45 protein-coding genes and 1 tRNA gene (2 of these 46 cut by a window edge) are annotated in these 57,671 nt (G+C 74.0%); 30 read left to right on the top strand and 16 right to left on the bottom strand.

All coding sequences use genetic code 11. The features are described 5' to 3' along the window. The 5 genes from IEX22_RS06860 to IEX22_RS06840 all read right to left on the bottom strand — a co-directional run. Positions 1–909: the 5' portion of an RNB domain-containing ribonuclease gene (locus tag IEX22_RS06860; protein WP_188667583.1), read on the bottom strand. 579 nt of this gene lie to the left of the window's left edge; only the first 909 of its 1,488 coding nucleotides appear in the window; its start codon is at positions 907–909; the stop codon falls past the left edge of the window. A 44-nt stretch (positions 910–953) separates the two neighbouring features. Then, positions 954–1,181 carry a DUF3107 domain-containing protein gene (locus IEX22_RS06855; protein ID WP_188667582.1) on the bottom strand — a complete coding sequence of 76 codons (228 nt, stop codon included), beginning with the start codon at positions 1,179–1,181 and terminating at the stop codon, positions 954–956. A gap of 93 nt (positions 1,182–1,274) precedes the next feature. Continuing rightward, on the bottom strand, positions 1,275–1,928 hold the full coding sequence (locus tag IEX22_RS06850; protein ID WP_188667581.1) for a TetR/AcrR family transcriptional regulator: 654 nt from the start codon (positions 1,926–1,928) through the stop codon (positions 1,275–1,277). 137 nt (positions 1,929–2,065) lie between these two features. Further along, on the bottom strand, positions 2,066–3,502 hold the full coding sequence (locus IEX22_RS06845; protein WP_188667580.1) for a glutamyl-tRNA reductase: 1,437 nt from the start codon (positions 3,500–3,502) through the stop codon (positions 2,066–2,068). Between the two features lie 226 nt (positions 3,503–3,728). Next, a complete protein-coding gene (locus tag IEX22_RS06840) occupies positions 3,729–5,582 on the bottom strand; it encodes an HNH endonuclease signature motif containing protein (protein WP_188667579.1) in 1,854 nt (617 codons plus the stop codon). 126 nt (positions 5,583–5,708) lie between these two features. On the opposite strand from IEX22_RS06840, the gene hemE reads away from it, so the two are divergent. The 11 genes from hemE (at position 5,709) to IEX22_RS06785 (ending at position 17,680) form a co-directional block, all read left to right on the top strand. After that, positions 5,709–6,788, top strand: coding sequence for a uroporphyrinogen decarboxylase (hemE, locus tag IEX22_RS06835; RefSeq protein ID WP_188667578.1), 1,080 nt, complete (start codon positions 5,709–5,711; stop codon positions 6,786–6,788). After that, positions 6,785–8,260 (top strand): protoporphyrinogen oxidase, encoded by a 1,476-nt coding sequence (gene hemG / locus IEX22_RS06830; protein WP_188667577.1) that lies wholly within the window; start codon positions 6,785–6,787, stop codon positions 8,258–8,260. The genes hemE and hemG overlap by 4 nt, the downstream gene beginning before the upstream one ends. 55 nt (positions 8,261–8,315) lie before the next feature. Further along, entirely contained in the window at positions 8,316–9,014 is a 699-nt protein-coding gene (gene hemQ / locus IEX22_RS06825; protein ID WP_188667576.1) for a hydrogen peroxide-dependent heme synthase, read from the top strand. After that, the gene (locus tag IEX22_RS06820) at positions 9,011–10,237 is read left to right on the top strand and encodes a ferrochelatase (RefSeq protein ID WP_188667575.1); all 1,227 of its coding nucleotides are present in this window, start codon (positions 9,011–9,013) and stop codon (positions 10,235–10,237) included. Before hemQ ends, IEX22_RS06820 begins: the two co-directional genes overlap by 4 nt. Beyond that, positions 10,230–11,312: a hydroxymethylbilane synthase gene (gene hemC, locus IEX22_RS06815; RefSeq protein ID WP_188667574.1), complete on the top strand. Its 1,083-nt coding sequence runs from the start codon at positions 10,230–10,232 to the stop codon at positions 11,310–11,312. Before IEX22_RS06820 ends, hemC begins: the two co-directional genes overlap by 8 nt. Continuing rightward, complete coding sequence (locus IEX22_RS06810) at positions 11,309–12,247, top strand: uroporphyrinogen-III synthase (RefSeq protein ID WP_188667573.1); 939 nt, start codon at positions 11,309–11,311, stop codon at positions 12,245–12,247. Before hemC ends, IEX22_RS06810 begins: the two co-directional genes overlap by 4 nt. Further along, positions 12,244–13,221, top strand: a complete 978-nt coding sequence (hemB, locus tag IEX22_RS06805; protein WP_188667572.1) for a porphobilinogen synthase — start codon at positions 12,244–12,246, stop codon at positions 13,219–13,221. The genes IEX22_RS06810 and hemB overlap by 4 nt, the downstream gene beginning before the upstream one ends. Positions 13,222–13,227: 6 nt before the next feature. After that, positions 13,228–14,553 carry a glutamate-1-semialdehyde 2,1-aminomutase gene (gene hemL, locus IEX22_RS06800; RefSeq protein ID WP_188667571.1) on the top strand — a complete coding sequence of 442 codons (1,326 nt, stop codon included), beginning with the start codon at positions 13,228–13,230 and terminating at the stop codon, positions 14,551–14,553. Positions 14,554–15,121: 568 nt separating this feature from the next. Next, the gene (locus tag IEX22_RS06795; protein WP_188667601.1) at positions 15,122–16,045 is read left to right on the top strand and encodes an ABC transporter substrate-binding protein; all 924 of its coding nucleotides are present in this window, start codon (positions 15,122–15,124) and stop codon (positions 16,043–16,045) included. Between the two features lie 91 nt (positions 16,046–16,136). Next, positions 16,137–16,922 (top strand): amino acid ABC transporter permease, encoded by a 786-nt coding sequence (locus tag IEX22_RS06790; protein ID WP_188667570.1) that lies wholly within the window; start codon positions 16,137–16,139, stop codon positions 16,920–16,922. Then, positions 16,919–17,680, top strand: coding sequence for an amino acid ABC transporter ATP-binding protein (locus IEX22_RS06785; protein ID WP_188667569.1), 762 nt, complete (start codon positions 16,919–16,921; stop codon positions 17,678–17,680). Before IEX22_RS06790 ends, IEX22_RS06785 begins: the two co-directional genes overlap by 4 nt. A 28-nt stretch (positions 17,681–17,708) precedes the next feature. Here the strand turns inward: IEX22_RS06785 and IEX22_RS06780 are convergent, their stop codons facing one another. Then, positions 17,709–18,401 (bottom strand): exonuclease domain-containing protein, encoded by a 693-nt coding sequence (locus IEX22_RS06780; RefSeq protein WP_188667568.1) that lies wholly within the window; start codon positions 18,399–18,401, stop codon positions 17,709–17,711. A 79-nt stretch (positions 18,402–18,480) separates the two neighbouring features. On the opposite strand from IEX22_RS06780, the gene IEX22_RS06775 reads away from it, so the two are divergent. The 5 genes from IEX22_RS06775 to IEX22_RS06755 all read left to right on the top strand — a co-directional run bounded on the left by IEX22_RS06775 (position 18,481) and on the right by IEX22_RS06755 (position 27,732). Next, a complete protein-coding gene (locus IEX22_RS06775) occupies positions 18,481–19,506 on the top strand; it encodes a DMT family transporter (RefSeq protein WP_188667567.1) in 1,026 nt (341 codons plus the stop codon). Beyond that, positions 19,499–19,930, top strand: coding sequence for an MGMT family protein (locus IEX22_RS06770; protein ID WP_188667566.1), 432 nt, complete (start codon positions 19,499–19,501; stop codon positions 19,928–19,930). The genes IEX22_RS06775 and IEX22_RS06770 overlap by 8 nt, the downstream gene beginning before the upstream one ends. Continuing rightward, positions 19,927–23,220, top strand: coding sequence for an ATP-dependent helicase (locus IEX22_RS06765; RefSeq protein ID WP_188667565.1), 3,294 nt, complete (start codon positions 19,927–19,929; stop codon positions 23,218–23,220). The genes IEX22_RS06770 and IEX22_RS06765 overlap by 4 nt, the downstream gene beginning before the upstream one ends. Then, the gene (locus IEX22_RS06760) at positions 23,217–26,654 is read left to right on the top strand and encodes an ATP-dependent helicase (RefSeq protein WP_188667564.1); all 3,438 of its coding nucleotides are present in this window, start codon (positions 23,217–23,219) and stop codon (positions 26,652–26,654) included. The genes IEX22_RS06765 and IEX22_RS06760 overlap by 4 nt, the downstream gene beginning before the upstream one ends. Positions 26,655–26,823: 169 nt before the next feature. Next, positions 26,824–27,732 (top strand): dihydrodipicolinate synthase family protein, encoded by a 909-nt coding sequence (locus tag IEX22_RS06755; RefSeq protein WP_188667563.1) that lies wholly within the window; start codon positions 26,824–26,826, stop codon positions 27,730–27,732. 171 nt (positions 27,733–27,903) lie between these two features. Here IEX22_RS06755 and IEX22_RS06750 read toward each other — a convergent pair whose 3' ends face one another. Next, a complete protein-coding gene (locus tag IEX22_RS06750; protein ID WP_188667562.1) occupies positions 27,904–29,295 on the bottom strand; it encodes a phosphotransferase in 1,392 nt (463 codons plus the stop codon). Between the two features lie 132 nt (positions 29,296–29,427). Between IEX22_RS06750 and nudC the strand changes: the two genes are divergently transcribed. Next, complete coding sequence (gene nudC, locus IEX22_RS06745) at positions 29,428–30,459, top strand: NAD(+) diphosphatase (RefSeq protein ID WP_188667561.1); 1,032 nt, start codon at positions 29,428–29,430, stop codon at positions 30,457–30,459. A gap of 41 nt (positions 30,460–30,500) precedes the next feature. Continuing rightward, positions 30,501–32,636: an ATP-dependent DNA helicase UvrD2 gene (locus tag IEX22_RS06740; protein WP_188667600.1), complete on the top strand. Its 2,136-nt coding sequence runs from the start codon at positions 30,501–30,503 to the stop codon at positions 32,634–32,636. Here the strand turns inward: IEX22_RS06740 and IEX22_RS06735 are convergent. Then, the gene (locus IEX22_RS06735) at positions 32,597–33,745 is read right to left on the bottom strand and encodes a hypothetical protein (protein ID WP_188667560.1); all 1,149 of its coding nucleotides are present in this window, start codon (positions 33,743–33,745) and stop codon (positions 32,597–32,599) included. The two genes, IEX22_RS06740 and IEX22_RS06735, sit on opposite strands and share 40 nt — an antisense overlap. 135 nt (positions 33,746–33,880) lie before the next feature. On the opposite strand from IEX22_RS06735, the gene IEX22_RS06730 reads away from it, so the two are divergent. Then, positions 33,881–34,480 (top strand): M48 metallopeptidase family protein, encoded by a 600-nt coding sequence (locus tag IEX22_RS06730; RefSeq protein ID WP_188667559.1) that lies wholly within the window; start codon positions 33,881–33,883, stop codon positions 34,478–34,480. A gap of 21 nt (positions 34,481–34,501) precedes the next feature. Here the strand turns inward: IEX22_RS06730 and IEX22_RS06725 are convergent, their stop codons facing one another. Genes IEX22_RS06725 through IEX22_RS06710 form a run of 4 tightly spaced genes read right to left on the bottom strand, consistent with a single transcriptional unit; the run spans position 34,502 to position 39,482 of the window. Further along, complete coding sequence (locus IEX22_RS06725; RefSeq protein WP_188667558.1) at positions 34,502–35,341, bottom strand: SDR family oxidoreductase; 840 nt, start codon at positions 35,339–35,341, stop codon at positions 34,502–34,504. Positions 35,342–35,390: 49 nt separating this feature from the next. Then, complete coding sequence (locus tag IEX22_RS06720; RefSeq protein WP_188667557.1) at positions 35,391–36,962, bottom strand: succinic semialdehyde dehydrogenase; 1,572 nt, start codon at positions 36,960–36,962, stop codon at positions 35,391–35,393. Between the two features lie 44 nt (positions 36,963–37,006). Further along, positions 37,007–37,900, bottom strand: a complete 894-nt coding sequence (locus IEX22_RS06715) for a diacylglycerol/lipid kinase family protein (RefSeq protein ID WP_229659829.1) — start codon at positions 37,898–37,900, stop codon at positions 37,007–37,009. 46 nt (positions 37,901–37,946) lie between these two features. Continuing rightward, positions 37,947–39,482, bottom strand: a complete 1,536-nt coding sequence (locus IEX22_RS06710; protein WP_229659828.1) for a zinc-dependent metalloprotease — start codon at positions 39,480–39,482, stop codon at positions 37,947–37,949. 332 nt (positions 39,483–39,814) lie between these two features. Between IEX22_RS06710 and IEX22_RS06705 the strand changes: the two genes are divergently transcribed. The 7 genes from IEX22_RS06705 to IEX22_RS06675 all read left to right on the top strand — a co-directional run bounded on the left by IEX22_RS06705 (position 39,815) and on the right by IEX22_RS06675 (position 47,791). Beyond that, a complete protein-coding gene (locus IEX22_RS06705) occupies positions 39,815–40,987 on the top strand; it encodes a YlbL family protein (protein ID WP_229659827.1) in 1,173 nt (390 codons plus the stop codon). A 109-nt stretch (positions 40,988–41,096) separates the two neighbouring features. Beyond that, the gene (locus tag IEX22_RS06700; RefSeq protein WP_438816605.1) at positions 41,097–44,084 is read left to right on the top strand and encodes a UPF0182 family membrane protein; all 2,988 of its coding nucleotides are present in this window, start codon (positions 41,097–41,099) and stop codon (positions 44,082–44,084) included. Positions 44,085–44,129: 45 nt separating this feature from the next. Next, positions 44,130–44,203, top strand: a tRNA-Met gene (locus IEX22_RS06695). A gap of 98 nt (positions 44,204–44,301) precedes the next feature. After that, entirely contained in the window at positions 44,302–45,345 is a 1,044-nt protein-coding gene (locus IEX22_RS06690; RefSeq protein ID WP_188667554.1) for an LLM class flavin-dependent oxidoreductase, read from the top strand. Between the two features lie 110 nt (positions 45,346–45,455). Further along, positions 45,456–46,436: an acyl-CoA thioesterase gene (locus tag IEX22_RS06685; RefSeq protein ID WP_438816604.1), complete on the top strand. Its 981-nt coding sequence runs from the start codon at positions 45,456–45,458 to the stop codon at positions 46,434–46,436. A 9-nt stretch (positions 46,437–46,445) separates the two neighbouring features. Next, the gene (locus tag IEX22_RS06680; RefSeq protein WP_188667552.1) at positions 46,446–47,117 is read left to right on the top strand and encodes a hypothetical protein; all 672 of its coding nucleotides are present in this window, start codon (positions 46,446–46,448) and stop codon (positions 47,115–47,117) included. Next, positions 47,114–47,791 carry a hypothetical protein gene (locus IEX22_RS06675; protein ID WP_188667551.1) on the top strand — a complete coding sequence of 226 codons (678 nt, stop codon included), beginning with the start codon at positions 47,114–47,116 and terminating at the stop codon, positions 47,789–47,791. The genes IEX22_RS06680 and IEX22_RS06675 overlap by 4 nt, the downstream gene beginning before the upstream one ends. A gap of 109 nt (positions 47,792–47,900) precedes the next feature. Here IEX22_RS06675 and IEX22_RS06670 read toward each other — a convergent pair whose 3' ends face one another. From IEX22_RS06670 to IEX22_RS06660, 3 genes are all read right to left on the bottom strand, one after another. Then, positions 47,901–49,292, bottom strand: a complete 1,392-nt coding sequence (locus tag IEX22_RS06670) for a cryptochrome/photolyase family protein (protein ID WP_188667550.1) — start codon at positions 49,290–49,292, stop codon at positions 47,901–47,903. Positions 49,293–49,438: 146 nt separating this feature from the next. Further along, entirely contained in the window at positions 49,439–50,251 is an 813-nt protein-coding gene (locus IEX22_RS06665) for a PspA/IM30 family protein (protein ID WP_188667549.1), read from the bottom strand. Between the two features lie 126 nt (positions 50,252–50,377). Beyond that, the gene (locus IEX22_RS06660; protein WP_188667548.1) at positions 50,378–52,504 is read right to left on the bottom strand and encodes a TPM domain-containing protein; all 2,127 of its coding nucleotides are present in this window, start codon (positions 52,502–52,504) and stop codon (positions 50,378–50,380) included. Positions 52,505–52,765: 261 nt separating this feature from the next. Here IEX22_RS06660 and IEX22_RS06655 point away from each other — a divergent pair, with 261 nt between their 5' ends. The 3 genes from IEX22_RS06655 (at position 52,766) to IEX22_RS06645 (ending at position 56,328) form a co-directional block, all read left to right on the top strand. Then, positions 52,766–54,373: a S1C family serine protease gene (locus IEX22_RS06655; protein ID WP_188667547.1), complete on the top strand. Its 1,608-nt coding sequence runs from the start codon at positions 52,766–52,768 to the stop codon at positions 54,371–54,373. A 131-nt stretch (positions 54,374–54,504) separates the two neighbouring features. Beyond that, positions 54,505–55,293, top strand: coding sequence for an electron transfer flavoprotein subunit beta/FixA family protein (locus IEX22_RS06650; protein WP_188667598.1), 789 nt, complete (start codon positions 54,505–54,507; stop codon positions 55,291–55,293). 78 nt (positions 55,294–55,371) lie between these two features. Then, positions 55,372–56,328, top strand: a complete 957-nt coding sequence (locus IEX22_RS06645; protein ID WP_188667546.1) for an electron transfer flavoprotein subunit alpha/FixB family protein — start codon at positions 55,372–55,374, stop codon at positions 56,326–56,328. A gap of 108 nt (positions 56,329–56,436) precedes the next feature. Here the strand turns inward: IEX22_RS06645 and IEX22_RS06640 are convergent, their stop codons facing one another. After that, a complete protein-coding gene (locus IEX22_RS06640; protein WP_188667545.1) occupies positions 56,437–56,910 on the bottom strand; it encodes a tRNA (cytidine(34)-2'-O)-methyltransferase in 474 nt (157 codons plus the stop codon). A 77-nt stretch (positions 56,911–56,987) separates the two neighbouring features. Between IEX22_RS06640 and IEX22_RS06635 the strand changes: the two genes are divergently transcribed. Beyond that, positions 56,988–57,671 carry the 5' portion of a DNA polymerase IV gene (locus tag IEX22_RS06635; RefSeq protein WP_188667544.1) on the top strand. Its footprint extends 414 nt past the window's final position, so the window shows 684 of its 1,098 coding nt (coding positions 1–684); it begins with the start codon at positions 56,988–56,990; its stop codon lies off the right edge, out of view.

Raw genomic sequence — 57,671 nt, 5'->3', positions numbered from 1 at the left:
GCGGAGGCTGCGCAGGAACTCCCCGTAGCTGGTCTGGGCCGGCCACGGGTGGCCGAGGGCCCGGGCCTGCTCGCGGTAGCGCTCGATCGATCCCGGGTCCGGTGCGGGCATCGTCCGCAGCACGCCGAGTCCGCCGTCGAGCATGATCCGGGCGGCGCTCATGCCGGTGAGCAGGGAGATCTGGGCGTTGGCGTCCTCGATCGGGCGCACCGGCCGGTTCTGCAGGGCGTAGCCGCCGTCCGACCGGACGATCTGCTGCTCGGGCAGGTTGAGGCTGGCGCCGCCGCGCAGCCGCTCCTGCTCGACCCGCAGCGCCCCGACCTCCCGAAGCAACGCGAGCACGTCGTCGGCGGTGCCGTCGTCCAGGCTCCGCTGGACGGTCTCGTAGTCGAGGCGGGCGCGGCTGCGGACGGTGGCGCGGCTCAGGTCGGTGCGGGTGACCGCGCCCTCGGCGTCGAGCCGGTGGGTGAAGAGGTAGGCGCCGCGGGTGGCGCCGGGCAGCAGGGAGGCCGCGTCCTCGCTGATGGCCGCGGGGTGCAGCGGGATGCGGCCGTCGGGGGCGTAGAAGGTCTGGCCGCGGCGGCGGGTGGCCTCGTCGAGGGCGCCGCCCAGGGGCACGAAGGCCGGCAGGTCGGCGATCGCGTAACGGACGAGGTAACCCGTGCCGGCGCGCTCGATGTGCAGCGCCTGGTCCAGGTCGAGACTGCCGGGCGGGTCGATCGTGACGAAGGGGATGGCGGTCGCGTCGAGGTCGGGCAGCCGGTACTCGCGGATGACCGTGGCGGCCTCCGCGAGTACCTCGGGTGGGAAGTCGGCGGGCACGCCGATGCCGTCACGCAGCGCCGCGAGGGACTCGGCCAGCTCCTGCTGGGCGTCCTCGGGGCGGATCCAGGGGATCGTGTGCGCCACGGCCGGCGCCTACGTCAGGGCCGCGACGACGGCGGCGGGGCGGGTCACAGGAGAGCGCCGAAGCCGACCCGGCGCTGCTCCTCGGTGCCGACCTCGACGTACGCGAGCACCCCGCTCGGGACGATGATCTGCCGGCCCTTGGTGTCCGTGAGGGTCAGGACCGTGTTCTTCGCCAGGCTCTCCGAGACGGCCGCCGCCACCGCCTCCGCGGTCTGGTCGGACTCGAAGACGATCTCCCGGCCCACATTCTGAATGCCGATCTTGATCTCCACGCCGGGTTCTCCTCACGTTCGCCAGTGGTGGTGCCCCTGCGTCCGGCCGCGAACGGGTGCGCGACGGGCTCGGACGGGCACATCGGGATCAGTCTAGGGGTGCGCTCCGTCACCGGCCGGGTCGTCCGCTCTGCGCTGAAACCCGCCGATGCCACGCCAGGCGAGGTGGGAGATGAGATCGACCGCGGTGGCCTGGTCGATGCCGCCGGTCTGGATCCAGTAGCGGGCGCTGACCTGCGCCAGTCCGGTGAGGGTGCGGCCGAGCATGACGGCCTGGGAGAGCGGCAGGTCGGTGTCCTCGACGATCACGCGGCCGACGGCCTCGGCATAGGCGCGATGGAACTCCTCCAGGCGCGCGGCGACGGCGGGATCGTTGAGCAGATCGGACTCGAACACCAGCCGGTGCGCCTGGTCGTCGCGGGCGACGAAGTCGTAGTAGGCGGCGATGCTGTTGCGCACGCGCTCCCCGTTGGTCTCCGCCGTCGTGAGCGCCTTCTTGAGCTGGCCGGTGAGGCGGGCGAGGTGTTCGTCGAGCAGGGCGAGGTAGAGCTCGTGCTTGCCGGGGAAGTGCTGGTAGAGCACCGGCTTGCTGACGTGCGCGGTGACGGCGATCTCGTCCATCGCGGCGGCGTGGTACCCATGGGTGACGAAGACGTGGTGGGCGGCGGTCAGCAACTGCCGCCGGCGCTCCTCACGCGGCAGCCGGGCACTGCGCCCGGAGGATGCGGGGGTGTCCGACGATGCCATGGTGTCCACGCTCCTCACCCGGCCCGACGACCGATCGCCCGGGTGTCGAGGTCCGACGACGCGCGGGTCCGGTCAGCTTACCGCCGGGTAGGGTTCGGGGACACGTCCGGGGATCGCGCGGGTTCCGGATAGCCAGTTCAGGGCCGGAACGGGCAGCTGGCTCCGTCGTCGAATGCGGCAGCGTCGGGAACCGGGTGGCGGTCCCGCCGCGCCGGCAGGGCCCCGTCGGTGCCGGTGGCCTGCTGCGGGAGCACGGCCGGCAGCTCGATCGGCCGTACCGCCGGCACCTCCTGCGTACCCGTGTCCGCCCGCTGGGCGGTGCGGGCGGTCGTGACCGGCTCGATGCCGTAGACGGCCCGCAGGCCCTCGATGTAGGTGTCCTGCTCGCCGCGGGCGGCCATCTCCTTGGCGCGCACCGTCGGCACGTGCAGCAGGGACTTGACCATCCGGCGCATCGCGAACTCGACCTCCTCGGCCGCGGCGGTACAGCCGTGCTGGGCACGCACGCGCTCGAGCTCGGTCTCGAGGACGGCCATGGTGTGCTGCCGCAGGGCGACGATCGCCCCGTCGACGTCGCGCGCGGCCTGCTTGGCGTGGAAGTCCTCGGCGGCGCGGGAGACGATGTCCATCGCCTGCAGCACGGGCAGCGTGGCCTCGCTGGGTGCGGCCATGCGCACCGACTCGAGGGTGATGAGCTCGACGCCCGGCAGGTCGGCGACCTCGGGTTCGAAGTCGCGGGAAAGGGCGAGGTCGACGACGGTCACCTGGTGGCCGTCCGGGAGGGCCGCCCCGAGCTGCTCGGCGGTGACCTGGCGGCGGGACCCGCTGCAGCCGACGATGACATCGGCGTCGGCGATGGCGTCCCGCAGGTGCTTCGGGTCGACGGCGGTGCCGCCGCGCTTGGCGACGAAGGCGGCGGCGCGGCCCGAGCCGGAGTAGACCCGGATGTCCGTGCAGCCGCGCTCGCGCAGCGAGGCCAGGGTGGCGCCGGCGTAGGCGCCCGTGCCGATGACCAGGGCGGTGCCCCCGGCGAGGGGGGCGGCGGCGATGTCGGCGGCCAGGTCCAGGGCCACGGAGACGATGGAGCGGCCCCGGGCGCCGAGCGTCGTGGAGGCCCCGACATCCTTGCCGGTGCGGGCGGCGGTCTCGAAGAGGCGGATCAGGGGACCGGTGGCGTGACGATGGGTCTGCGCGGAGCCGAGGGCCCGGCGAGCCTGACCGGCGATCTCCCGCTCGCCGATGACGGCGGAATCGAGGCCGGCGACGACCGCGAACAGGTGCTCGGCGACGGTGCGACCGGTCAGCATCCGGAAGGCGGCACGCGCCGTGTCCGCGCCCACCGGGGCGTCCGCGGCGACGGTGGCGATGACGGCGTTGCGGACCGCGTCCAGGTCGGCATCCTGGTCGACGTCGAGGTAGAGCTCGAACCGGTTGCAGGTGGCGAGGGAGACGACGCCGTGGATGTCGGTGTCGTCGATGAGGCGTGCGGGCAGCGACGCATGACCATCGCTCAGTCGGGCGATGGTCTCGAGATCCTGATCCGCGTGCGACGCGACCAATGAGAGAAGAGGCACAACCCCTCCATGGTAGCGGCTCGTCCCGGCCGGGCCGGGACGAGGTGATGGACGAGACACCGGTGGGTATGTCCGGGGGGAAGGGGGCGTTCGGCGGTGCTGGGTGGCGGAGTGGGGCGGTGCCGGAGCAGTCAGGGAGGCGGTGCCGTCCGCGGCGCGGTTGGGGCGGCTGTGGGGCCGGGCGCGGGCGGGCTCTCGGCGATGCCGACCCAAGTCCCTGGGCGCCTCAGAACGGGGGCGGTTCCGGTGCGGTGACCAGACGGCGACCGGCCGGGGACGTCCAGACCAGGCGGTCGGTTGCCACCGCCGTGGCCGCCGTGGCCGCCGTGGCGGCCGTGCGTCCAGCCGTCGAAGCCGAGGCGGGATCGCCCTCGTCCGTCGCCGGCGCGGCCTCGGCGGCGACGGACCAGGCGGAGTGGTGCTTGAGAACGTGGTGCTTGCGGCACAGGTGCGCCAGGTTCTCCGGATCGCTCAGGCCGCCGTCCGCCCACGCGAGGATGTGATCAACGTCGGAGGCCATGGCCGATCGACGGCAGCCCGGGAAGCGGCACGTTCCGTCCCGCACCGCCAGAGCCCGACGCAACCGCTCCGGGACCCGGTACACCTGCCCGTCCGTGAGGACGACCGGAATGACTCGCGCCTCCGGCCCCGGTGGTGAGCCTGACAGCCGGGAGGGGACAGGGTCTGTCGGCGTGGCCGGTGCCGCGTCGCCTGCTGCCGCGGAAGCCGCTCGTGTCGGACGACCGGGCGTGGCACGGGAACCGGCGGTGACCGGTGACGTCGAGCGGTGCGCTTCGCCGGGCAGCGCCGAAGAGGACGGCGCCGAACCGTCCAGGTGATCGGGCCGCCCGCGGGGGATCGGCCGGGCCGGTGGACCCGGCGGGGTCTGCGCTTCCGTGGTGACCGCCAGCTGGAAGCTCGTGGCCGCGGCGGCGAGTCGCCGGGCGTCGTCGGCGCCGATCGGTCCGAAGGAGTCGAGGATCCCCGGCTCGTCGCCGCCGAGCAGCGTGGCGGCCGGGATGGTGAGCAGGAGGCGCGGGGCCGGCGTGACGGTGGAGCCGGTCGCGCCGGGGCTCGACTCGACGAGTCCGGCCCCGGCCAACAGATCGGCCAGGACGTCGGCGCGCAGCTGGGCCAGCGTTCGAGGTACCGAGGGGGTCCGCGAGCCACGATCGCCGTCATCAGACGGTGGTTCAGCCGACTGCAGGCTGCGCGCGAGCGCGGTCAGCCGCGCATCGATACCCACGGCGACGGCGGCCGGCAGCAACGCGGTCACCTGCGCCATGCCGTCCCGGTCCGGCGCGATCCGCACGTACCGCTCTGCCAGTGCGGCCTCGTGCCGTTCTCGGAAGGACCTCGGGTGGCACTGCTCGTGCAGCCGCCGGGCCCGTGCTTTCAGCGACTCCGGCCGACTCCCCGCCGCCGCGTGACTCAGCAGGACCGTCTCGGTCGTCTCGATCGCGCCGACGAGCGCGTCCCTCTCCGACGGATCCGTGGTGGCCGCCCGCAGATCGGCGAACTCCTGCACGGCATCGGCGACGATGCCGGCGGCCGTGCCGGTGATGAGGCCGTCGCGGAGCGCGGAGTCCGTGGCCCGCAGGTGGTCCGCGAGCAGGTCGGCCCGATTCACCAACCCGGAGGCGGCCTTCTCCCCGACCTGCAGAGCACCGGCGATCTCCGCCACCGCGCTCCGCTCCCCGACGGCGAGGCGCTCGGCGCGGGAGAGCCCGGGGCTTCCGTCGGCCAGCGGATGGGCGTCGACCCAGCGTTCGTGGTCCGCCGCGGACAGCGCCAGGGTGGCGCGAGCCACCCGGTGCTTCGTCCAGGCCAACCACGACTCGAGCCGTCGCACGTCCTCGAGTGCGGCGACGGCTGCCTCGACGGTGCGGAGGTCGTCGGGCTCCCTCAGACGCCCGACGGCCGCGGCCGCGCAGAGCGGCGGCAGCACCGACGAGTCGGCGGACGACGCGCTCGACCGACGGTTCTGTCGCCGACGGTTCTGTGCCCGACTGCGGCTCCGGACGACACCCATCGGGAAGGGCAGCAGCACGCCCTGCGCAGGTTTCCGTGGTGCTTCCATGACCCCACTACACCAGTCCCCACCGACAGAACCCGTTGACGCGGAAGACCTGTGGATAACCGGCGGCTTGAACGAGAGCACACCCCGGTTCGCTCCCGGTCCGGCCCGGCAGGCAGAATCGGCATCATGAGCACCGAAGCCGTTCCCGCCCTGCCCCCCGAGCATCCGCTGACGGACGGCCGGACCGCCGACAGCCCCCTGCTGCGGGCGCTGCGCGGGGAACGGACCGGGTCCCGCGCCGTCTGGTTCATGCGTCAGGCGGGACGGTCGCTGCCCGAGTACCGGGCCGCCCGGGAGGGTGTCGGGATGCTCGAATCCTGCCTGCGGCCCGACCTGGCCGCCGAGATCACCCTGCAGCCGGTGCGCCGGCATCACGTGGACGCCGCCATCTTCTTCTCCGACATCGTCGTCCCCCTGCGCCTGGCCGGGGTCGACGTCGACATCGTCGCCGGCCGGGGTCCGGTGCTCGACACCCCGGTGCGCACCGCCGCCGACGTCGCCGCCCTGCCGTCCGTCGACGACGTCGACTTCACCGCGATCCGGGACGCCGTCCGTCTCACCGTCGCCGAGCTCGGCACCACCCCGCTCATCGGCTTCGCCGGCGCCCCGTTCACCCTCGCGGCCTACATGGTCGAGGGCGGCCCCTCCCGCGACCACCTCGGCCCCCGCACGCTCATGCACGCCGATCCGGAGACCTGGCGGGCCCTGACCTCCTGGGCCGCCGACCTCTCCGGGGCCTTCCTGCGCGCCCAGCTCGAGGCCGGCGCCTCCGCCTGCCAGCTCTTCGACTCCTGGGCCGGCTCGCTCTCCGCCGCGGACTACGAGGCCCAGGCCGCCCCCGCCTCCGCCCGTGCCTTCGCCCATGTCGCCGACCTCCCGGTGCCGCGCCTCCACTTCGGCACCGGCACCAGCGAGCTGCTGCCGGCCATGCACGCCGCCGGCGCCACCGCGGTCGGCGTCGACTACCGTCTGCCGCTGGACGAGGCCTCCCGCCGGCTCGGCGGTGACGTGCCCCTGCAGGGCAACATCGACCCCGCGCTGCTCGCCGCCCCCTGGGAGGTGTTGGAAGAGCACGTGCGGGACGTGCTGCGTCGCGGCGACGTGGCCCCCGGCCACGTCGTCAACCTCGGCCACGGCGTTCCGCCGCACACCGACCCGGACGTGCTCACCCGGATCGTCGAGCTGGTCCACGAGGTACCCCAGTGACGGCGGCGCAGGGGAACGCGGACACGAGCGGCGAGCGCGCCGACGTCGTCGTCGTCGGGGCCGGCATCGCCGGGCTGATCGCCGCCGACCGGGCCGCCGCCGCGGGACTGGACGTGCTCGTACTCGACGCCGCCGGCGTCCCCGGCGGCTGCGTGGCCCGACACGAGGTCGCCGGTCTCGCCCTCGACGCCGGCGCCGAGTCCTTCGCCACCCGCAGCACCGCCGTCGCCGACCTGGCCCGCGACCTCGGGCTGGGAGACGACATCATCGCCCCGGATCCGGCCGGCGCCTGGATCGCCCACCGCGACGGCACCTGGCCCCTGCCGCGGGCCGGCCTGCTCGGCATCCCGACCGACCTGGACGACCCGTCCCTGCAGGCGGCCCTCGCTCCCGAGGCCCTGGCCCGTGCCCGGCGCGACGCCGCCGACCCGGTGCGCGCCGAACTCCGCCCGGGCGCGCCGACCCCGCCGAGCCTGGGCACCGTGGTCCGCATCCGGATGGGGGAGCAGGTCCTCGACCGGCTCGTCCGTCCCGTCGTCTCCGGCGTCCACGCGGCGGACCCTGACCAGCTCGACGCTCAGACCGTCGCCCCCGGGCTGCTCGCCGCCCTCGAGGAGACCGGCTCCCTGACCGCCGGCGTCGCCCGGCTGCGCGGCGCCGCGAAGGCCGGCTCGTCCGTCGGCTCCCTGCGCGGCGGCATGCACCGGCTCGTCGACGCGCTCGTGGCCCGCGTCGAGTCCCACGGCGGCCGGATTCGCCTCGGCACCCCGGTCACCGACCTGCAGCGTGCCGGCGACGCGTGGCGAGTCAGCACGACGGCGGCGGGTGAGGGGTACGAGGTCCACGCCGACCGCGTCGTCCTGGCCGCCGGTGCCGGCACCGCGGTCCCGCTGCTGGCCCGTCTCTTCCCGTCCCTGGCCGATCTGCCCGCCCCCGTCGGCGCCCCCGTCACCCTGGCCACCCTCGTGGTGAGGAACCGCGAGCTGAACGACCACCCGCGCGGCACCGGCGTCCTCGTCGGCGAGGACGCGCCCGGCATCGCGGCGAAGGCCCTCACCCACGCCACCGCCAAGTGGGACTGGCTCGAGGCCGCCGCCGGCCCGGGCGTGCACGTGCTCCGCCTCTCCTACGGCCGCCCCGGGGAGAACGCCGCCCGCTACGCCGACGACGCACGGGTGCTGGAGACGGCGCGGCGCGACGCCGCGACGCTGCTCGGCGTCGAGCTCGACGGTTCCGACAGCGAGCTGCTCGGTGCCGACGTCGTTCGCTGGCCCGGCGCCCTGCCCGCGGCAGGACCCGGCCACGCCGGCCGCGTCGCCCGCATCCGCACCGCCGCCCGCGCGGCCGGACAGGAGCCCGGGGCCGGGCCCGGAACCTTCGCGGTGATCGGCGGCTGGCTGGCCGGAAACGGCCTCGCGGCGGTCGTGGCCGACAGCCGCACCCAGGCGAGCCAACTCTTCGACAACTTGTAGAAGATCACGTCCGTCCGGTTAGCGTCAGCCGATCGATCGGGGCAGACTGGGGAGCATGACCACTGCCCCCGACCTGCAGACCCCTGCGCCCGGCCTGTCCACGGGCGACCCCTACACGCTCTGGGCCGTCTTCGCCCGCACGTCGTCGCCGTCGCCGGCCGCCCCCGCGGGTGAGCTGGCCGACCTGACCGGCATGCTCGCCGAGCAGGGAGTGACCGTCCGCGGCTTCTACGACGTCTCGGGGATGCGCGCCGACGCCGACGTGATGGTCTGGCTGCACGCCCGGCAGCCCGACGCCCTGCAGGAGGCCCTGCGGACTCTGCGCCGCACCGAGACCCTCGCCGCGACCCGGCTGGTGTTCTCCTCGATGGGCGTGCACCGGGAGGCCGAGTTCGCCAAGGAGCACTCGCCGTCCTACTACCGCGGCGTGCCGGCGGGGGAGTGGATGTGCGTCTACCCCTTCGTGCGTTCCTACGACTGGTACCTGCTCGACGCCGCCGAACGCGGCGCGATGCTCCGCGACCACGGGCTGGCCGGCCGGGAGTACCCGCAGGTCATCGCCAACACCGTGCAGTGCTTCGCGATGAACGACTGGGAGTGGCTGCTCGGGCTCGAGGCGCCGGAGCTGACCGACCTCGTCGACCTGATGCGGCACCTGCGCAACACCGACGCCCGGCTGCACGTGCGCGAGGAAGTCCCCTTCTACACCGGCCGCCGGATCGACCCCGCCGACGTCGCGGGGGTGCTCCGATGACCACGCCCGCGCTCGACGCCGAGCACGCCCCCGTGCAGCCGCCCGCCGCCTACGACGCCGTCGTGCTCGCCTCCTTCGGCGGACCCGAGGGGCAGGACGACGTCATCCCGTTCCTGCGCAACGTCACCCGCGGCCGCGGCATCCCCGACGAGCGGCTCGAGGAGGTCTCCCACCACTACCGGCACTTCGGCGGCGTCAGCCCGATCAACGCCCTGAACCGGGACCTGCACGCCGCGCTGTCGGCCGAGCTCGCCGCGCGCGGCGTGGACGCGCCCCTGCTGTGGGGCAACCGGAACTGGGCGCCGTTCATCGGTGACGTGCTCGAGCAGGCCTACGCCGACGGCCACCGGCGCGTCCTCGCCGTCAGCACCAGCGCCTACTCCAGCTACTCGTCCTGCCGCCAGTACCGCGAGGACTACGGCAAGGCCCTGCTCGAGCGGAACCTGGTCGGCAAGCTGCGCGTCGACAAGGTGCGCCAGTACTTCGACCACCCGGGCTTCATCGGGCCCTTCGTCGAGGGCGTCACCGACGGTCTCGCCCGGGTCCGCGCCCAGCTGGCCGAGACCGGCCGCGAGGGCCGCATCCACGTCCTGTTCTGCACGCACTCGATCCCCGACGCCGACGCCGCCGCCTCGGGGCCGCGGGACCGCGAGTTCGAGCAGGGCTCCGCGTACGTGGCCCAGCACCTCGCCAACGCCCGCGTGATCATGGACCGCGCTCTGTCCGCGGACGAGCAGGACGTCGACTGGTCGCTGGTCTACCAGTCCCGGTCCGGCCCGCCGTCCGTGCCGTGGCTCGAGCCCGACGTCAACGACGCGCTCGCCGAGCTGCCGGACCGGGGCGTCGCCGGCGTCCTGCTGGTGCCGCTCGGCTTCGTCAGTGACCACATGGAGGTCGTCTGGGACCTGGACACCGAGGCGCTCGAGACCTGCGCCGAGCTGGGGCTGGCCGCGGTGCGCACGCCCACCCCGGGCACCCACGCGTCCTTCATCACCGGCCTGGCCGACCTGATCGCCGAGCGTCTCGAGGGCGGCCCCCGACCGGCCGAGACCGAGCTCGGCCCCTGGTACGACGTGTGCCGCCCCGGCTGCTGCGCGAACCAGCGGCGCGCGGTGCCGACCGTCGCCGGCTCCGACGCGTGCGACCTGTCCGTCAACCCGGACGGGCCGCCCGCCGACGCCGCTCCCGCGGCCGCCGCCGGGGGAGCCCCCTCCCGTGGGTGAACCCCTCGTCGCCACGGGTGCCCGGCTCCGGCTGGGCACCCGCGGCAGTGACCTCGCGGTCACCCAGTCCGGCATGATCGCGGACGCGCTGTCCGAGCTCGGCGGGTTCGACGTCGACCTGGTCCGGGTCCGCACCGAGGGCGACGTCAACCGCGCCCCGCTGGCCCAGATCGGCGGCACCGGCGTCTTCGTCACCGCGCTGCGGGACGCGCTGCTGCGGTCCGACTGCGACGTCGCGGTGCACTCCCTCAAGGATCTGCCCTCCGCCCCCGCGGACGGGCTCACCATCGCCGCCGTGCCGACCCGCGCCGAGGTGCGGGACGTGCTCTGCGCCCGGGACGGCCTCACGCTGGACACCCTGCCCACGGGGGCCCGCGTCGGCACCGGTTCTCCGCGCAGGGCCGCCCAGCTGCGCGCCGCCCGGCCGGACCTGACCGTCGTCGACCTGCGCGGCAACGTGCCCACTCGCCTGGGCAAGGTCACCGGCGGCGAGCTGGACGCCGTCGTGCTCGCCGGTGCGGGGCTGTCCCGGCTCGGACTGCTCGACGCGGTCACCGACTACCTCGACCCGTCGGTCATGCTGCCCGCGCCCGGGCAGGGGGCGCTTGCCGTCGAGGTGCGCACCGCGGACCTGGTGCCCGGCGGCGAGCTGGCCGCCGCGATGGCCGCGCTCGACGACGGCGCCGCCCGTGCCGCCGTCACCGCCGAACGCGCCCTGCTCTCCCGGCTCGAGGCGGGGTGCTCGGCCCCGGTCGGCGCGCTCGCCCGACACGCGGACGGCGCCCTGCACCTGGACGCCGTGGTCGGCGCGCCCGACGGCACCCGGCTGCTCCGCCGGTCGGCCAGCACGAGGACGTCCGGCCCGGTCACCGACGAGACCGGTGCGCCGACCGCCGAGGCCGTGACCGCGGCCCGGGACCTGGGGATCCGGCTCGCCGAGACCCTGCTCGACGCCGGCGCGGCCGACCTGATGCCCACCGGACCCGCCGCGAAGGGCGAGACGACGGCCGCCGGGACGACAGGGGTCAGCGCCGCGGCCACCGGCAGCGAGCTGATGGACTCCGACCGGGCGTGAATCCCGCCGCGTCGTCGCCCGCTCCGGACCGGCCGCTCGTCGGCCGGACCGTCGCCCTCACCCGCGCCGCCGACCGCGCCGGCGCCCTCGGCACCGCCCTGCGCGACGCCGGCGCCACGGTGCTGGCCGTCCCCGTCATCGACTTCGCGTGGCCGGTGGACCTCGGCCCGCTCGACGCCGCGCTGGCAGAGCTGCGCACCGGCCGCTACGGCTGGCTCGCGGTCACCAGCGCCACCACGGTCACCGCGCTGACCCGTCGCGCGGACGCGCTCGGCACCGGACTGCCGGCACTGCTGGCCGGTCCTTCCCCGAGCCGGGACTCCCGCACTCGCGTGCGCGTCGCCGCCGTCGCCGCCGCCACCGCGGCCGCCCTGGAACGGGCCGGCGTCGCCGTCGACCTGGTCCCGCACCCCGCCTCCGGCGCCGACCTGCTCGTCGCGGCCTGGCCCGAGACGGGGCCCGGTGCCGGGAACCGCACGGTGCTGCTGCCCCACTCGGACCTGGCCGCGGGCACCCTCGAGACCGGGCTGGCCGCCCGCGGCTGGACGGTGCACCCCGTGACCGCCTACCGCACGGTCGACCACCCGGCCGCGCCGGAGCAGGCGCTGGAGCCCGAGGCCGACGTCGCAGGGCTCACCGTCGTCGCCGCGCAGGCGGCCCGGCCCGACGCCGCCGTCGTCACCTCCCCGTCCACGGTGCGCCGCTGGCTCGCCGTCGGACACCCGTGCCCGCTGGTGGCCATCGGCCCGACCAGCGCCGCCGCCGCGACCGACGCCGGTCACCCGGCCGCCGCCACCGCCGCGAGCCCGGACCCGGCCGATGTCCTCGCCGCCGTCGCCGCCGCGGTCCGGGGACACGCCGCCGGTTCGCCCACCGCGAGATCGGCCCACCCGTCGCCGTCGCCGTCCACCCCCGAGAGAAGATGGGATCCATGAGCTTCCCGCAGCACCGTCCCCGCCGCCTGCGCGCCACCCCCGCTCTGCGCCGCCTCACCGCCGAGGTGCGCGTCCATCCCGCGGACCTGGTGTTGCCGATGTTCGTCCGCGAGGGGCTCACCGAGCCGCAGCCGATCAGCGCGATGCCCGGCGTCATGCACCACAGCATCGACAGCCTCAAGGCCGCCGTCCACGAGGCCGCCGACGCCGGCGTGGGCGGGATCATGCTGTTCGGCGTGCCGACCACCCAGGACGCCGTCGGCAGCGGCGCCGTCAGCCCCGACGGCATCCTCAACGCGGCGCTCGCCGAGCTGACCGCGGAGTTCGGCGACGACGTCGTGCTGATGAGCGACCTGTGCCTGGACGAGTTCACCGACCACGGGCACTGCGGCGTCCTGGACGAGCACGGCGGCGTCGACAACGACGCGACCCTGCAGATCTACGGGCGGATGGGCGTCGCCCAGGCGCGGGCCGGCGCCCGCGTCGTCGCCCCGTCCGGGATGATGGACGGCCAGGTCGGTGTCATCCGGGCCGCCCTGGACGAGGCCGGCTTCACCGACACGGCGATCCTCGCCTACTCCGCCAAGTACGCCAGCGCCTTCTACGGGCCGTTCCGGGAGGCCGTGCAGTCCTCGTTGCAGGGCGATCGGCGGACCTACCAGATGGACGCCGCCAACCGCCGCGAGGCGGTCCTCGAGACCCGGCTGGACCTGGACGAGGGCGCCGACCTGGTGATGGTCAAGCCCGCCATGAGCTACCTCGACATCCTCCGCGACGTGGCGGAGATGAGCACCGTGCCCGTCGCGGCCTACCAGATCTCGGGGGAGTACTCGATGATCGAGGCCGCCGCCGCGAACGGCTGGATCAACCGCGAGGCCGCCATCGACGAATCCGTGCTCGGCATCAAGCGTGCCGGCGCCGACCTGATCCTGACCTACTGGGCGACCGAGGTCGCCCGCCGACTGAAGGGCTGAACTTCGATGACCACCTCCGCCGACCTGTTCGCCACCGCCCAAGGGCTGATGCCCGGCGGCGTCAACTCGCCGGTGCGGGCCTTCGGCTCCGTGGGCGGGGTCCCCCCGTTCATGGTCTCGGGCGAGGGTCCCCGGCTGCGCGACGCCGACGGCAACACGTACGTCGACCTGGTCTGCTCCTGGGGGCCGCTCCTGCTCGGTCACGCCCACCCCGGCGTGCTGGAGGCCGTGCACGCCGCCGTCGACCGCGGCCTCTCCTTCGGGGCGTCCACCCCCGCCGAGGCGCAGCTGGCCGAGCTCGTCCAGCAGCGGGTGCCCGCCGTCGAGCGGATCCGGATGGTCTCCACCGGCACCGAGGCGACGATGACGGCGATCCGGCTGGCCCGCGGCTTCACCGGCCGCGACCTGGTGGTCAAGTTCGCCGGCTGCTACCACGGCCACGAGGACGCCCTGCTCGTCGCCGCCGGCTCCGGGCTCGCCACCCTGAGCCTGCCCGGCTCGGCCGGGGTGCCCGCTGGCACCGTCGCCGACACGGTCGTGCTGCCGTACAACGATCTGTCCGCCGTCGAGGAGCTCTTCGCCGAACGCGGGGAGCGGATCGCCGCGATCATCACCGAGGCCGCGCCGGCGAACATGGGTGTCGTCGAGCCCGGCGAGGGCTTCAACGCGGGCCTGCGCCGCATCACGGCCGAGCACGGCGCGCTGCTGATCCTGGACGAGGTGCTCACCGGCTTCCGCGTCCACCCGGCGGGGTACTGGGGGCTGAGCGCGCTCGACGAGGCCGGCACCGCCGCGTGGACGCCCGACCTCTTCACGTTCGGCAAGGTGATCGGTGGCGGCCTGCCCACCGCGGCGCTCGGCGGGCGCGCCGACGTGATGGAGTTCCTCGCCCCGCTCGGGCCCGTCTACCAGGCCGGCACCCTGTCCGGGAACCCGGTGGCGATGGCCGCCGGCGTCGCCACCCTGCAGTACGCCGACGGGGTCGTGTACGACACGATCGACGGGCTGTCCCGGCAGCTGCAGGCCGAACTGCGCTCGGCCCTGGATGCCGCCGGCGTCGACCACACCATCCAGCACGCCGGCAACCTGTTCAGCGTCGCCTTCGGCACCTCGCGCACCGGCGTGCACGACTACGCGCAGGCCCAAGCGCAGGAGGCGTTCCGGTATCCGCCGTTCTTCCACGCCATGCTCGACGCCGGCGTGTACCTGCCGCCGTCGGTGTACGAGGCGTGGTTCCTCTCGGCCGCGCACGACGACGCGGCGATGGAGACGGTGATCGCGGCGCTGCCCGCGGCCGCCGAGGCCGCCGCGGCGGCCACGCCGGCCGGCTGAGGGGCCGGACGGGGCGACGGCCCTTCGAGGCTCGGCATCGGGATCAGGACGGCTGCGCCGCACGTCTCGGCCCCCCGGAGGAGACCGGCAGCAGGGTGGGCACCACCCGGAGTCCAGGACGGCCGACCGGCACGGCCTGCCGGTCGGCCGACACGTGGCTCGCCCGGCGCCTGGCGTCGGAGGAGTGACCTGGGGCGGGCCCGGCGTCCGCCGCGCATGTCACATCCGACGGCGTGGCCGTGCTCTTCCCCACGCCCCGTCGAACCGCACCCCGGACGCGATGAGCCGCTCCGACCCGCGACGATGTCGCACTTCAGGGTCGAGCGGCGTGACGAATGCCACGGCGCCTCGTGACATCGCGTGACTCTGATCGTCGTCACGGCCCGCCCCCGGCCTCTACGCTGGTGGGATGCCGTCAGCCCGGGTGGACCCCGGGGCGGCAGCACCGGTCGCTCGTCGACCCCGGACCGTCCCGCCGGGACGTGCCGTCCGCACCCGTTGCGCATCCATCACCGTCGGCGAGGTGTGAACCCGCCCCGCCGCCCGCATCGAGGAGACCATCGTGGCCCTGCCCCGTCGTCTGAAGTCCATCTCCACGGCGCTGACCGCCGTCGTCCTGGCGGTCAGCCTGAGCGCGTGCGCCGGTGGCGCCTCCCAGAGCACCACCACCGGTGCCAACGCCCTGGCCGGCAGCGACCAGAAGAACACCGACAAGTACACGACGGCCACCGTCACGCCGATCTCCGAGATCGACAAGTCCAAGCTGAATCTGATCACGGACGGCACGCTGCGGGTCGGGACGCTCTCGGACGCGCCGCCGAACATCTTCATCAAGGACGGCGTCTTCACCGGCTACGACAACGAGCTGCTCAAGGCGATCGCCGCCAAGCTGGGCCTGAAGGTCGAGTTCGCCTCCACCGACTTCTCCGCTCTGCTGTCCCAGGTCGCCACCAAGCAGTTCGACGTCGGGTCCTCCTCGATCTCCACCACGGACAAGCGGCGTGAGAACGTCGGCTTCACCAACGGCTACGACTTCGGCTACATGGCGGTCGTCGTGAAGAAGGACGCGAAGGTCCAGAAGTTCGCCGATCTGAAGTCCGATGTCCGCATCGGCGTCGTCCAGGGCACGGTCCAGGACGACTACGTGACCAACACGCTCGGCATCGAGCCGGTCCGGTTCAGCGACTACAACACCGTGTACGCCAACGTGCGCAACGGCCAGATCGACGCCTGGGTGGCGCCCTCCCAGCAGGCCACCGGCCAGGTGAAGCCGGCCGACGGCACCGTGATCGGCGAGACCGTCGTCAACACCGAGAACTTCACCGCCTATGCGGTGAACAAGGACAACAAGGCGCTGATCGACGCGCTGAACTCGGGGCTCGACGCGGTCGTCGCGGACGGCACCTGGTCCAAGCTGACCAAGCAGTGGTACCCGGACCGGAAGACCCCGAGCACCTGGAAGCCCGGCAGCAAGGCCGTCACCGTCAAGTAAGCAGCCCACGCACTCCCTCACGGCGCGGTCGCACGGACAGTGCGGCCGCGCCGTGTGCGAGTATTCGAGCCACATCGACAGGGGGAGACCCATGGACGCCTGGTCACAGCTCATCGAGACCTTCTTCAACTGGCAGGCGATGGCGCAGGTCATCCCCGACCTGCTCACCGTCGGGCTGCCGAACACGCTGATCCTCGCGTTGACCTCGGGCGTCATCGGCTCGCTGCTCGGCATGGTTCTCGCGGTGATGGGCATCTCCCGGCACGCCGTGCCGCGGTGGATCGCCCGCATCTACACCGACATCTTCCGGGGGCTGCCGGCCGCCGTCATCATCCTGCTGATCGGCATCGGGCTGGGCCCGATCGTGCGGCAGCTGACCGGCAGCACCAATCCCTACCCCCTCGGCATCTTCGCCCTGTCCCTGATGGCCGCGGCCTACATCGGGGAGATCTTCCGCTCCGGCATCCAGAGCGTCGACAAGGGTCAGATGGAGGCCGCCCGGGCGCTCGGCTTCTCCTACGGCTCGACGATGCGGCTCGTGATCATCCCGCAGGGCATCCGGCGCGTGTTACCGGCCCTGGTGAACCAGTTCATCGCGCTGATCAAGGACTCGTCCCTGATCTTCTTCCTCGGCCTGCTCGCCAGCCAGCGGGAGATCTTCCGGGTGGGCAACGACGCCGCGGCCAACTCGGGCAACCTGTCCCCGCTCGTCGCCGCCGGCATCCTCTACCTGATCCTCACCATCCCCCTGACCCACCTCGTCAACCTGATCGACCGTCGGCTTCGGGAGGGGCGGCGTGAGGCCGCCGCCCCGACCGGCACCGCCGACCCCGCCGGAACCAGCCCGTCCGGTGTGACCCCAGGAGGCCAGCCGTGAGCCACACCCCGAACACCGCCGACACCGCCGTCCGCGCGGGACACCTCCGGGCCAGCGGCATCCACCTGTCCTTCGGGTCCAATCACGTGCTGCGGGGCGTCGACCTCGACGCTCCCGCCGGCACCACCACGGCCGTGATCGGCCCGTCCGGGTCCGGCAAGTCCACCCTGCTGCGCGTGCTCAACCGCCTGATCGAGCCGGACGCCGGCGAACTCAGCCTGGACGGCGAATCTGTGCTCGGCACCAATCCCGACGCCTACCGGCAGCGGATCGGGATGGTGTTCCAGCAGTTCAACCTGTTCCCGCACATGACCGTCGGCGACAACGTCGCTCTCGCCCTGCGCAAGCTGCGCGGCATGGACAAGGACCGCGCCCGGCAGGCCGCACGCGAGCAGCTGGACCGGGTCGGGCTGGCCCACCGTGTGGGTGCCCGCCCGTCCGCCCTCTCCGGCGGTCAGCAGCAGCGCGTGGCGATCGCCCGGGCGCTGGCCATGGAGCCCGAGCTGATGCTGTTCGACGAGGCCACCTCGGCCCTGGACCCCGAGCTCGTCAAGGGCATCCTCGCGCTGATGAGCGACCTGGCGGCCTCGGGCATGACGATGGTCGTCGTCACCCACGAGATGGGCTTCGCCCGCTCCGTCGCGGACGCCGTCACCTTCATGGACGCCGGCACCGTCGTTGAGACCGGGGCGCCGCAGCAGCTCTTCGGTGACCCGCGGACCGACCGGCTGCGTCAGTTCCTCTCCGACGTGCTCTGACGTTTCACCTCCCTCCTCGGAACACTGCTCAGCAGGGCCACGGAGGCGGACCGGGCAGGTCCGCCTCCGCCCAGCCCTCCCGGCGCAGGTGGGCGGCCCGCCGCTCGGCCCGCTGCCGCAGCCACACGATCTGCAGCTCGTGCAACCACCGCGCCGGCATCTGCAGCTCCGGCCACCGCACGGCCAGGGCGTCCGCGAGGACCAGGGTGGCCGCCGCGTCCGCCGCGGACGTGTGTGCCCGCGTCAGCGTCACCCTGAACTCCTCGCACAGGGCCACCAGCGTGCGCGGGCGCCCGTTCCGGTGCCGTTCCAGCTCCCGGTGGATCTGGAACGGGTCCAGGACGGGGAACGGACGTGGGGGATCCGGCAGCGACCAGCGCCGGCACTCCTGCGCCAGCACGGTGAAGTCGTAGGCGGCGTTGAACGCCAGCACCGGGACCCGCGCGTCGAACAGCTCCCGCAGGGACGCGCTCAGCTCGGCGATCACCGCGGCCGCCGGCCTGCCCTCGGCCCGCGCCCGCGCCGTCGTGATCCCGTGGATCGCCGTGGCCGCCTCAGGGATCTCGACCCCGGGGTCGGCCAGCCACTCGTGCCGTCCGATGAACCGGCCCGTCGAGTCCGCCACCACGACGGACGCCGAGACGATCCGGGCCGTGGCGGGGTCACGGCCGGTGGTCTCGAGGTCGAACGCCGCGCGGGGGAGGCGGTGCCAGCTGCGCATGCCCCTCACGGTACCGGCGGGCCCCGACAGGACCGCGGGCGCGGCGGGTTCCGTCGGAGGCCGGTGGTGAGATGGAGGCATGACGAAGGCGACGACGGGCGGCACCGGATCCGGCGACACCTCGCCGAGCGCGGCCGGAGCGGGCAGCGCCGCGACCGGCGGCGGGGGGCTGCTCTGGGCCGCGATCGGGGTGACCGTGCTGCTGTGGGCCTCCGCGTTCGTCGGCATCCGCGCCGCCGCACACGACTTCAGTCCCGGCGCCCTGACCCTCGGGCGGGTCGCCGTCGGATCGGCGGCCCTCGCCGTGATCCACCTGGTGGTGCTCCGGCGCCGTGCGCGCCGCTCTCCGGTGGCGACGGGCGGGACGGGCCGAGCCCGGGTGCCCGGGCGGGTGCTGATGCTGGTGATCCTCTGGGGCGTGGCCTGGTTCGGGGTCTACAACGTGGCCCTCAACGCCGCCGAGCAACACGTCGATGCGGGGACCGCCTCGCTGCTCGTCAACCTCGCCCCGATGATCGTCGCCGTCCTGGCCGGGCTGGTCCTGGGCGAGGGGTTTCCGCGCCGCCTGATCGCCGGCATGCTGGTGGCGCTCGCCGGGGTGGCCGTCATCGCCGTCTCGACGTCGACCGGCCGGTTCGACCTCGTCGGGGTGCTGCTCGGCCTGCTCGCCGCGATCGTCTACGGCAGTGCCGCCACCCTGCAGAAGAGCCTGTTGCGCCGCATCGACGCCTCCACCATGACCGTGCTCGGCTGCGTCGCCGGCACCGTGGCGTGCCTGCCCTTCGCTTCCGACCTGGTGCGGGCGGTCGCCACCGCTCCGCTCTCCTCGGTGCTCGCCGTCGTCTACCTCGGGATCTTCCCGACGGCGATCGCGTTCACCACCTGGGGGTACGTGCTCTCCCGCGCGAGCGCCGGCCGGACGGCGGCGTCGACGTACGCCGTGCCCCCGGTCGTCGTGCTGCTGTCCTGGCTGGTGCTGCAGGAGGCGCCCCCGGCGGCCGCCCTGCTCGGCGGCGCCCTCGCGCTGGCCGGCGTCGCGGTGGCGACGTGGAAGCGGCGCGGTCGGTCCGGCCGTCGCCGGCGCCTACGCTGGTGGGGTGCGTGACGGGTACGAGAGCGCGGTGCTCCGCGTCGCCGCGGCGATCCCACCGGGCCGGGTGCTCAGCTACGGCGACATCGCGGACCTGCTCGAGGACATGGGGCCCCGCACGGTCGGCCGGGTGATGAGCCGGCACGGCGCCGACGTGCCCTGGTGGCGAGTGCTGCGGGCCGACGGGACCGTGTTCGGCCCGCTGCAGACCCGCGCCGCCGCCGAGTACGCCCGGGAGGGGACGCCGCTGGTCCCAGCCCGTGACGACGACCCCCCGCGGGTGCCGCGGGTGCGCATGCGCGAGGCACGCTGGCGGCCCACGCCCGACGAGCTCGCCCGCCTGGACGCCGCCCTGGCGGCGGCCGGCTGGTGGGACGAGGACCGCCCCGGGGAGCCCGGTCCGGTTCTGTCGGTGGCCGATGATGAGATGGAGGCATGAGCAGCGACGTGGTGGACCTGACCGGGATGGACCCCGTCGTGGCGTCCGGAGCGACGGCCGGATCCGGCGCAGGTGCCGGGCCCGGGCCCGACGCTCCCGCGTTGGACGCCGCCCAGCGCGCCATCGCGCACGCGGCCCCCGGCCACGGTGCCCTGCTCGTGCTCGGTGGCCCGGGCACCGGCAAGAGCACGGTGCTCGTCGAGCGGGCCGTCCACGCGGTCGACGACGGGGCCGACGCCGCCGGCCTGCTGCTGCTCGCCCCGTCCCGCCGCTCCGCCACCCGGCTCCGGGATGTCCTCACGGCCCGACTGGACCGCACCGTGGCGTCGTCCCCGGCGCGGTCCTGGCAGGCGTACGCCTTCGACCTGCTGCGCCGGGCCCGGGTGGAGAAGTACCTCGCGCTGCCCGCCCCGCCCCGGCTGCTCTCCGGCGCCGAACAGGACCAGATCATCGCGGACCTGCTCTCCGGGCACCGGGCCGGGATCGGGGCGCCGCTCGTATGGCCGGCCGACCTGAGCGAGGCCCTGGCCACCCGCGGGTTCCGGCAGGAGGTCCGGCAGCTCTTCGACCGGCTCACCGAGTACGGGCTGACCGACGAGGACCTCGCCCGGCTCGGCCGCGACCGCGACCGGGGGGACTGGGTGGCCGCCGCGCGCCTGTACCGCGAGTACCGGGACGTGCTCGACCTGCGCATGCCGGAGGCCTTCGACCCCGCCGGCATCATCACCGAGGCCCGGCGGGTGCTGCAGGAGAACCCCGCCTTCCTGGCCGCCGAGCGCGCCCGGCTCTCGCTCATCCTGGTGGACGACCTGCAGGAGGCGAATCCCGCCATCCACGAACTGCTGTACGTGATCGGCGCGGAGTCGGACATCGTGCTCACGGCCTCGGCGGAGTCCGTCGTCCAGGGCTTCCGCGGGGCCCGCCCGGACCTGCTCGGCGGTCTGGAGGATCATCTGCCCGGGCTGCGCACTCACACGCTGACCACGTCGTGGCGGCTCGGTGGGGCGACCGCCGCCGCGTGGCGCCGGGTGGCCGACCGGATCCCGGTCACCGGCGGCGCGACGAGCGGGCGCGTCCTGGACGTCCCCGCCGCCGAGTCCGGCCCCGAGCCCGGTGCGCCGGTCGTCGACGCCGTCGAGGCGCACGTCGTCGCCTCCGGGCTGCACGAGGCCCGGTTCCTGGCCCAGCGCCTCCTCGAGGGGCACCTGCGCGAGCAGCGGCCGTGGGCGTCGATGGCCGTGATCGTCCGGACCGGATCCCTGCTCACCTCCCTGGCCCGGGCCCTGACCCAGCAGGGGGTGCCCGTGCGACTGCCCGCGGCCGAGCGGCCGGTCCGGGACGAAGTGGCCGTCGCCGCGCTGCTCGACCTGTACGCCGTCAGCCTCGGCCGGATCCCGCTCACCGCGGAGTTGGCCGTCGCCCTGCTCACCTCCCGGTTCGGTGGCGCCTCGGCCCTGGGCCTGCGCCGCCTGCGGCAGCAGCTGCGTGCCCTCGAACTGGAGGCCGGGGGCGGGCGCGCGAGCGACGAGCTGCTTGTCGAATCCCTGCAGGTGCCCGGCGCGCTCACCGGACTCACTCGCGACGCGCAGCCCGCCCGGTCGATCGCCGGCATGCTCGCCGCCGGCACCGCGGCGGCCGGCCAGGACGGGGCCACGCCCGAGACGGTGCTGTGGGCCCTGTGGGAGGCGTCCGGTGCCGAGCGCCGTTGGGTCCGCGAGGCCCTCGCCGGCGGTCCCGCGGGCGAACGCGCCGACCGGGACCTGGACGCCATGATGGCCCTGTTCCAGACCGCCGAACGCTACGTCGACCAGCTCCCCGGCGCCTCCCCGGCCCAGTTCCTCGACTACGTGGCCGGGCAGGAGGTGCCGATGGACACGCTCGCGGACCGCGCACCGACCGGCGACGCCGTCGAGCTGCTCACCCCGGCCTCGGCGGCCGGCCGCGAGTGGGACGTCGTCGTCGTCGCCGGCCTGCAGGACGGGGTGTGGCCCAACCCGCGGCTGCGCGGCGAGCTGCTCGGCTCCACCGAGCTCGTCGACATCCTCGACCTGGGTGCGGACGTCGCCGGCCAGCGGGATGTGCAGGCCCGGCTGCGGCAGGTTCGCCACGACGAACTGCGCAGCTTCTCCGTCGCGGTCTCCCGGGCCCGGCAACGGCTGATCTGCGTGGGCGTCGACGCGGAGGACGAGCAGCCCTCCGCGTTCCTCGACCTCGTCGATCCGTGGCCCGACCCCACGCAGGCGCGGCCGCACACGACGGTCAGTCGTCCGGTCACCCTGCGGGCGCTGGTCGCCGAGCTGCGGCAGTTCGCCCAGTCCGAGGACCCGGCGGAGCGGGCCGCGGCCGTCACCCAGCTCGCCCGGCTCGCCGCCGTCGGCGCACTCGGAACGGCCACCGGCTCGGCCACCGGCTCGACCGGGACCGTGTCCGTGCCCGGAGCGCACCCGGACACCTGGTGGGGACTGCTGCCGCTGAGCACCGACGCCCCGATCGTGGGGGCCGAGGAGACCGTGACGGTGTCCCCGTCCCGGATCACCGCCGTCCAGGACTCCCCACTGAACTGGTTCGTCCAGACCGCCGGGGGGCAGGAGGCCACCGACCTGGCCCGCAGCCTCGGCACCCTCGTGCACCGGATCGCCGAGCGGCTGCCGGCGGGCTCCCGGGCGGACCTCGGCGCCGAGCTGTCCCGGTTGTGGGCGCAGCTGTCCCTGCCCGACACGTGGGAGACGGACAAGGAGTTCGAGCGGGCCCGCACCATGGTCGACCGGTTCGCCGACTACGTCACCGTCAGCCGCACCGACGGGCGCACGCTTCTGCACGTGGAGAAGGACTTCGAGGTCGAGCTGGCGCCCGTCGACGGGGCCGCCGGACAGGGGCCGGTCCGGGCCGTGCTCCGTGGGCAGGTCGACCGGCTGGAGGTCGACGGCGAGGGCCGCCTGTTCATCGCCGACCTGAAGACCGGCAAGCACAAACCGAAGAAGGACGACATGCCCACCCATCCGCAGCTGGGCGCCTACCAGGTGGCCGTCGCCGCCGGCGGGTTCGGCGACGGCGACCGCCCCGGCGGTGCTGCCCTGATCAACCTCGGCACGGGAGAGAAGTCGGTGAGCGTGCAGGACCAGGAACCCCTCGCCGACGGAGACCCGTGGGCCATCGACCTCGTCCGTTCGGCGGCGAGCACGATGACCGGCGCGACGTTCGAGGCCCGGCACCAGCCCGGGGAGCGGCCGCACTGTACCCTTCCCGCCGTGTGTCCGCTCTGCGCGCCCGGACGGCAGGTCACCGAATGAGCGCGGACACGCGGCAGTCGCCCGCCGAACGCGCGGTGATCACCCCGGACCGGCTGGCGGAGGCGCTCGGCAGCCCCCCGCCCACCCCCGAACAGGCCGCCGTCATCGCCGCCCCGCTCGAGCCGCTGCTCGTGGTCGCCGGCGCCGGGTCCGGCAAGACGGCCACGATGTCCCAGCGCATCACCTGGCTGGTGGCCAACGGCCTCGTCTCCCCGGACCAGATCCTCGGCGTCACCTTCACCCGCAAGGCCGCCGGCGAACTGGCCACGCGCGTCGGCTCGGCGCTGCGCCGGCTGCGGGCGGCGGGACTGTTGCCCGCAGCCGCGGAGGCCGACGGCGCGGCCGTGCTGGACCCGCAGATCAGCACCTACCACTCCTACGCCGCGTCGATCGTCCAGGACCACGGCCTGCGCCTGGGTGTCGAGCGGGATGCCGTGGTCATCGGACAGGCTCAGGCCTGGCAGCTGGCGAGCCAGGTCGTGGAGGCCTACGACGGGGAGCACCGGCACTTCGTCAGCGCGAAGAGCCGGCTCATCGCCGGGGTGCTGCAGATGTCCTCCGAGTGCGCCGAACACCTCCGGGAACCCGCCGACGTCGAGGCGTGGCTGACGGAGAACGTCGCCCGGCTGGCGCCGCTGCCCTACGTCGCCGGGAAGAACACCCGCACCGCCGACACCGCGACGAAGGCCCTGGACCGGCTGCGCACGCTCGCCACCATCGCCGGCCTGGTCGCGAAGTACGACGAAGCGAAGCGCCGCCGTGGGGTGCTGGACTACGGCGACCTCGTGCACATCGCGGCGCGGATCGCGCAGAAGGTCCCCGCGGTGCGGGCCGCCGAGCGGGCCCGGTACCCCGTCGTCGTGCTCGACGAGTTCCAGGACACCTCCCACGCCCAGGCGTCCCTGTTCCGCACCCTCTTCGGCGACGGGCACCCCGTGACCGCGGTCGGTGACCCCAAGCAGTCCATCTACGGCTTCCGCGGGGCGTCGGCCGGGCAGCTGCACGCCTTCGGCCACGACTTCCCGCGCCTCGGTCCCGACGGGTCCGTCGAACGCGCCCCCACCCGGTACCTCACCACCGCCTGGCGCAACGACGAGCACATCCTCGACGCGGCGAACCTGGTCTCCGCCCCGCTCTCCGGCGGCGACGGCGGGTCCGGTGAGGCGAGTGCCGCGAACGCGGTGCCGCCCCTGCGCGCCCGGCCCGGCGCCGGCCCCGGCCGGGTGCTCATCGAACAGCACGCCACGACGGATGACGAGGCGGCGGCCATCGTCGACCACGTCATCGCCCTGCGCCCCGACCTGACACCCGCCGCCCGGGCGGCGGCCGGGCCCGCCGGACCCGGGACGACGGGATCCCCGGAGGAGCCACCGTCGACGGCGGTGCTGTGCCGCACCCGCGCCCAGATCGAACCGATCCGGCGCGCCCTCACCGATCGCGGCATCCCCGTCGAGGTGGTCGGTCTCGGCGGCCTGCTGGACACTCCCGAGATCGTCGACGTGGTCAGCACCCTGCAGGTGCTCGCCGACCCGGGCCGCTCGGACGCCCTCATGCGGCTGATGGTCGGCGCCCGGTGGCGGATCGGTCCCCGCGATCTGATGGCCCTGCGCGACTGGTCACGCGTCCTCGCCTCCCGCCGTGAGCGGGCCCTGCGGCAGCGGGAAGAGCTCGACGCGAGCACGCCGGGCACCGCCGGGGAGTCCGGCCCGGTCGAGTCGGACACCGTCGACGCCGCGAGCCTGGTCGAGGCCGTCGACTGGCTGCCGGACCCGGGGTGGGAATCGGCGCACGGCCGCTCCCTCTCGCCCGCCGGTCGCGACCGGCTCGCCCGCCTCGCCGCGGAACTGCGCGACCTGCGCAGCTACCTCGGTGACGAGCTGACCACCCTGATCACCCAGGTGGAACGCGCCATGCTGCTGGACATCGAGGTCACCGCACGACCCGGCGTCAGCATCCACCAGGCCCGCGGCAACCTGGACGCCTTCGCCGACGCCGCGGCGTCGTTCCTCGCCGGCAGTCCCCGGATCGACGTCGTCGCGTTCCTCGGCTGGCTGGAGGCGGCGAAGGACGAGGAGAACGGCCTGGAGACCGCCCAGCCGGACGTGCGCAGCGACGCCGTTCAGCTGCTCACCGCGCACGCCGCCAAGGGCCTGGAGTGGGACGCCGTGATCGTGCCCGGGATGAGCGTGGGCGTGTTCCCGTCGGACAAGCGAACCCGCTGGTCCATGGACAGGCTCGCCCTGCCATGGCCGTTGCGCGGCGACCACGCCCACCTGCCGCAGTGGGATCTCGACCAGCCGGACCTGAAGAGCCTCGTCGACGCGGAGAAGGACTATGCGGCCCGGGCCGGCGAGCACGCCGAACTCGAGGAGCGCCGTCTCGCGTACGTCGCCATCACCCGGGCCCGCCGCGACCTGATCCTCACGTCCGCGCGGTGGCGCGGCGGCAACAAGAACCCGTCCGCCCTCTCCCCGTTCCTCGCCGAACTCGAGGCGCTGACGGAAGGGGAGGACCCCGCCGTCGTCCGCGGCACCTGGGTCGACGACGCCGGGACCGCCAACCCGCACGCCGACCGGCCCGAGACGGCCCGGTGGCCCTACGACCCGCTCGACTCCCCGGTGGACGCCGAGGGCCGCCGGCTGCGTCCCGGCACCAGCCGCCGTCCTGCCCTGCAGCGCGCGGCCGACGAGGTGCTCGAGGTGCTGGCCGGTGCGTCGGGCACGGTCCCTCCCCGCCGGGAGGAGGCCCCGCCAGGGAGCGCCCGGTGGGAGCAGGAGACTACCGTGCTCCTGGAACGGTTCCTCACCCCGCCGAACACCGCGCAGGCCCAGCCGCCGACGCACATCTCCGCGTCCACGCTGGTCGACCTGGATGACGACGCGGCCGGTGTGCTCGCCCGGTTGCGCCGGCCCGTCCCGCGCCGGCCGTCCCCGGCCGCGCGCAAGGGAACCGCCTTCCACGCCTGGGTGGAGGAGTGGTACGGCGAGCCGGGGATGCTCGACCTCGGGGACGTCCCCGGCCAGGCCGACGCCCACGTCGACGCCGGCCACGACCTGCCCGGCATGATCGCCGCGTTCCAGGCGTCCCGCTTCGCGTCGATGATCCCGGCCGCCGTCGAGGCGCCCGTGGAGACGCGGGTCGGCTCCGTCGTCGTGCGCGGGCGGATCGACGCGGTGTTCCGCGACGTCACCGGGCACTGGGACCTGATCGACTGGAAGACCGGCCAGGTCCCCACCGGCCGGGACCTGGCGAACAAGGCGGTGCAGCTGGCCCTGTACCGGCTGGCCTGGTCGCGGCTGCACGACGTGCCGCTCGCCGACGTGGACGCGGCGTTCTTCTACGTCTCCCACGGCCGTGAGGTGCGCCTGCCCGTGCTGGCGGACGAGGCCGCCCTGGAGCGGATCGTGGCGGCGGCGTTCCCGGCCGCGGGCTGACGCCCGGCCAGCCGGTCGGCCGGGCACGCGCGAACCCGGGCGCTCGCACAGGGCCCCCGGCGCCGCGTGATGCCACCGCACGAGGTGGTGGCGGTCGGCCCGGGCTACGGTCGAGGGGTCGCCTCCTCCGGGGTGACCGGCAACCCCGTCACGGAAGGACCTGACCGCGATGTTCACGGGCCTGAGCGCGTTCCCCCTCACCCCGCTGCGTCGTGACGGTCGCGGTGGCGAGACCGTGGACGACGCGGCGTTCGTGCGCCTGATCGACCGCCTGACGGCGGCGCGGGTCGACTCCATCACCGCCCTCGGGTCGACCGGCTCCGCCGCCTACCTCGATGCCGCGGAGCGCGCCCACGTCGCCCGGCTGGCCGTCGACCACGCCGGGGACGTCCCGGTCGTCGTGGGCATCGGTGCGCTGCGGACGGCGCACGCCGTCGCGCACGCGGAGGCGGCGCAGCGGGCCGGTGCCGCGGGACTGCTGCTGGCGCCGCTGACGTACCAACCGCTCACCGACGACGAGGTGGTGGGGCTGTATCGGGACGTCACGGCGGCGACGGCCCTGCCGGTGATCGTCTACGACAACCCGACGACCACCCGCGTCACCTTCTCGCTCGACCTCTACGCCCGGATCGGCGCGCTGCCAGGCATCGCCTCGATCAAGATCCCCGGCGTGCCCGAGGACCCCGACCGGGCCCGTGACCACGTGCGGGCGATCCGCTCGGTCCTGCCGGAGCACGTGACGATCGGCGTCTCGGGGGACGCGCGCGCCGCGGCCGGCCTCACCGCGGGGTGCGACGCCTGGTACTCCGTGCTCGCCGGCACCCTGCCCGTCCCGGCCCGGCGGATCACCGACGCCGTGCGGCAGGGCCGGCCGGAGGAGGCAACGGCCGAATCGGCGCGGCTGCAGCCGCTGTGGGCGTTGTTCGCCGCGTACGGCAGTATCCGGGTGATCGCCGCGGTCGCCGAGCACCTGGGGCTGGCACCGGTCGACTGCCTACCGCTGCCGCTCCGGGGGCTGACGGCGGATCAGCGTGCCGACCTGGCGCGGGTGGTCGAGCAGCTCGTTCTCGCGGGGTGACCCGGGCGGCGCCTGCGAGCGGCGGCCGGCCCCGACGCCGGCGGCCCGGCGCCCGCGAGCGGGCCCGACGCCGCCGGGTCGGAGCCGGAGGGGTCGGAGCCGGATGGGCTGTCGGCGGGCGCGTAGGGGTGCCCGGTCCCGGGACACTCCGGTGAGGCAGGGGATCCGGTGTCAGTGCCGGTAGTCCTCCGGGTCCCGGACAGCCGTCGCACCGGCCAGCCGGGCCGCGGGGGAGGAGCCGCCGTCGGCCACGGTCGCCGGGTCCGCGCCGCGGTCGGCGGTGTCGGTGTTGGAGTCCGTGCCGTGGTCGGCCGTCCCCGTGACCGGGATGGACGGCGGTGCGGTGGGCATGGCGGGCGGCGCCACCGGCTCGGGCTCGGTGCCGGGGCGGGCGATGACGGGGTGCCGGGTGGTCACCGCGTCGGGTTCGGTCACCCGCGTCGCCGCCGTCGGCCGCGGTGTGCCGGCGTCCGCGGTGGCCGCTGAGGGGCTGACCGCGGTGGCGCCGGTCGACATCACGCCGTCGGGTGTGTCGCCCGCCGGGTCGCCTGCCGCCGGGTGGGCGAACACCTCCGGGGTGCTCCCCGGCGCGGCCGCCGCCTGCTCGTCGGGAACCTCGGTGACCTCGGGCGGCGGGCTGGTCAGCTCCCAGCCGCCGGTGCGCTCGACGTCGCGGTCGAGCTCGTCCAGCATGTGCCGGGCCTCCGCGACCATGCCGGCATCATCCAGCGTCACCCCGCGCACCAGCCACTTGGCCAGCGCGAACTCGGCGGACAGGGCCGCGCGGTGCATCAGGTGCGGGTCCTCGGGCTCGGGCAGCGCCATCGAGTACGCCTCGAGGACGATCTCCACGAACGACTGGTCGTTGCAGGCCACCAGCCACGCGAAGTCGTCCGCGGGATCGCCGACGTGCAGGTCGGTCCAGCCGGACACCGCGGTCACCCGGTCGCCGTCGACCAGGACGTGGTCCTCGTGCAGGTCCCCGTGCACGACCGTCGGCGCGAACCGCCACAGGCTGACGTCCTCGAGGGCGTCCTCCCACCGGCGCAGCAACCGGGCGGGGATCCGGGCGGTGGAGGCCGCCTGGTCCAGTTCGTTCAGGCGCCGCTGCCGGAACTCGTTGGCCGCGTACGCGGGCAGTCCGGCGTCCTCGACCAGGTCGTGCGGCAGCCCGTGCACGGCGGCCAGGGCGCGGCCCACGGCCGGGGCGACACTGCGGGAGCGCACGTCGTCGATCCGCAGCCGGGCTCCGGGCAGGTGTGAGTACACGAACGTCGTCAGCGGACCCTGCCGGACGGTGCCGGCCACCGTGGGCAGCTCGAACGGCAGGTCGGCGCGGACGGCCGGGGTGAACGAGCGCAGCACGGTGAGCTCGTTCTCGAGTCGCAGGCTCGCCTCCGGGTGCTTGGGGGAGCGGACCCGCCAGGTGCGGTCGGCACCGTCCCGGATCAGCGCGGCGTCGAAGTCGGCCGCGTCGTCCGGCTCCGCCGCCACCGCACGCGCGGAGAGCAGCGGCACGGCAGCGCTCGCGATCGCCGCCAGTTGCTCAGGGGTACGTCTCACCCCTCCACCGTATGCCGGGTGGCCGGTGAGGCCCACGTGCACCGGCGGCGAGTCGCCGGGCGTGACCGAGATCCCGCCCCTCCGGGCTCCCGCGGCATGCGTTCTGTCGGGACGGCTGCGTACGGTAGAGAGATGACGACCAGCGATCCCTCCCCGACCCCGCCCGTGGCCCGTCCGGCGAGCGAGACCGCCCCCACCGTCAACGCCTCGCTGCTGCTCTCCCGGGCCGGGGTCGACCGGCGCGGCGAACGCCGGAGCGACCCGGACCTGTTCCGCACCCTCGCGTCGTCGCCCACCACCCGGTATCTGCCGCTGCGCGACGGGCAGGCCCCGATCCGCGACGGCCACCTCCTGCTGCTCGAGGACGCCCCCGCGAGCGACGGCACCCCACCGCTCTACCTCGGGGCCACCACCGCCGCCGGGCTCGTGCCCGCCGGCACCGACGTCGTGCTGGTCCAGGTGCCCGGCAGCGAGTCCGCCGGGCCGGCCGACGCCGGCGTCTACCAGGACGACCACGCCGGCGCGGTGGTCCCCGGAGCGCAGTGGCGTGGCCTGCGCGACGCCGCCGACGATCTGGACACCGTCGAGGCCGGGCTGTTCGTGGAATCCCTCGCGCTGCACCACTGGCACCGCGTGCACACCCACTGTCCGCGCTGCGGGGCCACCACCGAGGTGATCGAGGGCGGTTGGGTGCGGCGCTGCACCGCCGACGGCTCCCAGCACTTCCCGCGCACCGACCCGGCCATCATCTGCACCGTCATCGACGACGACGACCGGCTGCTGCTCGGCCGGTCCGCGCAGTGGCCCGCCAACCGGTTCTCCACGCTCGCCGGATTCGTCGAACCCGGCGAGTCCCTCGAGGCCGCCGTCGTGCGGGAGATCGGGGAGGAGGCCGGCATCGACGTCGACCGGCCCCGCTACCTCGGCTCCCAGCCGTGGCCCTTCCCGTGCTCCCTGATGCTCGGATTCACGGCCCACGCCACCGGCACCCGGGCCGTGCCGGACGGCGTCGAGATCCTCGACCTGCGATGGTTCACGCGCGACGAGCTGGCCGCCGCGGTCGGCGCCGGCGAGGTGCGGCTGCCCGGCACCGTCTCGATCGCCCGCCGGCTGATCGAGCACTGGTACGGCGAACCGCTGGCCGACCCGGAGGGCTCGTGGTGAGCGCGGTACCCCAGCACCCGGGGCCCGAGACACCGGAACCCATCGACACCGCGGCGACCATCCTCGCCGGGCTCGACGACGAACAGCGGCAGGTGGCCACCAGCCTGCAGGGTCCGGTGTGCGTGCTGGCCGGCGCCGGCACCGGCAAGACCCGCGCCATCACGCACCGCATCGCCCACGGGGTGCACACGGGTGCCTTCGCCCCCCAGCGCACCCTCGCCCTGACGTTCACCGCGCGCGCCGCCGCCGAGATGAGGACCCGGCTGCGCACGCTCGGCGTCCCGGCCGTGCAGGCCCGCACCTTCCACGCCGCCGCCCTGCGCCAGCTGCAGTTCTTCTGGCCGCAGGCCGTGGGCGGGCAGCTGCCCGGCCTGCTGGACCACAAGGCGAACCTGATCGCCGAGGCGGCCCGCCGCCTGCAGCTGACCACGGACCGGGCGAGCCTGCGCGACGTCGCCTCGGAGATCGAGTGGGCGAAGGTCAGCATGCTCACCCCGGACACCTACCTGGGCTCCGCGGCCGGCCGTGGCGAGCCCGGCGGCTTCTCCGCGACCACCATGACCCGCCTGTTCCAGTCCTACGAGGACGTCAAGGCGGACCGGAACGTCATCGACTTCGAAGACGTCCTGCTCATCACCGTCGGCATCCTGCAGGAGGACGCCAAGGTCGCCGCCACCGTTCGCGAGCAGTACCGGCATTTCGTCGTCGACGAGTACCAGGACGTCTCCCCGCTGCAGCAGCGCCTGCTCGACCTGTGGCTGGGCGGCCGGGACGACCTGTGCGTGGTCGGCGACGCCAGCCAGACCATCTACTCGTTCACCGGCGCCACGTCCCGGTTCCTGCTGCAGTTCCGCAGCCGCTACCCGAACGCGCAGGTGGTGGAGCTGATCCGCAACTACCGCTCCACCGAACCGGTCGTGTCCCTGGCCAACCGGCTGCTGACCGCCCGGCGCGGCGGGTCCGCCGGCGGGACGTGGAGCGAGCCCCTGCGGCTGGTCTCCCAACCCGGAGCGGGGCCGGACCCCCGATTCACCGAGTACCCGGACGACGAGGCGGAGGCCGCCGGCGTCGCGGCTCGGATCGGTGCGCTCATCGAGTCCGGGGTGCCGGCCAGCCAGATCGCCGTGTTGTTCCGGACCAACGGCCAGTCCCAGGCGTTCGAGCAGGCGCTCGCGGCGGCCTCGATCGGCTATCAGCTCCGCGGTGGCGAGCGGTTCTTCGCCCGGCGCGAGGTGCGCGAGGCGATCCTGCAGCTGCGGGCCGCGGCCCGCGCGGTCGAGGGCGCCCGCCCCGGACCCGAGGACGAGCCGGGTGAGCGAGACGGCGCGGACGTGCCCGCCACCGTCAAGGACGTGCTCTCCTCCCTCGGCTACCAGGACCAGGCGCCCAGCCAGGGCGGGGCCGTGCGGGAACGGTGGGAGTCCCTGGCCGCCCTCGTCTCGCTCGCCGGCGAACTGGCCGCCGAGCGCACGGCCCACGGGCAGCGGTTCGAGCTGGCCGATCTCGTCCGCGAGCTCGACGAACGGGCCGCCGCCCAGCACGCCCCCACGGTCGACGGCGTCACCCTCGCCTCCCTGCACTCCGCCAAGGGCCTGGAGTGGGACGCCGTCTTCCTCACCGGCCTGACCGAGGGGCTGATGCCCATCACGTTCGCCGAGGACCAGGCCGAGATCGACGAGGAACGCCGGCTGTTGTACGTCGGCATCACCCGCGCCCGGCGCCACCTCGACCTGAGCTGGTCGCTCGCCCGCAGCCCCGGCGGACGCGGGCACCGGACCGCGTCCCGGTTCCTCGACGGGCTCGCGCCCGCGGCCACCCGCTCCCGCGCGGCCGGCGCCGCCCGCACCCCGGCACCGCGGCGGAGGACGGCCGCGGTGCTGCACTGCCGGGTCTGCGGCACGGTGCTCACGACGGGCGCCGAGCGCAAGACCGGCCGATGCGCCACCTGCCCGCCCGGCTACGACGAGAAGGTGTTCGAGGCGCTGCGGACGTGGCGCAGCGAGACCGCGAAGCAGGGGTCCGTGCCGGCCTACGTCGTGTTCACCGACGCGACGCTGATGGCCATCGCCGAGCGGATGCCCGGCAGCGCCGAGGAACTGGCCGGCATCACCGGGGTGGGCCCGGCCAAGCTCGAGCGCTACGGGGAGGCCGTGCTGACGGTGCTGCGCACGCCCTGACCCCGCCGCGGGCGGGGGCCGCGGTCCGGGCCGGAAGAACGGGCCGCGCCGACGCCGTCGGCCGGGTCCGGGCCGACCGGTGCCCAGGCACACGGGCAGTCCGGGTGCGGCCGGCACGGCCGCCGGCTCACCCGGCCGTCGGCGATCCGCAGCACCAGCTCGGCCGACCAGCAGGCCGGCCGGTGCTCCCCGTCGAGCAGGGCGAGCGCCTGCTCCACCGCCAGCGCCGCGGTGACGGGCACGAACGACGTCGCCGCCGCCGGGCCGGCCGTCGCCGCGGCCGCCGCGAGCTGGGCACGGATCCGCGGCCACGCGGCGTCCGCGGCGGCCCGGTGCCGATCCTGACAGTCCAGGCAGGCCGTCACGCCCGGCACCACGAGCGGCCCGACGACATGGTCGTGTTCCCGCACGATCACCGGGAGCACGACGTCCCCGTCCGCGCCACCTCCCCGGGCCCGCGGGGGCAGCACGTCGATCGCGGTGACCACGATCAGGTCCGGCGCGCCGGCGGACTCCGGGACACCCGCGTCGACAGCCCGGTCGGCGACGCAGTCCAGGACGCCGTCCGGCGCCACCGCCCGCACCGTCTGCCGCAACGCCACCCGCCGGTCCACGCCCAGGTGGGCCAGGCCGGCGCCGCCGGGCCCGATCTCCGCGGCCGTGATCGGCGGACCGTCGTCCGCGACGAGCCGGCCGACGCCCGCGGCCGCCAGCCCGGTGAGCACGGCGGTCGCCAGGGCACCGGTGCCACGCACCCGCACGACGGCGGCGGACCGACGGGCGAGCACGGCCGAGGCGTCCCGCCGGTGCAGCGCCCGCAGCTGCGCCAGTTCCCCGGTCAGCCGATCGGCGCGCAGCCCGCCCGGTGCCTCGACCGAGGGCAGCAGCACGGGCTCGAGCGCGCCCACCAGCTCGGTCACCCGCCGCCGGTCGACGCGGTGGCGGTGGGCGAGCTCGGCCAGGCCCGCCGGGTCCCGGTCGATGCGCAGGCCCTCGACCACCGCGCAGTCGCTCCCGGTCAGCCCGTCGAGCAGCAGCCCGCCGTCGACGCCGATCTGCATGCAGGTCGCACTGCGGCGCACCACCCGCAGCCCCGGATTGATGTGCATCGTCCGCCCCCGGTCCGTTCCGCGACCACCCCGTCCGGCCGCCTGCCGGTCAGCCTGCCACAGCGGCGAACCCGGCCGCGCTGCTTGTCCACAGGTGCGCCGAGCACGGTCGGAGGTGCGGGATACGGTGGCTCGGTGACTCCACCGCACCACCCGTCCCCGAACCGCACGCCGGCGCCCACCCCCGGGCCGGCCGGTGAGCCCGCCGATCCCCCCGTCGAGGTGCGCCGGTCCGCGAAGCGGCGCCGGACCATCAGCGCGGTGTGGCGGGACGGGCGCATCGTGGTCTCGGTCCCGGCGTCGGGCACCCCCGCGCAGGAGCGCGCGTGGGTGGCGACCATGGTGGCGAGGCTGACCGCGCAGCGCGACCGGCAGGCCGCGGAGCACGGGCCGGGAGGCCTGGCCGCCCGGGCCGAGGCCCTGTCCGGCCGGTACCTCGGCGGCCGGGCCCGGCCGGTGTCCGTGCGCTGGGTCGCCAATCAGTCGACCCGCTGGGGGTCGGCGACCCCGAGCCGGGGCACGATCCGGCTGTCCACCCAGCTGCAGGGCATGCCGGACTGGGTAGTCGACTACGTCCTGCTGCACGAGCTGGCGCACCTGATCGAACCGGGGCACGGGCCGCGCTTCCAGGCGCTGCTGGCCGGCTACCCGCGGCTGGCGGAGGCCAGGGCGTTCCTCGAGGGCGCCTCGTTCGCCGCCCGGCGCGGGCTCACCGGTGAGCACGCCGAGGACTGACGCGGTACCCGGTCCGTCGGGTCAGTCCCGCCGGGCGGCCTGGCCGGTCCGCCCGGTGAAGTGGTCCATGGTCCGGTTGATGCCGAAGAAGTCCGTCACCTTGTCGACGAGGGGGACCGGCAGCAGCCGGATCCCCGGCATCACCGCGGCGAGCGGGGGCATGATCAGCTGCTCGCGGCCGCGTTCGATGGCCTCCACGGTGCGGCGGGCGACGTCGTCCTCCTTCAGGATCGGCAGGAGGCGCGGGAACCGGGTGGTGACGCCGGCGAACATGCCCGTGTCGACGTAGTAGGGGCACACGGTCAGGGTGCTCACCGGGTGCCCGTCGGAGCGCAGCTCGCTGCGCAGCGACTCGGTGAATCCGATCGCCGCCCACTTGCTGGCCGAGTAGTCGGTCTGCCGGGCCACGCCCACCAGGCCGGCGGCGCTCGCGATCGTCACGACGGTGCCACGACGGCGGTCGATCATCCCCGGCAGGAAGGCCCGGGTGACCCAGAAGAGGGCGAGGACGTTGACGTCGAACGTGCGCTCGATGGAGGTCTCGGGGGTGTCGAGCAAGCGGGATCCCGAGACGACGCCGGCGTTGTTGATCACGACGTCGACGCCCCCGATCTCCGCGATCACCGTGGCGGCCGCCGCCGTGACGGCGTCCCGGTCGGCGACGTCGACGGCGTGGTGCCCGGCGGTGCCGCCGGCCGCGGTGATCTCGGCGCACACGGACTCGGCGGCCGATGCGGACAGATCCCAGAGGATCACGTGGGCGCCGCGCCGCGCCGCCTCGATCGCCATCCGACGGCCGATGCCGGAGCCGCCGCCGGTGATGAGGACGCGGGCGCCGTCCAGGTGCTGGCCTCGAGCCATGGGGTCGCTCCTTCGGGATGCTGACGAGTGCTGCGGGTGAGGGACCGGGTCAGCGCACGCGGCGCAGCACGCCGGCCGCGGTGCTGATGACCCGGTAGTACGCGGTGTTGCTCATCCCCGGCCAGGGGCCGATCGGACGCCACCGTTGCGTGGCGACGGTCTGCGACTCGGTGTACTTCTCCAGGCCCTCCCGGCCGTGGCGACGACCCAGGCCCGAGGCCTTCCAGCCGCCCATCGGCGCCGCGTACGACGCCCAGGCCGCGGCGTAGCCCTCGTTCACGTTGACCGTGCCGACCTCGAGCCGCCGGGCGACGTCGGCACCGCGCCGGGCGGAACCCCACACGCTGGCGTTGAGGCCGTAGGCACTGTCGTTGGCCCGCGCGATCGACTCCTCGTCACCGCTGGTGACGTGGATGCTCACCACCGGACCGAAGGTCTCCTCCCGGGCGGCAAGGGCGTCGGGGGGCACGTCGGCCAGGACGGTCGGCTCGAACACGGCGGGACCGAGGTCCGGCCGGGGGCGGCCGCCGGTCAGCACGCGGGCGCCGCGGGCGACGGCGTCGTCGACGTGCCGCTGGACGCGGTCCCGCTGGGCCGTGGAGATCAGGGAGCCGACGTCGTACTCCCACGACGGCCCCACGCCGAGCCGCAGCCGGGCGGTGGCCGCCACGAACGCGGCGGTGAAGTCGGCGGCGAGGCGCTGCGGGACGTAGATCCGCTCCATGCTGATGCACAGCTGGCCGGCGTTGGAGAAGCTCGCCCGGACGGCGCCCTCGGCGGCGCGCTGGACGTCGGCGTCCTCGAGCACCAGCAGCGGGTTCTTCCCGCCCAGCTCGGCCGAGCAACCGATCAGCCGGGACGCGCAGCGCTGGGCCACGGTGGTGCCGGTCGCGGTCGACCCGGTGAACATCACGTAGTCGACCGCATCGATCAGGGCCGGGCCGATGACGTCGCCGGGCCCGGTCACCACCTGCATCACGGCCTCGGGCAGCCCCGCCTCACGCAGGAGCCGTACGACGGTGAGGGCGCTGAACGGGGTCTGCGCGTCCGGCTTGATCACCACCGCGTTGCCCGCCAGCAGCGCGGGGACCGCGTCGCTGCCGGCGAGCGCGAACGGGTAGTTCCAGGGGGCGATGATGCCGATCACGCCGCGGGGGTGGCGCACCTCCCGCGTCCGGGTCAGGACGGGGAAAGCCCCGGCCCGCCGGCGATCCCGCAGGATGCCCGGCGCCGTCCGGGCGTCGTGGCCGGCCACCAGGGCGACGTCCATCATCTCCTCGAGCGCGTGGACCCGGGACTTGCCCGTCTCGGCCTGGATGACGTCGAGGACCGTCTCCCGGTGCCGGTGGACCAGCTCGCCGAACCGGCGGATCACGCGGGCACGCTCCCGCACCGGCCGCGCGGCCCAGTCCCGCTGCGCCGCGCGGGCGCCGGCCACCACCCCGGCCACCTCGTCCTGCCGGTGGGTGGGCACGGAGCCGAGCCGCGTGCCGTCACCCGGGGCGCGGACCACCACGGGAACCCCGGTACCGGTGAGCACGCGGGTGAGGGCCTCGGCGCGGAATCGGGCGCGTGCCCCGGCGAGCGGCTCGGCGGGGGTGACGGTGGGGCTGGCGGACATCGGAACACTCCTGCGATCGGTGGTGGTGCCGGAGGTGGTGGTGATCAGACGGTAGCGGAGAGAACCCGCAACGCGCCGGGCAGCACGGTGAACGTCATCGGCGTCCGACCGACGACGTCGCCGTCCGCGTACACGGTCTGCCGCGCGGGGGCGTGGACGGTGATCGCGGCGCCCCGGTCGGCCCGCAGCGTGACGCCGTCGATGTGGCTGCCGGCGTACAGCCGGGGCAGCAGGAAAGGGTAGCGCCAGCGGGGGAGCCCCTCCACCGTGGTGACGTCGAGGAGCCCGTCGGTCAGGCTGGCGGCGGGGTTGACCTTCATGCCCGCCCCATACCGGCCCGAGTTGCCGATGGCGACGTTCCAGCCGTCGAACTCGTGGGCGCGTCCGTCCACGTCGACGGACCAGCGGGTGGCCCGGGTGGTCGCGAGCGCTCGGGCGCCGCCCCAGGCGTACACCAGTGCGGACGGCACCGCCGCCGGCGCGGCGTTCGCGTAACGGTTGGCGGCAGAGTCGTAGCCGACGGTGGCGACACCGAGGAACGGCCGGTCCCCGGCCAGGCCCACGTCCACGCGGGTCTCCACGGCCGCCGGCAGTGCCGCGCACGCGATCATCGGGTCCCGCGAGCCGCCGATGGCGCGGATGAAGTCGCAGCCCCGGCCCGCGGGCAGGGGCGCCACGAGCGCCCCGCTGGCCAGAGCGCCCTCGGCCACCCGGGCCAGCAGCCCGTCGCCGCCCAGCGCCACCAGCAGGTCCTCGGGGTCGGCGCGCTCGGCCACCTCGACGGCGTGCCGGGCCGAGGTGGTCAGGGTGGTCTGCACGGCCCACCCGTGGGACCGCAGGACGTCCTCGACGCGGGGTGCCGTCGCCGCCGCACGGCCGCGGCGGGCCGTCGGGTTGACGATCAGGCGCGCGCGAACGGAGCTCCTGCCGGCTCTCACGCGTCCGGGTCGCTCGGCGGGGCGAACCGGTCGAACCGAGTCGGCCTCAGCCCCGGGGCCGCTCGGGGCCACCGTCGGAATCGGCATCCGGTCCGGCACCCGGCTCATCGGACGGATCGTCGGCCGGCGCGGCCGGGGCGTCACCGGGATCGGTGCCCGCCGCCGCGTCCGGGTCCACGTCGAACAGGGACTCCTGCCCGGGCAGTTCGTCCTCGTCCGTGGCGACGGCGTCCTCCGCGGTGGCCGGCTTCTCGTCGAACCCGCCGGCGAGCAGCTTCTCCAGGGCCGCGTCGACGTCGGCATCCGCCGCGGCCCGCTGCTGACTGCGAGCCGTGAAGTCGGCGGGGTGGTCGAGGTCCTCGGGGGTGGGCAGCAGGTCGGGGTGCGCCCAGACGGCGTCCCGACCCTCCGCGCCGCGCTCCTCGGTCAGGGCGGCCCACAGAGCGGCGGCGTCCCGCAGCCGCCGCGGCCGCAGTTCGAGGCCGACGAGGGACGCGAACGCCTGCTCGGCGGGACCGCCGGTCGCCCGCCGGCGCCGGACCACCTCCCGCAGGGCGGCCGCGGCGGGCAGGTTGGTGGTGGCGGCCGCGGTGGCCTCGTCCACCCAGCCCTCGATCAACGCCAGCGCCGTCTCGAGCCGCGCGAGGGCGGCCTCCTGCTCCGGGGTGCGCTCGGGCGTGAACATGCCGCCGGACAGGGCCTCCTGGACGGACTCCGGGTTCGACGGGTCGATCTGCCGGGCGGCGTCCTCGATCCGGGCGGTGTCGATGTGGATGCCGCGGGCGTAGCTGCCGATGATGCCGAGCACGTGCGAGCGCAGCCACGGGACGTGCACGAAGAGGCGCGCGTGCGCGGCCTCCCGTACGGCCAGATACAGCCGCACCTGGGACTCGTCGAGGTCCAGGCCCTCACCGAAGGCGGCGACGTTGGCGGGCAGTAGCGCCATCGTGCCCTCCGCGAGCGGGATGCCGATCTCGGACGCGGAGACGACGTCGCCGGCGAGTTCGCCGACCGCGTGCCCGAGCTGCATACCGAAGAGGGCGCCGCCGAGATTGCGGATCATGGAGCCGGCGCCCCCCATCATGCCGGCCATCTCCTCGGGCATCTGCTCGGTCATGGCCTGCGTCAGCGCGGTGGCGATGCTGTTGGCCACCGGCTCGGTCATCTGCTTCCAGGTGCCCATGGTGGCCTCGACCCATTCGGCGCGGGACCAGGCGCGGCCGGTGAGGCCGGTGCCGGGGAAGTCGGTCACCGGGTCGAGCCAGAGCTCGGCGACCCGGAGCGCCTCCTCGACATCTCGCCGCTGGGAGGCGGAGACGGAGGGGTCGGTCCTGGCAGCGGCGCCGCGGCGGGCGCTCTCGTGCGCCAGCTGCCAGTTGACGGGGGAGTCACCCGAGGCGCTCATCATCGCCTGCACCTGCTGGAACATCATGGCCAGGGTGTTGGGGTCGGACGGCATGCCCGCGGCACGCGCCAGTTCGGCCGGGTCGAAGCCCTCCAGGTTGCCGCCGAGCAGCTTGGACAGCATCTCCGACAGCGGGTCCTGCGGAGTGTCGTCGTCGTTGCCGTGCTGGGAACTCATGCGGGTACCGTCCTCGTGTCCGGTCGTGGCGGGCTGCACCGGCATGCCGTCAGAACGATGCCGGCGGTCGGGCGGTGGGGATGGTCGCCCGCTCCGGCCGCCCGGTCGATGCGTTCACGTTACCTGCGGCGGGTCCGCGGTGTCTGCCCGAAGCCGTCCCGTTCGCCGCGGGCGGAGCCGGGAACTCGACGGCGATGGGGGCGGCCGTTCGGGACGGCCGGGCGGCGGCCCCAGCGACGGGCGGTACCCTGTGGGGTGCGCTGAGCCGCCGCGCCGACCATCCGGGCGCGGCCGGGACGACGATCACCGGCGCAGATGAGGATCCACCTCCCGTGAGCAGCGACCAGCGGGCCGGCGCGAGCCCGGCCGCCCGACCGGACGACGTCGCCGTCGGCCCCGGCACTGCCGGCGGCGACCCCCGCCGTCGCGGACCACTGGCCGCGGCGCTGGGCGGCCTGCGTTCACGTCGGCGCCCGACGCCGCTGGGCGCGAGCACCACCGTCGCCGTCCTGTGCACCGCCCTCGCCCTGGCCCTGCCGGCGCCCTTCGTCGCCGAGTCCCCGGGCCCGACGTTCAACACGGTGGGCACCGTCGACGGCCACCGCCTGATCACCGTGGACGGCCGCGCCAGCTACCCGACGACCGGCAACCTGGATCTGACCACCGTGTACGTCAACGGCGGCCCGAACGGCGCCCTCAACGCGGTCGACGCGCTCGGCGCCTGGCTGGACCCGACCCGGTCCGTGGTGCCGACCGAGCTGCTCTACCCGCCCGACGTCACCGCGGAGCAGGTGGAGCAGTCCAACTCCGCGGCCATGACGAGCTCCCAGCAGGAGGCCGTCGCCGCGGCCCTGGCCCACGAGAAGATCGCGTTCGACCGCACCCTGACCGTCGCAAACGTCGTCGACGGCACCCCGGCCGCCGGCCGGCTGCGGGACGGCGACGTGCTGGAGACGGTGGGCGGGCGCGCCGTGACCGGCATCGAGGACGTCCGCTCCGCCGTGGCGGCGGCCGCGGGCTCGCCCGTCGCCCTGCGCGTGCGCAACGACGGCGCGACCCGCACGGAGCGCGTCACCCCGGCGCAGGGGGAGGGCGGCACCTGGCAGCTGGGCGTCCAGCTGGCCGCGACGTACCGGTTCCCCTTCTCCGTCACCATCGCCCTGGACAACGTGGGCGGCCCCAGCGCCGGCATGATGTTCGCCCTGGGCATCATCGACACCATCACTCCGGGCGCGCTCGCGGGTGGCCGGCACATCGCCGGCACCGGCACCATCAGCGCGGACGGGACCGTCGGCGCCATCGGCGGCATCGCCCAGAAGATGGAGGGCGCCCAGGACGCGGGCGCGCAGCTGTTCCTCGCCCCCGGGGCCAACTGCTCCGACGTCGTCGGGCACGTCCCGGACGGCCTGCGGGTGGTGCGGGTGGACACGCTCGCCGGCGCGGTCCGCGCGGTGGAGACGGCGGCGGCCGGCGGCGACCTGGGCGCGCTGCCCCGCTGCGGATAGGACCCCGCCGGGGGCCGAGGCCGCCGTGGCTTGGAGCTGGGACCGCGGCCCGGGCAGAATGGCACCAGGACGACCCGACCCCGGCGTCGCCTCGACATCAAGGATCGCAGTGACTTTCGGAGCAACCCCCCAGCCACGTCAGAGCAGACCGCGATCGGGGCGGCGTCGCTCCGCCCTGATTCCCACGATCGTCATCGTCGCGGTCATCATCGGGGCCATCGTCCTGCTGAGCCAGGTGTACACCGACGTCCTCTGGTACAGCCAGCTCGGCTACCTCGAGGTGTTCCTCAAGGAGAACCTCACCCGGCTCGGGGTCTTCCTCGCCGGGTTCCTGATCATGGCGCTCGGGGTGTACGCCAGCATGGCCGTCGCCTACCGGGCCCGCCCGGTGTACGCGCCGGAGGAGGGCACGCCCGACAACCTCGCCCGGTACCAGGCGAGCTTCGAGCCGGTGCGCCGGCTGGCCATGATCGGCGTGCCCATCGTGTTCGGCATCTTCGCGGGCACCGCCGCGGCGTCCCAGTGGCAGCGGATCCTGCTGTTCTTCAACCAGGAGCCGTTCGGGCAGACCGACCCGCAGTTCGGGATGGACTACAGCTTCTACCTCAACACGCTGCCGTTCCTCGGTTTCCTCTCCGGCCTGCTGGTCAGCGTCGTCCTCGTGGCCGGGGTCCTCGGCATCGTGACCCACTACCTGTACGGCGGGATCCGGCTGCACGAGCGCGGGGTGGCCATCGCGCGGCCGGCGCGCGTGCACATCGCCGTCGTCGCGGCCGCGTTCCTGCTGCTGCAGGCGGTCAACTTCTGGCTCGACCGGTACGCCACCCTGCAGAGCACGTCGGGCCGGGTGGCCGGGGCCCTGTACACCGACGTCAACGCCGTCATCCCCACGAAGGCCGTGCTCGCGATCGCCGCGGTGATCGTGGCGGTGCTGTTCATCGTCGCCGCGGTGATCGGGCGCTGGAGGCTGCCGCTGATCGGCACCGTGGGCCTGATCATCACCGCGATCCTGGCCGGCGGCGTCTACCCGTGGGTGGTGCAGCGCTTCCAGGTCACCCCGTCCGAGCAGACCTTCGAGCAGCCGTACATCCAGCGCAACATCGACCTGACCCGGCAGGCGTACGGACTGGACGCGGTCCAGTCGCAGGAGTACAAGGCCACCACGAACACCAGCGCGGGTGCGCTGCGGCAGGACGCGCAGACCACCGCCAGCATCCGCCTGCTGGACCCCAACCTGATCTCCGCGGCGTTCTCGCAGCTGGAGCAGTTCCGGCCCTACTACCAGTTCTCGGGGCTGCTCGACGTCGACCGGTACGCGGTGGACGGCAAGACACAGGACACGGTCGTCGCGGTCCGCGAACTGCGGCCGGACAACATCAGTGGCTGGTACAACCAGCACATCGTCTACACCCACGGCTACGGCGTCGTCGCCGCGGCCGGCAACCGGGTGGCCGCCGACGGCAAGCCGGAGTTCCTGCTCGCCGGGATCCCCAGTAGCGGGACGCTCGGCAACGACGAGACCTACGAGCCGCGCATCTACTTCGGCGAGAACTCCCCGGAGTACTCCATCGTGGGCGGATCGGAGGGCTCGTCCCCGCGGGAGCTGGACCGGCCGCAGCAGCAGGGCTCGACCGAGGACACCTTCAACACGTTCAGCGGCAACGGGGGGCCCGGCGTCGGCAACTTCTTCAACAAGCTGCTCTACTCCCTGAAGTTCCAGTCCTCCGACCTGCTCCTCTCGGACGCCGTGAACGCGGACTCGCAGATCCTCTACGACCGTGACCCCCGGGAGCGGGTCGAGAAGCTCGCGCCGTACCTGACGGTCGACGGCAAGCCCTACCCGGCGATCATCGACGGCCGGGTCAAGTGGATCGTGGACGGGTACACGACCAGCTCGTCCTTCCCGTACTCGACGCAGCAGCAGCTGGACTCCGTCACCCGCGATTCGCAGACCGCGGACGGGCGGGTCGCCGCCCTGCCGGCGAACAACGTCAACTACATCCGCAATTCGGTCAAGGCCACGGTCGACGCGTACGACGGGTCCGTGGACCTCTACGCGTGGGACGACCAGGACCCGATCCTCAAGGCCTGGCAGAAGGTCTTCCCGACCACGCTGAAGCCGTACAGCGAGATGTCCGGCCAGCTGATGGCACACGTGCGGTACCCCGAGGACCTGTTCAAGGTCCAGCGTGGCCTGCTCGCCAGCTACCACGTGACCAGTGCCGTGGACTTCTACCAGCAGAACGACGTCTGGTCGGTGCCCAACGACCCGACCAGCTCTACCGCCGTGCCGCAACCGCCCTACTACCTCTCGCTGCAGGTGCCCGGCTCGGACCAGCCGTCGTTCAGCCTGACGTCGTCGTTCATCCCGCAGACCCGGCCGGGGGAGACGCCCCGCAACGTGCTCTACGGGTACCTGTCCGCGAACGGCGACGCCGGCAACAAGGCGGGCGTGAAATCGCCGGACTACGGCAAGCTGCAGCTGCTCAACCTCCCCAAGTCCGGCTCGATCCCCGGGCCCGGCCAGGTGCAGAACCGCTTCAACTCCGATCCGACGGTGTCCCAGACGCTGAACCTGCTGCGGCAGGGCGCGTCCAACGTGCTCAACGGCAACCTGCTCACCCTGCCCGTCGGCGGCGGCATGCTGTACGTCCAGCCGGTGTACGTCCAGTCCAGCGGGGAGACCTCCTACCCGTCGCTGCAGCGGGTGCTGGTGGGCTTCGGTGAGAAGGTCGGGTTCGCGCCCACCCTCGACGAGGCACTGGACCAGCTGTTCGGCGGCAACTCCGGCGCCGCCGCGGGTGACTCGGCGAACGCCGGGAAGACCCCCGGTGGCTCGGGCTCCTCCTCGGGCCAGGGCACCAGTGTGAGCGTCCAGGCCCAGCTCAAACAGGCCCTCGCCGACGCCGACGCCGCCGTGAAGGAGGGCCAGCAGGCCCTGGCCAAGGGTGACTTCGCCGCCTACGGGGCCGCCCAGAAGAAGGTCTCGGAGGCCCTCGGCCGGGCGATCCAGGCGGAGAACGAGCTCGGCCAGGGCACCGGGGCGACCGCGTCGCCGAGCCCGTCCGCGACCCCGTCGCCGACCCCCAGCCAGTAGCCGATTTGGTCTCCATCCCGCGTCCCGGTAGAGTGGTTACTGCGACGCGGGGTGGAGCAGTTCGGTAGCTCGCTGGGCTCATAACCCAGAGGCCGCGGGTTCAAATCCCGCCCCCGCAACGAGAGAAGGCCCCGATCCGTCAGGATCGGGGCCTTCGTGTTTTCCGCATGAGGCGGTGGTCCGGTTCCCGGGCGGGCCGACCGTCTACGGTGAGGGCATGACCGCCCGCGAGCTCGCCTTCCTCAGTTTCGTTCCCGACGACGACGGCGACCCCGGGGAAGCGCTCCGGCGGGGCGTCCGGCAGTTCCAGCACGCGGAGCAGCTCGGCTACGGCTCCGGCTGGGTCCGGGTGCGGCACTTCGAACCGTTCCTCTCCGCGCCGCTGACGTTCCTGGCCACGGTCGCCGCCTCCACCGCACGGATCCACCTCGGCACCGGGGTGCTGCCGATGCGCTACGAGGACCCGATCCGCGTCGCCGAGGACGCCGCCACGCTCGACCTGGTCAGCGGCGGGCGGGTGGAACTCGGCCTGAGCGGCGGGATCGGGCCCCTCGCCGGCGTCCTCGACGAGGTGTTCGGCACCACCCACCGCGGCTTCGACGGCGAGGCCCAGGAACGGATCCGACGGTTGCGCTCCGCCCTGGCCGGTGAGCCGGTCGCCCGCACCCGGGGCCCGTTCATGACCCGCCCCGCCGGTGCCGAACTGCGGGTGACGCCCCACGCGCCGGGACTGGCCGACCGGGTCTGGTACGGCCCCGGCAGCGTCCGCAGCGCCCGGCGCGCGGGGGAACAGGGCGTGGACCTGCAGCTGTCCACCGTGAACGGCGAGGATGCGGGCGGCAGCTTCGAGGAGGGTCAGGCGGACCAGATCCGGGCCTTCCGCCAGGCCCGGGACGCCGCGGCGGCGGCCGCGGGCACGTCACTGCGGGCGCCGCGCATCAGCGTCGGTCGGATCGTGCTGCCCCTGCTGACCGCGGCGGACCGGGAGGCGCACCGCGGCTTCATCGACTTCTACGCCGACCGGATGGACGACCGCGGTCGACCGCACCACGGTGGCGCCCCGACGGTGTTCGGCCGCATCCACGCCGGCTCGGTCGACGAGATCGTCGACGGGCTGTCCCGCGACCCCGCCCTCGCCGAGGCGACGACGATCAGCGTCACGCTGCCCGCTCCGGGCGGCGAGGCCGCCCACGCGCGGGTGCTCGAGGCGGTCGCCGGCTCGATCGCCCCGCAGCTGGGCTGGAGCGGGCCGACCGGCTGACCCGCCGGTGTGCATGGTCAGCGCACTGACCTGCCCGTATGCTGACGGCGGGGGCGCCGTACCGGTGGAGTGACACCGGTGGAGTGACACCGGTGGAGTGGATGCGGGGGATGAGGATGGCCGGGACACAGCCCGAGGTCACGTTGCGGTTCATGGCCGCGCCCACGGATGCCGGCCTGACCGGCACCGTGGACGGGGGCCGCGTGCTCGAGTGGATCGACAAGTCGGGGTACGCCTGCGCGGTCGGCTGGGCCGGCACCTACTGCGTCACCGCGTACGTCGGGAACATCAAGTTCGCCCAGCCGGTGCGGATCGGCGACATCGTCGAGGTGCAGAGCCGGTTGGTCTACACCGGCCGGTCCAGCATGCACATCGTCACCACGGTGGCGTCGGGGGATCCGCGCACCGGGGACTTGACCGTCGCCACCCAGTGTCTGAGCATCTTCGTCGCCGTCGGCACGGACGGCCGCCCCACCCCGGTGCCGACGTTCACGCCGGTCGACGACTGGGAACGGGAGCAGCACGAGATCGCCCGGAAGCGGATCGACCTGCGCGCCGACATCGAGGCCTCGATGGCCGACCAGGTGTACAGCGACGCCGGCACCGCGCCGCGCACCGTGCTGCGGTTTCTCGCCGCGCCGACCGACATCAACTGGGGCGGCAAGGTGCACGGCGGGACGGTGATGCGCTGGATCGACGACGCCGCGCACGTCGTCGCCTCCGGCTGGCACGGCGGGCGCACCATCGCCGCGTACGCGGGGGGCGTGCGGTTCTACCGGCCGCTGCTGATCGGCGACCTGGTCGAGGTGGACGCACGGCTGGTGCACACCGGCACGACGAGCATGCACCTGAGCGTGCACGTGCGCTCCGGTGACCCGAAGACCGGCGAGCTGAATCTGACGACGCACTGCATGATCGTGTTCGTCGCCCTCGACGAGCAGAACCACAAGGTCGCGGTGCGCACCTGGGAACCGGTGTCCGAGGAGGACGCCGCGCTGGACGAGCACGCGCGGTACGTGATCGGCGTCCGGGAACGCCTGCGCCGGCAGGTGCCCGCGGACCCGCCGGCGTCCCGCGCCGGCGCCCGCTGAGCTACGGCCGTGAAGACGGTACGCGCGTGGCTCGCGCGACTCTTCGTCCTGCCCGCTCGTCGTCGACATTGGATCTTCGTCGGCATGGTCGTGGGCTGGTACGCGACGAGTCGCCTCGTCGTCGCTCTGCTCGACCGCACGAACCCCCTCTACTGGATCGCCGTCCCGATCCTCGGCTACGGCGGGCTGATCTCGCTTGCCACGATCTGGACCTCCTTCACCAGCGGGATGCTGTTCGGTCGGCTCCTGCCCCTGCCGCGCCACGAGCTGGTGCGGTTCGCCGAGCGACGGTTCCGGAGCGTCGAGACGTGGCCGTCCCCGCTGTCCGTCGACGACCTGCTCGCCCGCCTCTCCGACCTCCCTCCGCTCACGACGCCGGTCCTCGTCCAGCCCCTGCCCGACGGCATGTTCCTGCGGTATCGGCGCTGGCATCAACCCGAGCCGTGGCCGAGTTCGGCTCCACCGCCTCGTCGGATCAAGGTCCGGGCGGACGTCCTCATCGTCGTCACCGCACGCCTCGACGGCGGCGCCACCATCGACGCCCACTGGGACGGTGAACCGCGACTGACGGACGCGATGCGCGCTCGCGCCCGGCTCGGCCGGGACGTGGTCGACGCCGCCCGGGCGCTGACCGAGCAGGTCGAGCGAGAAACAGACGCCACCTCGGGCGGTGACCGATGAGCTGGCTGGAGCAGGCGGCGCGGCGGATGGCCCTGATCAGCGGCAGCCGGCGACGGCGGATTGCCATCTCCTTCGGGCTGAGCATCGTCCTGGGGCTCGTCCTCGTCGTCGTCCTGCGCGCCACCGGCGGCGCCGACGGGCCCTGGTACCTGCTGATCATGGTGGGCTCCTACGCGGTCCTGTTCCTCTGCGGTCGGATCCTGGACGGGATGGCCACCGGTCGCTACGCCGGCCGGCCGCTGGACCTGCCCCGTGCCCGGATGATGCGCGACGCGGCGCGGTACTACACCCGGGTCACCTCGTGGACGAGTCCGCTCACCGCGGAGGAGGCGCTGGGACGGCTGATCGAACGGATGCGGGTGCCGCACGTCCGGACCCAGGCGTACGACGGGGCCCTGTGGATCCGCATGGTCCAGACGTACCAGGTCGCCTCACCCGCCGATCCCGAGCTGCCGTCGCCCGCGATCGTGGAGGCCGAGGTGCTGGTGTTCGTCGACGACCTGCCGCGGGCGGAGCACGACAGCCACGGATCCCCGGAGCGGACGGCGGTGACGGTGCACCACCAGGTCCGCCGCGCGACGGGCCTGGGAGCGACCATGCTCGACGACCCGTCCCGGGCCGCCACCATGACCGACCACCTGCTCATCGCCGTCCGGGATGCGACCGGCGACTGAAGACCAAGGCGAGGAGCGCCAGCTCGTCAATAGATGTTCCATCCGGGCCGCCGCAACCGCTTGCGTCGACGTCTATTGACGAGCTGGCGGGAGGACGAGAGGGGAGGCGTCAGCGGCCGGACGCCCCGATGTCGTCGTACGCGGCCAGCGCCCGGCGGCGGGTCCGCCTCAGGTCCACCATCGGCTCCGGGTAGTCCGCCGGCGGGTCGTGGTCCCACGGCTCGTGCAGCGCGGATCCGTCGCGCCCGGCCAGCTCGGGGACGAACCGGGTGATGTAGGACCCGTCCGCGTCGAACTTGCGGCCCTGCGTGACCGGGTTGAACACCCGCACGTACGGGAACGCGTCCGCCCCGGAGCCGGCCGTCCACTGCCAATTGGCCGGATTGTTCGCGGCGTCGGCGTCCACCAGGGTGTCCCAGAACCACTGCTCGCCGGCCCGCCAGTCGATGAGCAGGTTCTTGATCAGGAACGAGGCGGTGATCATCCGCACCCGGTTGTGCATCCAGCCGGTCTGCCACAACTGCCGCATCCCGGCGTCGACCAGCGGGTAGCCGGTGCGGCCCCGCTGCCAGGCGCGCAGGTCGCCGGGGGAACGGCGCCACCGCATCCCGTCGAACTTCGCCCGGTGATTGACCGTGGCCAGGTCCGGGTTCGCGTACAGCAAGTGCCAGTTGAACTCGCGCCAGTGGATCTCCGAGAGGAAGGCATCCCGGTCCTCGCGAGGGCTCGCGCCGGCGACGGCGGCCCGCACCTGGAAGGGGCTGACCTCCCCGAACCGCAGGTGGGGGGAGAGGCGGCTGGTGCCCTCGACGCCGGGCCGTTCGCGGCTCGCGTCGTACCCGTCGAGGATCCCGTCGACGAACTGGGTGAGCCGGCGGGTCGCTCCGGTCTCGCCCGGCTCCCACGCCTCGGCCAGGCCGGCGGACCAGTCCGGTGCGCTCGGGTGCAGACCCCACTCGTCGAGGTCGTCCGACGCCACGTCCGGGCCGGCGAGCCGGCGCACCGCCGGCAGCGGGTCGCGGGGCTCCTCGGCCCGCTGGCACGCGCGCAGGAAGGGCGAGTACACCTGGAACGGTTCCCCGGCGCCGGTGGTGATGGTCCACGGCTCGTGCAGCAGGTTCGCGGCGAAGCTGTGCGCCTCGACGTCGTGCTCGCCGGCCCACGTCTTGACCGCCGCGTCGATCTCGCGCTCGGGGCCGCCGTAGCGGCGGTTCCAGACGACGGCGTCCGCGCGCGCGTCCTGGATCACGGCGGGCACCACCTCGATCGCGGCGCCCCGGCGCAGGACCAGCCGGGCGCCGGCGGCCTCCACCGCCGCGCCCAGGGCGGCGAGCGAGTGATGCAGCCACCAGCGCGCCGCGCCGCCGAGTGAGCGGACGCCCGCGCTCGCCTCATCGAGGACGTAGAGGACGACGACGTCGCCGTCGTCCGCAGCGTGCCGCAGCGCCGGGTTGTCCGCCAGGCGCAGGTCGTCCCGCAGCCACACCACCGTGGTCGTCATCCGGCCAGCCTAGCGATATCTCGACAACCGAGACGACTGTCGCCGCCGACCACGACTGTCGCCGCCGACCACGACTGTCGCCGCCGACCACGACTGTCGCCGCCGACCACGAGGGTCGACGGCGACAGGAACCGGGGCCGGGGTGCTCAGTACTCCGTGCGACTGGGCTCCGGTGTGCCGGTGGAGGCGGGCGCGCCGGCCGAGTAGTCGACGTCGGCGTCGTCGGCCTCGATCGACTGCTGCGGGCGGGTGCCGGCCTTCAGGGCAGCGAGCCGGGCCTCCACCTCGGTCTGCTCGCCGAGATCCTCGAGCGAGTCGAACTGGGCGTCCAGGCTGGAGGCGGCCAGCTCCTGCTGCCCGCGCACCCGCGCCTCCTCGCGCCGGACCTTCTCCTCGAACCGGGCGACGTCGCTCGTCGGGTCCATCACGTCGATGCTGCGCATGGACTCGTGGACCTGGGACTGTGCCTGCGCCAGTTTCGCGCGGGAGTTGAGCTCGTCGCGCTTGCGGGTCAGCTCGTCGAGCTTGCCGCGCATCTGGTTGAGGCCGTCCTTGAGCTTCTCGACGATCTCGCTCTGCGAGGCGATCGTCGGCTCCGCGCCGCGGGCCTCCTGCTCGGCGGACATCTGCCGCTGGATGGCGACCTTGGCCAGGTTGTCGAACTTCGTCGCGTCCGCGGCGTTGCCACCGGCGCGGAACTCGTCGGCCTTGCGGCTGGCCGCGAGGGCCTTGTTGCCCCAGTCCTGGGCCGCCTTGATGTCCTGCTGGTGGTCGTCCTGCAGCATCCGCAGGTTGCCGATGGTCTGGGCGACGGCGGACTCCGCCTCGGCGATGTTGTTGGTGTAGTCCCGGACCATCTGGTCGAGCATCTTCTGCGGATCCTCGGCCTGATCGAGGATCGCGTTGATGTTCGCCTTCGCCAGTTGCGCGATGCGCCCGAAGATGGAGTGCTTGGCCATGCTGCTTCCTTTCGTGGATGTCAACCGTTGGTGCTCATCGCTGGGGACCGGAACCGGACGGACATCTCGATTCTGGTGGGCCGCGGCGATGAAGTCGAGGTCAGGGCGCCGCCGGCCCGGACGGGCTCAGAAGTCGCCTCCGCCGAAGTCGCCTCCGCCGAAGTCCCCGCCGCCCCAGTCGCCGCCTCCGCCGCCGCCCCAGCCGCCTCCGCCGCCCCAGGAGTCGCCGCCCCACCCGCCGCCGCCGTGGCCGCCGCGCAGAATGGAGTCGATGAGGATGCCGCCGAGGACGGCGCCACCGAATCCGCCGCCGAAGCCCCCGCCCCCGAAGCCCCCGCCCCCGCCGTAGCCGCGGCCTCCGCCGCCGCCCCAGCCGGCGTAGTCGCCGATGTCGTCCTGCGCGGACCGGCTGGCCTGCTGGGCGAGGCTCTCGGCCTGCTGCGCGTAGGTCAGGGCGGCGCGCGGGTCGCGGGACTGCAACGCCAGGGCCTGGTCCAGGTTGCGCTGGGCCTCGGCGAGCCGGGTCCGGGCCTCACTGCCGACGCCGCCGCGGCGGGTCGCGATGAAGTCCGACGCCGCGGAGATCTGTGCCTGGGCGCTCATGACCGCCTGCTGGAGGGCGTCGCGAGCGCGCCGCGACTCCGACTGGGCGTCCCGGATGCCGGTCAGCGACGCGTCGAGCGTGCGGTGCGCGCTCTCCACCCGGCGCAGCAGGTCGAAGGGGTCCGGCCGGCCCGCGCGCAGCTCCTTGTCGACCGCGGCGATCGCGGTCTCCGCCGCGGCGACCTGGCCGATCAGCTCCGGGTTCTGCCCGCTGCTGGCCAGCGCCTTCGCCTCCGCGACGTCCTGGGCCGTGTCGCCCATCGCCCGCCGCAGCTGCTCGTCGGCGCGACCCAGGTCGCCGCCGACCCGGTCGATGGCGTCGAGCAGCTGATCGGTCTGCTGGACCGCCTGCTCGGCGGCGCGGATGGCCAGCGCCGCCTCCGACCGGTTGCCGCCCTGCGCCTGCAGATTCCGCTCCGCCGCCGCCCGGGCCGAGGTGACGAAGGCGAGCCGCTCGTTGGCCTGGGCGATGTTGTCGGTGATGGTGCTCAGCGCGGAGTCGGCGTACCGCTGGCGCAGCGAGCCGAGCGCCTGCTCGTGCTCGGCGACGCGGGCGGCGGAACGCCGGGCGGCCTCGGAGACCCGGGCGAGGGCGTCGGGCGCCTGCTGTTCGAGGGACCGCAGGGCGTCGAAGTCGCCCTTCTGCTCCGCGAGGGCGCGGTTCGCGTCCTCGGAGCGGCGCAGGATCTCGGTCAGCCACGCCCGCTGCTGCTGCTCCGTGTCCGGGATGTCGTCGTCGAGCTGCTGGCGCAGCTTGAAGGACTCCCGCAGGTGCGCCTTCGCGTCCTCGATCGCGGCCGCGAACCGGCCGGTCTGCTTCTCCCCGTACTGGGCCTGGGCGAAGGCGAGCTCCTGCTCGGAGGTGCGGATGCCGTCGTCGGCGGCGATCAGGGCGGCACCGGCGCGCTTGTTCAGCTCGTCCACACTCAGGCCGGCGAAGGGGTCCGCCGGCTGCTGCGGCTGGCCGGGGGCGTCGCCGTAGAGGGTGCCGGTGCCGTCCTGCCGGTACGTGTTGGCGATCTGCTTGTCGCGGGACTTCCGGCGCCGGCCGAGGAAGAAGATGCCGCCGATCAGGGCGGCGGCCACGAGACCGACGCCGAGCAGCGGGGAGAGGAAGCCGGTGCCGGAGCCCGAGGAGGAGGTCTGACGCTCGACCGTACCGCCGCCGGCGGCACTGCGGATCCCGTCCACGGTGGTCAGGGCGGCCTGCGCCCAGTTGCCGGACCGGACCTCGGATCCGACGGCGCTCTTGATGGTGTCGATCTCGTTGTCGCTGATCGCGCTCGTGTTGTAGTCGATCAGGGCACCGCCGCGGGTGTCGGTCGCGACGGCGAGGACCACCGCGTTGCTCGGCGACCCGCTGCGCTGCAGGGCGGACCGGGCCCAGGCGCTGCCGGACGCGGCGTCCCCGAAGTTCTTCACGTAGGCGACGAACAGGTTCTGCCCGGTGGACTGCTTCAGGTCGCTCACGGCCTGCTCGACCCGCGACGCGTCGCTGCCGAGGACGCCCGCGGAGTCGATCACCGTCCGGTCGGAGCTGAAGGTCACGGGCGACTCGGCGTGGGCGGTCAGGGGCAGCGCCCCCGAGATGCCGAGCGCGGCGACGAGTGCGATCAGGACGGCGACTGGTCGCCGGTGGCGGGAGCGCATGGAATTCCCCTCATCCCCCGGTCGGGACGCTTCTCGCGCAGACCGCCACGCCTCTCGTGGCCGGGCCGCCGGGATCATCTTGATTCTATGGTTGCCACAAAACCAGGCGGAAGCAGGCCGTGTCTGCCAGCAGCGAAAGACGGCACGCTCGTGCGGGATCCTCACAGTCGCTGCTCAGGCTACGGCCCCGACGGGCACAGATTTGGGCACCAGACTGTGGGTGAAGCAGGGTGGTGGTTCAGGTTGAGAAAGGAACCCATCATGACAGAGCAGCACGGGTCGGATCAGCCGACTCCTCGCGGGTCCACGGGCGACGGCGCTCCGCCGCGGCCGTCGCACCAACCGGGTGAGTCCTTCACTCAGCCGATCCCCCGACCGGGGGACACACAGTCCTACCCGCAGGACCAGTACGGCCAGCAGGACCACGACGCGTACGGTCAGCAGGAGCACCAGCCGGCCTACGGGCAGTACCACGACACGTACGGCCAGCAGGACCAGTACGGCCAGCAGCACGTCCCGTCCGGCCAGTACGGCCAGCAGGACCCGTACGGCCAGCAGGACCAGTACGGCCAGCAGCACGACCCGTCCGGATCGGGCTGGGGTGCGGGCACGACGACGACGGCCGCCCGGCCGACCACGCGGCGGCGCGGCCGGTTCGGTGTGGGCACCCTCGTCGCGTGCACGCTGGCGGCGGGCCTCGTCGGCGGCGGTGCCGCGGCGGGCGTCGCCACCCTGGCCGACGGCGGCTCGTCCGCCACGAGCACCGCCTCGCAGCAGTCCGGCACCAACACCGTCATCGTCAACAACCAGAAGAGCGTCAACGCGATCACCGCGTCGGCCCAGAAGGCGTCCCCGTCGGTCGCCACCCTGGCGGTCTCCGGCGGCGGGCAGTCCGGCACCGGCTCGGGGATCATCCTCGACGACGACGGGCACATCCTCACCAACACGCACGTCGTCACGCTCGACGGGCAGGTGTCCAAGCCCACCATCCAGGTCCAGTTGAACGACGGTCGGATCTTCAGCGGTACCGTCGTCGGGACCGACCCGCTGTCGGACCTGGCCGTGGTCAAGATCGACGCGACCAACCTGACGCCGGCCGAGATGGGCAGCTCCTCCTCGCTGAACGTGGGCGACACGGCCATCGCCATCGGCTCCCCGCTCGGGCTGGCCGGCACGGTGACCGACGGGATCGTCTCGACGCTGAACCGCACCATCCAGGTGCAGTCCTCGGCCGTGCCGAAGGACAGCAGCGGCGACTCGGGCGATCAGGGCCAGTCGGAGAGCCCCTGGAACTTCGCTCCTCCGGGTGGCGGGGAGAGCCAGCAGAGCTCCGGCCAGGGCTACGTGTACCTCAACGTCATCCAGACCGACGCGGCGATCAACCCGGGCAACTCCGGTGGCGCGCTCGTCGACCAGGACGGCAAGATCATCGGCGTCAACGTCGCGATCGCCTCCTCCGGGTCCTCGTCCGGTTCGTCGAGCTCCGGCAACATCGGGGTCGGCTTCTCCATCCCGATCGATCACGCCAAGCGCGTCGCGGACGAGATCATCAAGGACGGCAAGGCCACCCACGGCCAGCTCGGGGCGACGGTGCAGTCCTACGCGCCCGGCTCCTCGTCGTCGTCGAGCGCGGCGTTCTCCAACGGTGCCCGGATCCAGAGCGTCGTCTCCGGGGGGGCGGCCGCGAAGGCCGGCCTGAAGGAGGGCGACATCGTCACCAAGGTCGGCGAGCGCACGGTGAAGGACAGCCAGGAGCTGACCGCCTCCGTCCGTGAGCAGGCCGCCGGTGCCACCGTCAAGGTCGAGTTCACGCGCGACGGCAAGACGCAGACCGCCGACGTGACGCTGGGCGAGGCCACGACCCAGTAGCCGCGGTCCGCCCCGCACGAAGCACCACCGCAGCGCCGCCCCACCCACGCGGGGGCGGCGCTGCGACGCGTCGGGGCACGCCCCGGGAGGGCGCGGCCGTGTGGTTAGCTAGGGGCGTGCAGACCCCGGGTTTGAGAATTCTTGTGCTGGTCAAGTACGTGCCGGACACCCAGTTCCCCCGCCGGCTCAGCGGCGACGGCCACACCCTCGCCCGCGGCGAGAGTATCCTGTCGGAGCTCGACGAGTACGCGCTCGAAGCCGCCGTCCGGATCCGGGAGGCCGCCGCCGACCCGCAGTCGGTGCACATCGCCGCGCTGACGATGGGGCCGGCCGACGCCGTGAGCGCCCTGCGCAAGGCGCTGCAGCTGGGCGCCGACGAGGCCTATCACCTGGCCGACGACGCGCTCGCCGGGTCCGACGCGGCCGCGACCTCGCGAGCGCTCGCCGCGCTCGTCGCCCACGTCGGCGGCGCGGACCTCGTGCTCTGCGGCATGGCCTCCACCGACGGGGAGACCTCCCTCGTCCCGGCGCAGCTCGCCGAGCGGCTCTCGCTCGCGCAGGTCACCTTCGCCGCGAGCCTCCAGATCGCCGACGGGACCGTGCGCGCCACCCGCAACGGCGCGACCGACGCGGAGAGCGTCGAGGCGCCACTGCCCGCGCTCGTGTCGGTGACCGACCAGGCCAACGATCCGCGGTACCCCAATTTCAAGGCGATCATGGCCGCGAAGAAGAAGCCCGTGACCACGCTGTCGCTGGCCGATGTGGGGCTGGAGCCGGCGGCGGTCGGCGCCGCCGGATCGTGGACGCGCGTGCTGGCCGCCACCGAGCGGCCCGCGCGGACCGCCGGCACCGTGATCACCGACGAGGGCAACGCCGGCGTCAAGCTGGTCGACTTCCTCGCCGAGCGCCGGCTGCTCTGAGCCGCCCCGCCGCGTCGTTCCCCGGCCCGCGTGCGATCCACGCGCCGCCGTCGCCCGAGTCTCGCTGAGGAGATCCCCATGAGCACCGTCCTCGTCTACCTGGACGCCCCGCACGGCACCACGCTCGCGAAGGCCGCCCGTGAACTGCTGACGCTGGGCCGATCCCTCGGCGACGTCACCGCGCTGGCCCCCGTCGATGTCGAGTCCGCGCTGCTGGACAGCCTCGCCGAGCACGGCACCACGGCGCTGCTGACCCCCGCACAGCCGCTGGAGGACCTGCTGGTGGCCGGGAAGGCCGCGCTGCTGGCCGCCGCGATGGAGCAGGTGCGGCCCGACGTCGTCCTGCTGGGCAACACGTTCGAGGAGAAGGAGATCGCCGGCCGCACCGGGATCAAGACCGACTCGGGGGTGATCACCGACGCCGTCGCGGTCGACGCGACCGACCACGGCGTGACCGCCGCGAAGGCGGTGCTCGCCGGGGCCTGGTCCTCCCGCGTGGCCGTCACGCACGGGACGCCGATCATCACCGTCAAGCCGAACGCCGTCGTGGCCCTCCCCGCCTCCGCGGCGACGGAGGTCGCGACCGGCACCGTGACCGTCCAGGACCCGGGACCCGCCGCGCGGATCACCGCCCGATCCCCGAAGCCGGAGAGCACCCGGCCGGAGCTGACCGAGGCGCGCGTCGTCGTCGCCGGGGGCCGCGGCACGAACGGCGACTTCGGCCCGATCGAGGCGCTCGCCGACGAGCTCGGCGCCGCCATCGGCGCCTCCCGCGCCGCGACCGACGCCGGCTGGATCGACCACGACGCGCAGGTGGGCCAGACCGGCAAGACCGTCTCCCCGCAGCTCTACATCTCCGCGGGCATCTCCGGCGCCATCCAGCAGAAGGCCGGCATGCAGACGTCGCAGACCATCATCGCGATCAACAAGGACGGCGACGCGCCCGTCTTCGAGGTGGCCGACCTCGGCATCGTCGGCGACCTGTTCACCGTGCTGCCGCAGGCCACGGAGGAGATCCGCCGCCGCCGCGGCTGAGGCGGCTCCATGTCGCCTCGACGTGGAAGGGGCATCGAGAATCGCGGATGTGTCATCCGGAGGCCAGGGAAACGACCATTCCGCAATGTTCGACCGGCATCGAAGGCGTCAGCGGGTGAAGGCGGCGCCGGCGAAGTCGTGTTGGCGCCACGCCTCGTACACCGCGATCGACGCCGCGTTCGTGAGATTGAGCGACCGACGGCCGGGCAGCATCGGGATCCGCACCACCTCGGTGATGTGCGGGTCGGCCTTCGCCTCGGCGCTCAGGCCCACCGACTCCCGGCCGAACATCAGCACGTCGCCGGGCTCGTAGGCGATGTCGCTGTGCGCGCGAGCGCCCTCGGCGGTGAACGCGAAGACCCGCGCCGGCATCAGGGCCGCCCACGCCGCGGCCCGGTCCGGGTGCACGGTCATGACGGCGAGGTCGTGGTAGTCCAGTCCCGCGCGGCGCAGCTTGTTCTCCTCCAGGTCGAACCCGAGGGGTTCGATCAGGTGCAGTTCCGCCCCGGTCAGCGCCGCCAACCGGATCGCCGCTCCCGTGTTGCCGGGGATCTCGGGGGAGTCGAAGAGGATGCGGAACACGCCGACCAGTGTAGTGGCGCAGGTGGGCGGCCCCGACCGCCCGTGACAGGCGACGCCGGGTCGGTGAGAATCGAGCCATGTCCAGCCCCGACGGCATCACCTCCCGCCCCTGGGTGCTGCACGTGGACCTCGACCAGTTCATCGCCGCCGTCGAGGTGCTGCGCCACCCGGAGCTGGCCGGCAGGCCCGTCGTCGTCGGCGGCCGCGGGGACCCGACCGAGCGGGCCGTGGTGTCGACGGCGTCGTACGAGGCTCGCGCCTTCGGGGTCGGTTCGGGGATGCCGATGAAGATCGCCGTCCGCAAGATCCCCGACGCCGTGTTCCTGCCCGTCGACGCCGCCGCCTACGAGGCCGCGTCCGCCGTCGTGATGGCCACCCTGCGCGCGCAGCCCGGCGTCGTCGTCGAGGTGCTCGGCTGGGACGAGGCGTTCCTCGGCGTCACGACCGACGACCCGGAGGGGGTGGCCCGGCGGGTGCAGGAGGCCGTCCTGGCGGCCACCGACCTGCACTGTTCGGTGGGCATCGGGGACACCAAGGTGCGCGCGAAGATCGCCACCGGGTTCGGCAAGCCGGCCGGCGTTTTCCGGCTGACCGCGGAGAACTGGTTCGCCGTGATGGGGGAGCGGCCCACCCGCGAGCTGTGGGGCGTGGGCGCGAAGGTCTCGGCCCGGCTGGCCACCCGCGGGGTACGCACCGTCGCCGAGCTCGCCGCCGCCCCCGAGGCGGAGCTCGTGGCCGAGTTCGGCCCGCGGATGGGTCCC

The organism is Tersicoccus solisilvae, assembly GCF_014643255.1.
Classification (GTDB): Bacteria; Actinomycetota; Actinomycetes; order Actinomycetales; family Micrococcaceae; genus Tersicoccus; species Tersicoccus solisilvae.
The sequence above is the reverse complement of the archived record's forward strand: the minus strand, read 5'-3'. Positions and strand labels throughout refer to the sequence as shown.

Coding starts and splice junctions, on each gene's coding strand:
- hemE (WP_188667578.1), top strand. CDS start 5,709: ATGAGCACCGAAGCCGTTCCCGCCCTGCCCCCCGAGCATCCGCTGACG.
- IEX22_RS06840 (WP_188667579.1), bottom strand. CDS start 5,582: ATGGAAGCACCACGGAAACCTGCGCAGGGCGTGCTGCTGCCCTTCCCG.
- nudC (WP_188667561.1), top strand. CDS start 29,428: ATGACGACCAGCGATCCCTCCCCGACCCCGCCCGTGGCCCGTCCGGCG.
- IEX22_RS06820 (WP_188667575.1), top strand. CDS start 9,011: ATGACCACGCCCGCGCTCGACGCCGAGCACGCCCCCGTGCAGCCGCCC.
- IEX22_RS06655 (WP_188667547.1), top strand. CDS start 52,766: ATGACAGAGCAGCACGGGTCGGATCAGCCGACTCCTCGCGGGTCCACG.
- IEX22_RS06645 (WP_188667546.1), top strand. CDS start 55,372: ATGAGCACCGTCCTCGTCTACCTGGACGCCCCGCACGGCACCACGCTC.
- IEX22_RS06850 (WP_188667581.1), bottom strand. CDS start 1,928: ATGGCATCGTCGGACACCCCCGCATCCTCCGGGCGCAGTGCCCGGCTG.
- IEX22_RS06725 (WP_188667558.1), bottom strand. CDS start 35,341: ATGGCTCGAGGCCAGCACCTGGACGGCGCCCGCGTCCTCATCACCGGC.
- IEX22_RS06685 (WP_438816604.1), top strand. CDS start 45,456: ATGAGGATGGCCGGGACACAGCCCGAGGTCACGTTGCGGTTCATGGCC.
- IEX22_RS06780 (WP_188667568.1), bottom strand. CDS start 18,401: ATGCGCAGCTGGCACCGCCTCCCCCGCGCGGCGTTCGACCTCGAGACC.
- IEX22_RS06675 (WP_188667551.1), top strand. CDS start 47,114: ATGAGCTGGCTGGAGCAGGCGGCGCGGCGGATGGCCCTGATCAGCGGC.
- IEX22_RS06755 (WP_188667563.1), top strand. CDS start 26,824: ATGTTCACGGGCCTGAGCGCGTTCCCCCTCACCCCGCTGCGTCGTGAC.
- IEX22_RS06665 (WP_188667549.1), bottom strand. CDS start 50,251: ATGGCCAAGCACTCCATCTTCGGGCGCATCGCGCAACTGGCGAAGGCG.
- IEX22_RS06720 (WP_188667557.1), bottom strand. CDS start 36,962: ATGTCCGCCAGCCCCACCGTCACCCCCGCCGAGCCGCTCGCCGGGGCA.
- hemL (WP_188667571.1), top strand. CDS start 13,228: ATGACCACCTCCGCCGACCTGTTCGCCACCGCCCAAGGGCTGATGCCC.
- hemB (WP_188667572.1), top strand. CDS start 12,244: ATGAGCTTCCCGCAGCACCGTCCCCGCCGCCTGCGCGCCACCCCCGCT.
- hemQ (WP_188667576.1), top strand. CDS start 8,316: ATGACCACTGCCCCCGACCTGCAGACCCCTGCGCCCGGCCTGTCCACG.
- IEX22_RS06660 (WP_188667548.1), bottom strand. CDS start 52,504: ATGCGCTCCCGCCACCGGCGACCAGTCGCCGTCCTGATCGCACTCGTC.
- IEX22_RS06670 (WP_188667550.1), bottom strand. CDS start 49,292: ATGACGACCACGGTGGTGTGGCTGCGGGACGACCTGCGCCTGGCGGAC.
- IEX22_RS06765 (WP_188667565.1), top strand. CDS start 19,927: ATGAGCAGCGACGTGGTGGACCTGACCGGGATGGACCCCGTCGTGGCG.
- IEX22_RS06735 (WP_188667560.1), bottom strand. CDS start 33,745: ATGCACATCAATCCGGGGCTGCGGGTGGTGCGCCGCAGTGCGACCTGC.
- IEX22_RS06760 (WP_188667564.1), top strand. CDS start 23,217: ATGAGCGCGGACACGCGGCAGTCGCCCGCCGAACGCGCGGTGATCACC.
- IEX22_RS06690 (WP_188667554.1), top strand. CDS start 44,302: ATGACCGCCCGCGAGCTCGCCTTCCTCAGTTTCGTTCCCGACGACGAC.
- IEX22_RS06790 (WP_188667570.1), top strand. CDS start 16,137: ATGGACGCCTGGTCACAGCTCATCGAGACCTTCTTCAACTGGCAGGCG.
- IEX22_RS06775 (WP_188667567.1), top strand. CDS start 18,481: ATGACGAAGGCGACGACGGGCGGCACCGGATCCGGCGACACCTCGCCG.
- IEX22_RS06710 (WP_229659828.1), bottom strand. CDS start 39,482: ATGAGTTCCCAGCACGGCAACGACGACGACACTCCGCAGGACCCGCTG.